Here is a 53,878-nt window from a genome sequence, read left to right as displayed (position 1 = left end):
CGGTCGTCGGACTCGTGGGCTTCACCTCGGCGATGACCGGGACCCGGCCCGCGGCCTCCGTCGCGGCCACGGCCTCGGGGAACGACCGCGCGTCGACCGACACGCACGTCTCCCCGCCGGGTCGCTCCCGCGCGGCCTCCAAGATGGCGCGCACGTCGGGAGCTAATTCGTCTCCACTAGCGTTCATTGATGTACACTAACGCACGTATTTGTACATAAGGCTTGCGTCGTCGGGGACACTCACCGTCTCTCGCGTGCACGCGGGCGAGCGGCGCGCGGAGACGGACCCGAAACCGCGCGCCGTCGCCGGAAGGGTCAAGCGTCCGGCGACGGGAGCCGAACGTATGCCCGTCTCGGGAATCTACGCGCGCGAATCGTCCACGCTCGGTCGCCCCGTGCAGGTCGGCGTGGTCAGCGGAAAGGTCATCAACGTCTCGTTTCCGGACTCGCTGCCGGCGGACGCCGAGTCGGACCACGACCACCTCGACGCCGTGTTGGCCGCCATCGACCGGGGCGAGACGGACCTCTCGTCGGTCCCCATCGGTCTGACCGTCCCGACCGACCAGCGGAGCGTGCTGGAGTCGCTTCGCAACGTCCCGCGAGGAGACACCGTCGACGTGGCCCTGCTCGTCCGCATGTCCGGCCTCGACCCCGAGGACGACGACTCCGAGCGCGTCGTCCGCGAGGCGCTCGCGGCCAATCCCGTTCCGGTCGTCGTCCCCGACCACCGCGTGAAAGACGGCCCGAGCGCCGCCCCCGACGACGTGGTCGAGGCGCTCCGGAAGTCGGAAGGAATCTAGTTTTCGGTCGTTGTCGCAACCGCGGTCACCGCCGTCATCGTCGCGGTCACCGTCGCAGTCGCCGGAATTCAGAAGGGCATCGCGTCGGTCTCCCGGCGGAGCGCGAGGTAGCCGAGCAGACCGCCGAGGAGGAACAGCGTGCTCGCGAGGCCGACGGAGCCGACGCCGGTCGCGAGTTCGGCGAACTGTGAGATGCCCGCGAGGACGAAGCCGCCGCCGGCGACGTACTTGAGTCGGCTGTCGACCGGAATCCTGAGCGTGACGACGCCGAGGAGAATCGCCGTCAGTCCGAAGGCGGCGTCGGCCGCGAGTCGGAGCGTCGGGTTCCCCGTGGCGAACGCCGCGACGACGAGCGCCAGATAGCCGATGAGCCCCGCCTGCGTCAACTGCCGCGTATCGATATCCATACTGGCTACGCGTGATGCGGGCACTTGAACGCATCCCCGCGCCGCCGCCGCGACGGCGAGCGGTTCGGCGGGACTCGGCGGCGCGTCCGACGCCCGCTACCAGCCGAACAGTTCGTGGCCGGCGAACTCCAGCGCGTTCACGAGGTAGTGGGCGACGACCACGACCAACAGGCTCTCGGTGAGGACGAACGCCGCCGCGAGGACGAACCCGAGGAGGCCGGTGACGATGATGCCGAGTCGGCCCTGCGCACCGTGACCCGCGCCGAAGGCGGCCGACGACACCGCCGCCATGAGCCACGGCGACACGTCGAAGCCGGCGGCGACCGCCCCCACGAGCGCCCCCCGAAACAGCAACTCCTCGAAGCCGGCGATGAGCGGAAGCGCGACCGCGAACAGGAACACCCAGCCCGCGGTCGTTCGCGGCGTCAGCGACTCGCGGACCGCCTCGTCGGGCGCGACGCCGAACCGCTCGCTGACCGTCGAACCGACCCGGTTGGCCCCGTAGAGCGCGAGTCCGAGTCCGGCGCCGACGACGAGTTGCGTCGGGAGGTCGGCGGCGGAGAGGCCGAGCGCCGCGGCCGGCACGCCCGCGTACCACGCGCCGAGGCCGAGAAAGCCGCCGAGAAAGGCCTGCGAGAGCGCGACGTTAGCCAGCAGGAGGTGCGGCGGGAGGTCCTCGGCGGAGCCGGAGCGTTCCGAGACGGCCGAAACGGGGGCCGCGGTGACGCCGGGGGGTGTCGCTCGGTCGGAGTCGGTGTCGGACTCGGGTTCGGATTCGGACTCAGGGGCGGTGTCAACGTCAGCGTCGTCGTCCGCAACGTCGCCCTCCGCGAGCGTCGACGACTCGGGACGCGGTGACGCGTCGGTCGAATCGACCGAAAAGGAAGCCAGGGAGACGGTGTCGAGTTCGGCCGAGTGGTCGGTCTCGTCCGACTCGGCAGCGGTCGAAACGGAGTCGCCCGCGGCAGTCGCTCGGGAGTCGGAATCGGAAGCGCCGTCGCCCGGAGCGGCGGGCGCGTCGAGTGCGTCGGAGCCGGTCCCCTCCGCGTGCGGGACGCCGCGAGAAAGGTGCGCGAGAGAGAGTAAGACGGCGAGGACGAGGCCGGTGAAGCCTGCGAACGCCGCCCAGTCGGTCATCCGGCGTTACTGCGGGCTGGGGCTGGACGGCCCCTTGACGCCCTTGCCCTTGTTGAGGGCGGAGCCGGTGATGCTCTTGAGGCGGTCCACGAGCGAGTCCTTCTCGGGTTCGCCTTCGAGGGCGACGTCGAGGACCTCGCTGATGTGCGAGACGGGGATGATGTCGACCATCTCCTTGTACTCGTCTTCGATCATCACGTCCTGCTCGTTGGCGGCGGGGATGATGACCGTCGAACAGCCGGCCTTCGCGGCGGCTTCGATCTTGTGGGTGACGCCGCCGACCGGGAGGACGTCGCCGCGCACCGACAGCGAGCCGGTCATGGCGACAGACTGGTCGATGGGGATGTCCTCCAGCGCGGAGATGACGGCGGTCGCGACCGTGATGGACGCGGAGTCGCCGTCGACGCCCTGTTGGCCGGTCTGGACGAACTGCACGTGCACGTCCATCTCCGAGAGGTCCTGGTTGGAGAACTTCTTGATGATGGCCGAGACGTTCTGGACGGACTCTTCGGCCATCTCCTTGAGCTGGCCGGTCGCGATGACCTGACCGGGGCCCTGCGAGGGCGTGACTTCGGCCATCACGGGGAGCATGATGCCGGAGTCTTCGCCCATGACGGCGAGGCCGTTGACGCGGCCGGTGACGAAGCCGTCGTTGACCGAGAGCTCGTAGTCCTTGCGGCGCTCGATGTACTGGTCCGCGATCTGCTGCTCGATGGAGCGCGCGCGGCGCTTGGCCTGCAGCACGTGGTCGCGGGTGGTCAGCTCGGCGTTCTCGCCGCGGGCGATGTCGCCAGCGACGCGGACGAGGCCGCCGAGGTTACGGAATTCGAGGGTGAGGTGGCCCTTGCGGCCGGCGCGGCGGCGGGCTTCGAGGATGAGCTCCTCGACCGCCTCCTCGGTGAAGTGCGGGAGCCGGCCGTCGTTGGTGACCTCCTGGGCCACGAAGCGCGCGTACTTGCGGCGCATCTCGGGGGTGTCCTCGATGGTGTCGTCCATGTACACCTCGTACCCGTACCCCTTGATACGGGAGCGGAGCGCGGGGTGCATGTTCTCCATCGCGTCGAGGTTACCCGCGGCGATCATGATGAAGTCCGTCGGGACGGGTTCGGTCTGGACCATCGCGCCCGAGGAGCGCTCGGACTGGCCCGTGATGGAGAACTCGCCCTCCTGGATGGCCGTCATCAGGTGCTGCTGGCTGCGCACGTCGAGGGTGTTTATCTCGTCGACGAACAGGACGCCCTTGTTCGACTTGTGAATCGCGCCGGGTTCGACGCGGTCGTGGCTGGGCGTCTCCATGCCGCCGGACTGGAACGGGTCGTGGCGGACGTCGCCGAGGAGGGCACCCGCGTGGGCACCCGTCGCGTCCTGGAAGGGCGCGGACTTCTGGTCCGCGTTGTTCACGATGAGGTTCGGAATCATCGCGTCGCTACCGCGCGAGCCGTAGCGGAACGCGAGGTAGATGATACCCGCGGCGAGGATGCCGAGCAGGACCTGCTGGGCGATGATGAGCGAGTAGCCCAGCACGACCGCAATGATGATCCACATGAGGAACGAGCGCATCTGGTTGCGCTTGCGTGCTTCCTCTTTGTGCGCCTCGACGATTTGGTCACCCTTGCCCGCGGGGACCGTGCGGACCTTGGGGCGATTGCCGTCGTCGGGGTTGTGGTAGACGAGCACGTCCTGAAGCTCCTCGCGGGGGAGAAGCTCGGACATCGCCTTGGCGAGCATCGACTTCCCCGTCCCCGGGGAGCCGATCATCATGACGTGGCGGCGCTGCTTGGCCGCCTTCATGATGACGTCGCGGGCGTGCTCCTGCCCGATGACTTGGTCGACGAGGCGGTCCGGAACGGGAATCTCGTCGGTCGTCTCTATCCGGAGACCACCGAGGAGGTCGTCTTCGTCCACGTTCTCGGCCACGTCGGCGTCGATTTCGACATCGCTCCCGAGGTCGTCGATCGTCTTCTTGTCGACCTCTTCGGCCTCGTCGTGCTGGAGCGTCCCCCCGTCGTCGATGCCCTCTTCGGAGGGCGCGTCGTCGGGTGAATCCTCCCGCTCGTGGAGGCTGTCGTCGGTGTTCGTATCGTTACTCATAGAACTGTCGTCGCTACTTCTAACGTAGGCCCTGCGACTGATATACTTTCTCCCCGGGTGCATCCGGCGTACCTTGCCGTAACCTCGCGTTTCGACGGCCCTACCACCAGAATACCGGAATTCTCGTGACTCGGCGTATTTATAAGTAATCCGGACTAACGCCCGATGCATGCGGGGGTTCTACATCGGCCGGTTCCAGCCGTACCACAACGGCCACCACCGAATGGTCGAAGAGATTGCCACCGAGGTCGACGAGCTCGTCCTCGGCATCGGGTCCGCGGGCGACTCGCACTCGCCGCGGAACCCGTTCACCGCGGGCGAACGAATCATGATGGTCAACAAGGCCGTCTCGGATTTCGACATCGCGACCTACGCGGTCCCCATCGAGGACCTCGACCGCAACTCGGTGTGGGTCAGCCACGTCCAGTCGATGTCCCCCGCCTTCGAGGTGGCGTACTCCAACAACCCGCTCGTCATCCAACTGTTCAAAGAGGCGGGCGTCGAGGTCCACCAGTCGCCCATGTTCAACCGCGAGGTGCTGGAGGGCACGGAGGTTCGCCAGCGCATGATCGAAGACCGCGACTGGGAGTCGCTCGTCCCCGACGAGGTGGCCGACGTGGTCCGCGAAATCGACGGTATCGAGCGCCTCCAGCGCGTCACGGCCACCGACGGGTCGGAGCGCGTCGGCGACGACGGGAGCCGCGACCCGAACCCCTGTTGAGATGATTACGCTCGCGTCCGACTTCGGGCTGGCGTACCCGGCCGCGATGAAGGGCGTCGTCCTCTCGCGGACCGACGCGCGACTCGTGGACGTGGCCCACGACCTCCCGCGGCAGGACGTTCGCGCGGCCGCCTTCTGGCTCCGCGAGACGCTTCCGTACTTCCCGCCCGCGGTCCACCTCGTCGTGGTCGACCCCGGCGTCGGGACCGACCGGCGCGCGGTCGTCCTCCGCGTCGGCGACCACGTTCTCGTCGGCCCCGACAACGGCGTTCTCCGCCCGCCAGCGAGACGCGTGGTCGACGCCCTCGGCGACGCCGACGCACCGGTCGAAGCCTACGAAATCGACGTTCCGAACCCCGACTCGACGACCTTCCACGGGCGGGACGTGTTCGCGCCCGCGGCCGCCGACGCCCACGTCGCGGGCGCGTCGGCGCTCGGGTCGGTCGACCGCTTCGAACCGATTCCCGTCGACTCGCTCGCCCAGTGCCGCCTCCCCGAGGCGACCGTCTCGGCCGACGGCCGCGAGGCGACGGGCGAGGTGCTCGTCGTCGACGACTTCGGCAACTGCATCACCAACGTCCCGGGCGAGTTCGTCCGCGACGCGGCGGGCGACCGCGCGACGGTAAACGGCGAGTCGGTCCCGGTCGGTCGCACCTTCGAGGCCGTCGCGCGCGGCGAGCGACTGCTCACCGTCGGCAGCCACGGCAACGTCGAGTGCGACGTGAACCACGGCCGCGGCGACGAGGCGTTCGGCCTCGCGCCCGGCGACCGCGTCGAACTCCGGGTCGACTGATGGGCGCTCTCGCCTCCGTCCCCGCACTCAGTTCCGCCGCCGTCCCCGTCACCGTCGTCGTCCCCGAGGTCGACCCCTTCGCGGTGATGAACGTCGTCGGCCTCCTCGCGTTCGCGGTCGCCGGCGCGCTCAAGGCCGCCGAGGCCGGCCTCGACGTGTTCGGCGTCTCCGTGCTCGGCATCGTGACCGCCCTCGGCGGCGGGACGACCCGCGACGTGCTGGTCGACCGGCTGCCGGCCTCGCTCGCGGCGACGTGGGACATGAGCGTCGCGCTCGTCGGCGTCGGCCTCGCAATCGTCCTCATCCACTCGATAGAGGGCCGCGTGCGCGACCACCCGGCGTTCCTGACCACCGACGCGGTCGGGCTGTCGGCGTTCGCGGCGACCGGCGCGCTCGTCGGCGTCGACGCCGGCGTCACGTCGTTCGGCGTCGTCATCCTCGCGACCATCACGGCCGTCGGCGGCGGCTCAATCGCCGATATTCTCATCGGGCGCGTGCCGGTCGTCCTCCGCGACGACTTCTACGCGACGCCCGCGGTCGTCGGGGGCATCGGGTTCCTCGCCGCCCGCGCGGCCGGCGCGCCGACCGGCGTCCCCTCGGGGCTGTGCGCCGCGCTCGTCTTCTCGGTTCGGCTGCTCGCGCTCCGCTACGACTGGCGGTTACCGCGGGTCTGAGTGGCGAATCCGAGGCCGCGCGCCGGACGTTACAGTTCGTTTTCCACGCGCCGCTCCGCGGACTGGACCTCGTCCGCGATGGTCTCGCGCTCGAAGTAGAGCACCTCGACGCCGACGACGACCACCGCGAGCGCGAGGACGGTCCAGAACGTCCCGCGCTCGGCGTCGAACAGGTGCCACAGGAGCGCGACCGCGGAGCCGAGCGCGCCGACGGTTCCGACGGCGGGAATCACGGTCGTCCGGAGGTTCTCGCGCTCCCGGAACGCGAGAAGCGAGAGGCCGCCGAAGATGCTGATGAACGCGAGCGACGCGAACGAACTGATGGCGTCCAGACTTCCGAGGAAGGCGAACCCGGCGGCGAGCACCCCGAGCGTCACGAGCGGGCGAATCGGCTCGTCGGCGGAGTCGTCGCGGAGCCGACTCGGGAGCAGGTCGTCGGCGACGAGGCGCTTCGAGAGCCGCGCGGAGCTGAACAGCGTGGCGTTGATGGCGCTGCCCGTAGAGAACAGCGCCGCGACCGAGATGAGGACGAACCCGGCCTGTCCGAGGAACGGCTGGGCCGCGACCGCGAGCGCGGTCTCGGCGTGCCGCTGGATGGCGTCGATTCCGGCGAGATTGGTCGTGACGAGCGCGACGAGGACGTACAGAGCGGTCGCGCCCGCGATGGAGATGTAAACCGCCTTTCTGACCGTCTCCCGGGGGTCGGCGATGTTCTCCTGGTCGAACAGCAGGAGCTCCCACCCCTCGAAGGCGACGAAGGAGACGGCGGCCGCGACGAGCGGGCCGATACCGACGTTCGACAGGCCGAACCCGAGGCCGCCGTGGGTCGCGCCGTAGGCGACGCCGCCGAGACCGAACAGGAGCAGGATGGCGACCTTGAGTCCGACGAGGAGGTCTTCGGCCCGCCCGGAGGCGTGCGCGCCGAAGACGTTGAGGCCCACGAACGCGGCGACGGTGAGCGCGGAGACGAACGGCTGTATCGAGACCGACGCGACCGACGAGACGCCGGTGAGTTCGACGAAATAGCCGCCGAAGGCGTAGGCGTACATCGCCATCGTCCCGACGTAGCCGAAGACGAAGGTCCAACCCACGACGCCCGAGAGCGTGGTGCTGTCGGTGAACCGCTCGACGTAGCCGACGGGCGACCGCGGCGACTCGCACAGGCCGTTCAGTCGGAGGAGCGAGTAACCGGCACAGACCGCGAGCACGCCGGCGACGACGAACGCCGCCCACGCGAGGGTCCCGGCCGCGCCGGCGACGACGCCGAGCACGGCGAAGATACCCCCGCCGACCATTCCACCGATCGCCATCGACACGGCTTCCGGAAGCCCGACTTCGTCGGACATGGAGTGCAGTTCGACGCTCGCGACTGAAGAACGTAGCGGCCAGTTGATATGTGCTCGCGCCGCGGCACGGCTCTGGAGCGGCCGTGTGAGAGCGGACAGACGGAAAAAGCGACACGAAGTGGCCCGGCGGCGGAGCGCGCCGCCGGAGGATGGGTTGGATGGGGGAGTGTGTTCTGCGGGCGGTTCGGTTACTTGGCCGCGATGACGTCGTCGATGCGGACGATCATCGTCGCGGCCTCGGTCGCGGACTCGATGGCTTCGCGCTTGACCGCGGCGGGGTCGATGACGCCCTGTTCGACGGGGTCACCGATTTCGCCGGAGCGACCGGTGGAGATGATGCCGGCGATACCCTCGTTTTCGTATCGGGAGCGGAGGTCGACGAGCGCGTCGATGGGGTCCATGCCGGTGTTCTCGGCGAGGGTGCGCGGGAGCGCCTCGATGGCGTCGGCGTAGGCCTCGACGGCCAGTTGCTTGCGACCCTCGATGCCGGCGGCCTCCGAGCGGATGCGGTCGGCGATGGCGATTTCGGTCGCGCCCGCGCCGGGGACGACGCCGCCCTTGTCGATGGCGGCGACGACCACGTCGACCGCGTCTTGAATGGCGCGTTCGAGTTCGTCGACGACGTGTTCGGTGCCGCCGCGGAGGAACAGCGTGACGGCCTTCGCCGCCGAACCGCCCTCGACGAACGCGAGGTCGTCGTCGCCGAAGGTGCGGATGCTCACGGAGTCGACGTGACCGAGGTCGGACTCGTCGAGGTCGGACAGCGAACCGAGGCGCTTCGCGCCGGTCGCGCGGGCGAGGGCGCGAGCGTCGGACTTCTTCACGCTCTTGAACGCGAGGATGCCCGCGTCGGCGAGGTAGCCCGCGACGCGGTCGTCGATGGACTTGGTGCAGAACACCACGTCGACGCCGGCGTCCTTGAGGGCCTTCGCGTAGCCGCGGAGTTCGCTGTCCTCGGCGTCGATGGCGGCGGTGAGTTGTTCGACGGAGGTGATGTTGTACTCGGTGTCGACCTCGCCCTTGCGCACGTCGAGTTTCATGTCGAGGACCGCGACGGTCGCGTCGGAGACGGCGCGGGGCATGTTCTCGTTGACGGGTTCCTTGTCGAGGACGACGCCCTCGACGAGTTCGGTCGCCGAGGAGGACGCGCCCGTGCGGGTGAGCACGCGAACGTCGTCGCGGTGGAAGGCCCCGTCGGCGTCGCCGTGGACCATCTGGACCGCCTTGACGACGTGTTTGGCGAGCACGTCGGCGGTCACGTCGCCGGTGCCCTTACCGGTCATGGAAGACTCGGCGACCTTGCGGAGCAGGTCGTCGTCGAGCGTCACGTCGAGGACCATGTCGTCGATGGCCTCTTGGGCGATGCGGGCGGCCTCGGTGTAGCCCTCGACGATGACCGTCGGGTGGAGGTCGTCGTCGAGGAGGTCCTCGGCGTGCGCGAGGAGTTCGCCGGTGAGGACGGCCGCGGTGGTCGTGCCGTCGCCGACTTCCTCCTCTTGGGTCTGGGAGACTTCGACGATCATCTGCGCGGCGGGGTGCTCGATGTCCATCTTCTCGAGGATGGTCGCGCCGTCGTTCGTGATGACGACCTCGCCCGAGGAGTCGACGAGCATCTTGTCCATGCCGCGCGGGCCGAGTGTGGTCCGTACGGCTTCGGCGACCGCCTTTCCGGCGCGGATGTTGGAGTCCTGCGCGGAGCGGCCGTGCGTTCGGTTCGTCCCCTCTGCGAGAATGTATAACGGTTGCTGCATTCGTGAAGCCATGTTGAAACCTCAACCGCTATCAACGATTGCAGTTCTATAAATACGTTTCGGCGAGGCCGAGCTACGAAATCGCACGACAGGGCGACGGTTTTCGAATTCGAGCGCGGGGCGGGCGTCGCAGGGTTCGGGGAGCCGCCATGGGGTTCGTGTCGCGGTCGGCGGCCGGTCGCGCCTCGCTACTCGTCGAGCGTGTCGACGGTGAGCGTTCCGTCGCCGAACAGCGAGACGAGATAGCCCGCGTACTGAAACGAGAACCTTCGAGACGGGTCGTGAGAGAGGCGAAAGAGAACGTCGAGCGCTTCGGGGTCGACACCGATGTCCGAGAGCGGCGGGAGTTCGAGTGGGCTGAGTTCCGTGGCAGTCGCGACCGCCGAAGCGATGGCGACCGCCACCTCGTCGTAGCGGTCGACGGAGGTGGTTACCACGGACCCAGCTCCATCTTCGAGCGGGTCGTCCATACAGTCCGAATGGGTAGTCGGGTACCTATTGGTGTGCGTTGATTATGTAACCCGTTATTATGGGGGTCGCTCGTCGCGAATTCGCTCTGCGAGCGTTCGATAGGCGCGTTTGAGGCGGGCCGCGACCGCCTGCCGCGAGATTCCGAGCTCCGTACCGAGCTTGTCGAGCGACGTGTCCCGTCGCTCGTCGAAGTAGCCGCGGTCGAGCGCGAGGAGCAGGGCTTCGACTTGCGTGTCGGTCAGTCCCTCGCTCGCCGGCGCTTCCTCGGCCGCGACGGACGTGATGCGGTCGAACTCGGCGTCGATGCCGTGGGCCGCCCACTCGCGTCTGAGGTCGGTCAGCACGCGGTGCGAGGAGACGCGGAGCTTGAGCCACCACGAGTCATCGGTCGAGAGACATTCTAAGAGAACCGCGTCTCTGGACACTAACGCGTCGAAAATCGGAGCCTGGGAGACGTCCCACGAGACGCCGTAGAGCGCCCGGTCCGAGACGGATTCGACGAGCGTGAGGTCGTCGACGCTCGGAAGCGACCGCGCCGACTCTCCGAACGCCCCCGCGTCGGGACCGCGGACCCAGACGAACGACGCCGCCTGCGAGGCGGTCGGGACGGACCGTTCCAGCTCCAGTTCGACGTCGTGTTCCTCGGCCGCGGGACCGAACGGGAGCGCGGACAGCGGGGCGACGACCTCGACGATGAGGCACACGCGTGGACGATAGGTGGAGTAGGCCAAAAAACTGCGTTTCAGCGTCTCTCCCTACCGTCGTGAAGGAATGAACGTCACGCGACGCTGAACGAACGCGTCGGTACTGTGTACTCGATGAAACGACTACGGCGGATTCTGCAACCTATTTGGCGGACACCGATGAGTGACTCGACAATGCTGGAGTTGGAACACGGGTTCAGGGTCGTGGACGTGAACGCCCGCCTCGACCCCGACGAGCAGTCGATTGCGGCGCGCGGGCGGGAGATAAGCCCCGAGCGGCTGGAGCGCGAACTGCATCAGGCGGGCGTCGTCCGCGCCGTCGTCTCGCCGGGCGCACAGCGGGTCGAGGAGAGCTACCTCCGTCCGAACAACGCGGTCGCGCGGATGAGCGTCGACCGGCCGTTTCTGGCGTTCGCCCGCATCAACGGGCCGCGCGACCCGAGCGGTCGTGCCTCGGCGCGGCTCCGAAACCTCACGTCGTCGCGGGCGGACCACCACGCCGACCCCGGCGACATCGAGCAGTACGCCTACGACGACCGTTTCCACGGGTTCTCGCTCGCGCCGGCGGTCGACGGGCTCCCCGACGACGAGACGCTCGCGATGCTGGAGGACGTGGGGCTTCCCGTCTTCGTCGAGGGCGGACAGGCGTTCGAGCCGAGCGCCGTCGCCGAGTCGCTGCTCGGTCGGTTCCCCGTCATCCTGTCGAGTTTCGGCGGCTTCCCGCTCGACCGCGGACTGATGGACGAGGCCATCGACCTCCTCGACGACCACGACGACCTCTACCTCGACACGAGTTTCGTCCGCTACCGGAGCGTCCTCGAACGCGCGCTCCTCGAACACCCGGACCGCGTGCTGTTCGGCAGCGGCGCGCCCGAGACCCACCCGAACGTGGGCGTCATGGAGATTCTGACGCTCGACGTGTCGGAGGACGCGCTGGCGAAGGCGTTCTCGAAGAACGCGGCGCGGGTCATCGAGGCGCTCGGCCCCGGAGAGCGGTAAAACGAGTCAGCGCCAGTCGTACCGGGCGACGGCGCGGTCGGCGCGCTTCGACCGGCCGTGGGGGTTTCGGGCGCGGGTTCGGTCGCGGGCGCGGGCGACCAACCCGTCCGAGACGCCCGTGGCGATGCCGCCGACCACGTCGCGGCCGGTCCCGACCCACCCGGAGGGAGTCACGTCGCCTTTCACGACGCCGAGCGCGGCGTCGACGCCGTCCGAAATCGCGTGTTTCGTCGTCCGCTTGACCGTCCCCGGCCTGACGCCGTAGTTCTTCACGAGCCGATAGGTCAGAGAGCGGTACTTCCAGCCCCAGTCGCGTTCGGAGATGCCGCCGTCGGCCTCGAACTCGCGGCGGACGCACATCTCGGGCGCCCACGCGACCGAGCGGTCGAAGCCGGCGAGTCGGTGCGCCGCGTCGCGCGCGCCGCCCGTCTGGAGGTACTCGTCGAAGCCGTCGAGGGCGTCGATGATCTCGCGGCGGAACGCGACGTTGCCGCCGTTGAAGTACGTCACCGTGCGGCCGCCGATGGCGTTCCGTTCGAGGGATTCCGTCGTCATGCCGTTGCGGAGCGTCTGGTGCATCGGCCCGGTGACCACGTCGGCGTCGGCGATGCCGTCTTCGAGCGCCGACAGCCACGACGACTCCACGGAGAGGTCGTATCGGAGGAGCGCGACCACGTCGCCGCCGGCGACTTCGAGGCCGGCGTTGCGGGCGACGTTGAGGTTGCGGTCGGAGATTTCGACCAGCACGTCCACGTCGTCGCGCTCTCTCACCATCCCGGTCGTGCCGTCGGCGGAGGGGCCGTTGACGACGACGACTTCCGCGTCGGGGGCGTGCTCGGCCAGCGCGTCGAGGCTGGTGGCGAGCCGGTCCCGACCGTTGAGCGTCGGGAGCACAACCGAGAGATCCATACCCGACAGTTGCGGTGGACGTACTTAAATGTGAATCGAGAATCGTGTTAAATTCTGCCGTGAGAACGCCTCACTCGGCGTCGCTCGCCCGGGTCGCCGCGCGGGACTGCTCGTCGGCCGACTCGACCCGCGCGTTCCAGTACGACACGGACGCGAGGTCGTCGCCGACCGGCGAGTCGCCGACGGCGAGGTCCAGCGAACGGAACGGCTGTGCGATGCCGTTGGGGACCTTCCGGTAGAAGCCGAACGGGATGACGAAGTCGTGTTTCGCGTCGGCGAGGTCGAGCCCGGCGTCGCCGAGCAGCCGCCGCACGTCGCCTTCCGAGTAGAGCCGCGACCCCATCGGGAGCAGCCAGTTGTAGGCCACCCGGAGGCTCCCGTCGTTGAACGTGTCGAAGAACACCTGCTGTTTCGAGACGCGAGCCATTTCGGCTAAGAACTTCGCCGGGGTGTCCGCGAGGTGGAAAAACCGCATCGCGAACACCGCGTCGAAGTGGTCGTCCGGGAAGGGCAGCCGCGCGGCGTCGCCGCGGAGGAACTCGATGCGGTCGGCGACGCCCGCTCTGCGGGCCTTCTCCCGCCCCTGTACCATCATCGCCCGCGAGATGTCCAGTCCGACGACGTTCGCCCCCTCCTGGGCGAGCATCACGGTGAACCGGCCGGTCCCGCAGGCGATTTCGAGGACGTTCTTGTCCTCGACGGGGCCGAGCGCCGCGAGGACCGCCTCCTTCTCTCGCCGGTCGATGAGGCGACCGCCCTTGGAGAACCGCTTCGAGTCGTACTCCTGGGCGACCTCGTCGGCCTGGTACCACTCCTTTCCTTTCACGCTACGCATACTCGCGGGGGGGAGCCTAAAACGGTACTGGATACGCGGTGCGGAAGCGGGGTTCGGCGAGCGACGACAGAGAGGTTTTCCCCCGCTGAGCGCGTATCGTGCCATATGCCAACATGCAGAAACTGCGGTGAGACCTGTGATGCGGCTGAACTGACGCGCCACGTCAGCGAGGGGTGGCTCGTCGTCCACTGCCCGGCGTGTCACGCGCCGCTCGGGAGCTATCGACTCGGCACTCCTTCGGTCGATAGAATGCGAAACGCGGAGTGAGACGCCTACTCGCGGGCGATTTTCCAACAAACGCACGATATTAATATGTGTATTATGTGTCTGGATTCTTTTCACACACTTGTAGCTAACCCTTAACACGGAGCAACCGACTGTGTCGGGTATGAGCACCACCACTGCAGAGCCAGATACTGAAGACCTGCTCTCGGAATCCGAGTTCCGAGAGCGCCTCCGCGAGCTTCCCCCGAGCGCGAAGCTCGTCGCAAAAGTCCTCGAAAGCGACGCGCCCCTCTCGCAGGGCCAGCTCGCGGAGGAGTCGCTGCTGCCGGACCGCACCGTCCGCTACGCGCTCAACCGTCTCGAAGAGTCTGACCTCGTCGGCTCGCGTTACTCCTTCAAGGACGCGCGAAAGCAGGTCTACTTCCTCAACACGTAAGCACGCGGTCCACCGATAGCGCGACAGAACACGCCCGCGGGGGCGCACTCCCGCAGACCAAGCCACCACTTCTCTCGAACCATCTATAGTAGCGTTTGCACTGGTTACACATCCAATCGCACGACAGCGTACGATTGAGTGTACATTGACTTGCAAACGCTACTATAACCCGTCGGCGAGCGTAGCCGCCGGTATGCACGTCACGCGCGTCTCCGTCCCCGTCGCCACCCGCGCGCCGACCGGCGCGACGAACGCCTACCTCGTCGCCGACGGCGGCGACACGCTGCTCGTCGACCCCGCGGCCCGCACCGACGAACTGGACTCCCTCGTCGCGCGCGAGGGCGTCGACCACATCGCGGTCACCCACACCCACGCGGACCACGTCGGCGCGGTCGCCGCCTACGCCCGCGAGACGGGCGCGACGGTCTGGTGTCGTCGCGGCCGCGAGCGCGCCTTCTCGGACGCGACCGGCGTCGAACCGGACCGAACGTTCGCAGAGGGGTCGGTTCTCCCCGTCGGCGCGGGCGTCGAAGTGCTCGACACGCCGGGGCACGCCCGCGACCACGTGAGCTTCGTCGCCGGCGACGGCGTGCTCTGCGGCGACCTCGCGGTGGCCGAGGGGAGCGTCGTCGTGGGCGCGCCCGAGGGAGACGTGCGCGCCTACCTCGTCGCGCTCAGGCGACACCACGCGCGCGGTCCCGAGCGGCTGCTTCCGGGTCACGGCCCCGAGATCACGGACCCGCGGGCGACGCTGGCACGGCTCGTCGCGCACCGAAACGACCGCGAACGGGCCGTCCTCGACGCGGTGCTGGCCGGGAACGCGACGCCGGACGCCGTGACCGACGCCGCCTACGAGAAGGACGTGTCCGCCGTGCGCGACCTCGCCCGCGCGACGGTCGTCGCGCACATCGAGAAACTCGCCGCCGAGCGTCGGGTCCGGTGGGACCCGGAGGCGAAGCGAGTCGAACCGCGGTAGGTCGCGCGTCGTCGGCGTCCGGGTCCGCGGGTGGCCGAGGCTCGCGCTCCCGCGAAAAACCGCGCCCCTCTTTGGGCTCGCGCCCGCATCGCGGGTATGGACCTCGACGCCGAACTGGACCGCGCCCGCGACCTCGACGTGTCGGAACTCGCCGACGCCATCGAGTCCATCGGCTTCGAGTGCACGCGCTGCGGGGCCTGCTGCAAGGGCTACGAGGGCGACGACGGCCCCGAACCGCACACCGCGACCGTCTTTCCCGACGAGGTGCGCGCCCTGCAGGAGGCCGGCGGAGCCACCGACCCCGACGGCGATGGGACCGGCGGAGACGACTCGAACGACGAGTCGGGAACCCCGATGGAGTGGCGGGACGTTGCTCGCCCGATGCCCTACGGCCTCGTCGAGGGCGACGACGGCCCCGAGGGCGAGACGTTCGAGTGGGCGCTCCAGACGAGCGCCTGCGGCGACTGCCGGTTCTACGAGGAAGACGACGAGGGGCAGGGGGCCTGTCAGGTCCACGAGGACCGCCCCCTCATCTGCGAGACCTACCCGTTCAGCGTCGCCCTCGGCGGGACGAGCCAGCCGATGGGCGAGGCCGTCGACGAGGAGGGCGTCGTCCGCGCCCACGAGTGCGAGGGGCTCGGACGAGACATCTCTCGGGAGGACGCAGAGGAACTGGCGCGGGCGCTGAAAGAGCGGGCGGTCCGAGAGCTACGCGAGGCGCGGGGAGTCACCGAGGCCTACGAGCCGGTCGAGACCGGGCCGGGCGAGGTGGTCGTCCACGACTCGGAGGGCGCGAAACGGCCCGACGGGACGCGGGTTCAGTAGTCGAATCCCGATGACTGCGGTACATCTTTAACACTCCGGCCTGACCACATATTGGAGGTCTTACGGTGGAAATCTCAGATAAACTCCTGTGTCTGTTCAATGCTGACGTTCGCACCGAGGACGACCGATACGTCGTCGAAATTCCGCGCCGCGAAGTCGAGACCGGAACCGTCGAACCCGGCGAGACCTACCGCGTCGCGCTCATCTCCCGCGAGTCGAACGAGCCCGCCGAGTCCGAATCGAACGCCGGACCGACGCCCTCGGCCGAACCGCAACCGCCCGTCGAAGCCGGTGAACTCCGCTACGTCGAAATCGAGGACATCGGCAAGCAGGGCGACGGCATCGCCCGCGTCGAACGCGGCTACGTCATCATCGTCCCCGGCACCGAAGTCGGCGAGCGCGTGAAGGTCGAAATCACCGAAGTCAAGTCTAACTTCGCCGTCGGCGAAGTCGTCGAAGACGACTTCTGACGGCGCTCTTTTCGCGGTTCGACGCCGTTCGTCTCGACGGGACGTTTCTCCCGCCGCCGACAGACCACGTCTGCAAGTGAATCACGCACCACGCTTGCGAGTGAACGCACGGCCGTTGTCGGCGCGCAGAGAGAGCGCGGTTGCACGTGAAGAATCTGGTTCTGGGAACTGAGTCGGCTACTGAACGTACTTCGTCACGTCGGCGTCGACACCCACGTCGGCCGCGTCGGCGTAGGGTCGGTTCACCACGATGTCGCCGGCGGTCGAGCGACCGATGCCGGGGATGGCGGTGAGTTCGTCCATCGACGCCTCGTTGAAGTCAAGCGGGTAGGGAACGCCGGTGACGGAGCGGTAGCCGTGGTCGACGACGGCCACGTCGATGGTCTTCCCGAGCTCGCGCTCGCCCGGAATCCCGACCAAAAGCGGGTAGGTCCCGAGCTGGCGGCCGAACGTCCGGCCGTCCTGGTGGTATTCGAGGTGGACGTTCGGGAGGACCGTGCCCGCGGGGGCGACCCGGCGGAGCATCGGGCGGTCGATTTCCTCGCGGACCTCCTTTTTGTACGTCTTGAACAGCTGTTTGTGGTCGCGGGCGATGTCGGCACCCGTGTCGGACATGTCGGTGCCGTCGAACGCCATCACCTGCCGGATGTTGATGCGGCGGACCATCAGCCCCTCGTCGTAGACGCGCTGGAGGAATCGCTTGTTGTGCTCGAACGTCTCCTCGCGCTCGCCTTTCAGACCGTGGAGGAGGTTGATTCCGGGGAGGAGCTTCGGCAGTCGGTTCGCGGCGTCCGGGCCGTGGGTCGGCGCGTCCGCCGGGTCGTCGCCGGGCCGCCAGCCGGCGACCTCGTTGACGATTTTGACCGCCTCGAAGCACTCGTCGGCGGAGACGTTGAGGTTGTTCTCCTCTTGGACCACGGGGTCGGCGGATTCGAGGCCGAACGCCGCGGTGTCGCCGGCCGTGTTGTGCTCGGCGATGATGCGGAGCGCCTCGCGGGACTTCTCGGGCCAGCCGACGATGGTGATGGGGTTGACGTTGTCGAGGTGGAGCGTGCCGAGGTCGGGGGCGACCTCACGGATGCCGCCGTAGAGCCGGCGGAGCGCGTCGGGGTTCGGGGCCTCGCCGTCGCCGCCGAACGCGAGGATGTCGGCCTGTCGGCCGAGCCGGAAGTGCCGCGCGCCGCGGTTGTAGAGGTTCTCGACCTCCTTGACGACGGAATCGGCGGTTCGGAACGCGGGGTTGCCGTACAGCGGTTCGGTGCAGAACGAACAGCGGTAGGCGCAGCCACGCGAGGTCTCCATCTCGCAGATGAGGTGGTCGGGGTGGTTGGGGTGCTGTTCGACCACGAACGCGCCCGTGGCGGCCCAGCGGTCGAGTTCCTCGTTGTCGCGCATGCGGTTGCCGAAGCCTTCGAGGCCGGAGTCGACGAGGTCGTAGGCGGCCGCCTCGATGTCGCCCTTGGCGACGAAGTCGTAGTCGAGGTTCTTGCGCTCCATGTCCTGGCCGCCGGCGTTCTCGTCGCCGACGCCGAATCGAATCGGCCCGCCCATGAGCGCGGTGCCCTCGGCGACCCACGCGAGTTCGCGGACCTCGTCGGGTTCGGCGGGCGTCCCACCGACGTACTTGCCGGGGACGGTCATGCCGCCGATGTAAATCATGAGGTCGGCGTCGGCCACGTCGCGCCACTTCTGTCTGTCCTCGCGGAGTTCGTCGATGGTGTGGTAGACGACGTTGGACTCGGGGACGCCCGCGTCGACCACCGCACCCGCGGTGAACCTGGGATACGTCGAGATGTACGGCGGCACGCCGAAGTGCGCCGGCTCGTCGACGTATCCGTCGACGATAGTCACGGTGAGGTCGGCGGGGTCGGTCATCGCTCGCGGTTCGGGTTCGACGCGGAAAACGCAACCGGTCGACGGTCGCAGACGAGGGCAGTCGTGGGAGGGCGACCGCAGGCGTCGACGATGGCGCGGTCCGTGAGTCGCTTCCGCCTCCCGCGCGTTTATGAGCGTGGGAGCGTAACTGACGGCCATGCCCGCGACCCTCGAAGTCAAGTGCGCCAACGAGGACTGCGAACTCGACATGTTCGAGCTGCACTACACCTACGACATGCCCGACGACGTGACGGTGGCGGACTTCTCCTGTCCGTACTGCGGCGAGTCCCGCTTCCTGGAGGAGATTCAGCTATGAGCGACCTGCGGAAGTTCGGCGAGTCGGCGGCGAACGCCGTCCTCGAACGGGTCGGCCGCGGCGTCAGCCAGATGCAAGAGCGCAAGCCCCTCGCCCACGACCTGCTCGAATCCGAGGACGCCTACCTCGTCGTCTTCGACGCGCCCGGTGCCCGCGCCGAGGACGTGCAGGTCCGCTTCCTCGACGGCGAGGTCGAGATTCGCATCGACCGCTTCCGCGACTTCCACGAGGGCTACGAGATGCGCTTCCCCGGCCGCGGCCTCACGCTCTCGGGGAAGGCGACCATCCCCTCCGACGCGTCGGTCGAAGCCGCCGAGGGGACCGCCACGGTCGGCAAGAACGGCACGCTCCAGATTCGGATTCCCAAGGACGAGCGCGCGAGCGACATCGCCGTGACCGAGGAGGAAGACGAAGGCGAGGCCGACACCGACACCGAGTCCGAGGCCGACGACGAAGTCGACTTCGGCGACGTGGACGACCAAGACGCCTGAAGCGTCGTTTCGGGCGCGACGCGGCGACCGCCCTCTTTTCCCGTTCGTTCATTCCCCGTCGAGCGTCATCCCTTCGACCACCGCGAACTCCTCGTCGCCGTCGAAGCGCCGAGGGTCGAACGCGTCCGGTATCGACGCCCGACCGTCGCCGAGCACCGCCTCGGCGAGTCGCTCACCGATTGCCGGCGACCACATGAAGCCGTGGCCGTGCCAGCCGGCGGCGACGTAGACGCCGTCGGCGACCGCGCCGACGAGCGGGTTCCGGTCGGGGGTCGCCCCGCAGAGGCCGGCCCACGCGCGGTCGAGTTCGAGCTCTGACCCGCCCGCGTCGCCGACCGTCGCCCGGTGCCGAACCGCGTCGAGCGCGTCGGCGACGAACCAGTCGTCCGCGGTCGGGTCCCAGTCGTCGGGGTCGGGTTCGACCGGTTCGACGCCGTCGCCGGCGAGGACGCCGCCGGGGTGCGGCCGAAGGTACGACTCGTCGGTCGCGTCGTAGACGGTCGGTCCGCGGTAGTCGCAGTCGGCGACGAGCGCCTGCGCCCGGTACGGCTTGAGCGCGATGGGGTGGCCGGCGTCGGCCAGCAGGCGGCGCGAGTGGACGCCGGCCGCGACGACGACGGCGTCGAAGCGGGCGGTCACCACGTCGTCGACGGCGACGCCCGGCGGGTCGGTTCGGAGCGACACCGCGTCGCCGACGCGGAACTCGACGCCCGCGGACTCGCACTTCTCGACGAACAGGTCCGTGTAGGCCGCCGGGTCGGCCCAGCCGGCGTTCTCGGCGACGCCCGCGAGGAGCACGTCGTCGGTCCGAATCGGGAACCGGTCGGCCAGTTCGTCGGCTCCGACGAGCGACACCGCGCGGTCGTGGACCCGCATTCGCTCGACCGACTCTTCGAGGGCCGCGGCCGCCGCGTCGTCGCCCTCGCGCGCGAGAAAGACGTAGGGCGTCTCGTGGAAGGTGAACCCGCCCTCGCCCGAGAGGTTCCGAAACCGGGCCATCGCGCGGTCGGCGACGGCCACGTCGATGTCCTCCGCGTAGGCGTCGTAGCAGATGCCGGCGGCGCGGCCCGTCGACCCGCCGCCGGGCGCGTCGCGTTCGAACAGCGTGACTCGCGCGCCGCGCTCGGCGAGGTCGAAGGCGGTCGTCAGGCCGACCGCGCCCGCGCCGACGACGGCGACGCGCGCCGATTCGTTCATACCCCGTCTGCGTCGGCGAGCGACTTGAATGGCCGCCGCTCGCGGTCGTAACGTCGGTCGAGACCCGCGCGGCGCGGTCGCTCAGGATGTGTAGAGAGACGGGGTAGGTCGGCCGGCCGTGGCCCGCGTGGAAACCACGTGGGTCCGAAAGGAGCCACCCGACCGTGCCGTCACCTGTCCTCTCCGGCGACCGCGTAAAAGGCCTCCGGTGCTCGGTGCAGGGACGGGACGAGCGCGGGCGACCGGCTGGCGGCGCGCCGGACTACTCGGCGAACTCGTCGACGCCGCGGGCCGGGTAGCCGACCACGAGGTCGATGCCGGCGTCGCGGAGGTCGTCGATTCGCCGGCGCACGTCGGCCACGGAGCCGATGAGCGCGTAGTCGCGCGAGGCCTTCAGGAGCACCTCGCGGGCGCGGCCCTCGGCCGAGGCGTCGGTCGCGGCGTCGTCGGGGAGCGCGCGAGCGACGGGGCGACGGCGAGAGACGTACGCGCCGACGGCGTCGAGAATCTCGTCGTCGTCGTCGGTGAGGGCGGTCGGGGCGTAGACCGCGATTTCGCCGTCGAAGCCGGCGGCCCGGAGCGCCCGAACGTCCCTGCGGGTCGACCGCGAGAGGAGTTCGTACTGGGTGCCGCCGGCGGCGAGGGCGATTCGTTCGATGCCCTCGGTGCCGACCCACGCGTCGGGCGCGCGCTCTCTCGCGGCGCGGAGACGGGGCGCGACCGCGCGGCGCGCCTCGTCGTCGGTCAGATACGCGCCGTGGCCGGCCACGAGCACCTGCCGAATCCCGTCGGGGAGCCACTCGTACAGCGAGTCGTCGCCGAGCGGGTCGAAGCCGTCGGCGCGGACCGGCGTGGTCAGTCGAATCTCTTTTTCGGCCGCGAGTTCGCGAAGCACGTCCTCGTCGGGGAGTCGCTCGCGGCCCTCGTAGTCGATAGCCACGATGTCGAGCGGGACCGACAGCGCCTCGCGCACGTCGCACTCGGCGGGCTTGAGTGCGACAGCGTCCAGACCGGCTTTCGAGACCGCACGCTCGGCGGTCAACATACTATCACCACAGAACTTTCAGTACCGTCGCGGAACGCGATCCATCGTCTGTGCGACCATGTGAGAACGGATAGCGCGGAGGAGGGCAAAACCCTGTCGGTGACGGCGATGATAGCTCTCCCGACGACGTTTATATACCCCGTTTCGAAGCGGCGGCGAGCGGCGTCGAATCGCGTGACGACTCGTCTCACGGCGGAATACCGATGATTCGTCCGTCGTACTGCCACGATTGTATTCAGGACGCAATTCTAAACTCGAAGTAGTAGTCGAAAATGAATCGTGACAGTCTCAGACGCCCGTTTTCGGTGATTCCCAGTTCTATAGATTCGGAAATCGCGTCGCCGTTATATGGGGTTCGCGGCCGACGATTCAGATGTAAGGTGAACCGAGATGGCCGCTAACGCACAAATCGAGATGCTGGGGAACAGGATGGACTTCGACTACTCGCGGGGCGTCACGGGCTACGTGCTCGTGTTGACCCGCCTCATCACCGGTTACTGGTTCCTCCACGCGGGCTGGGGGAAGATAACCGGTGAAGCGTTCAACGCCGGCGGCTACCTCGCGAACGCCCCCGCCGCCTCGCCGCTGCAGGGCTTCTTCGCGTGGGCCGCCGCGACTCCGTGGCTCCTCGACCTCACGAACATCATGGTTCCGTGGGGCGAGTTCCTCATCGGTCTCGGGCTCATCGTGGGGGCACTCGTCCGGCTCGCCGCCTTCTTCGGCGGCGTCCTGATGGTGTTCTTCTACCTCGGGAACGCCGACTGGGGCCACGGTCTCGTCAACAGCGACCTGTTCGGGCTGATGATGTTCGCCATCGTCGGCACCCTCGCGGCGGGCCGTATCCTCGGCCTCGACGCCATCATCGAGAAGATGGAGTTCGTCCGCCAGCGCCCCGCGCTCAAGTACCTCCTCGGCTGAGGAGGTACTCGGGGGGCTCGGGGGGCGGAAAGGGAGTTGTCGCGGGGGCGACGACACGCTGACGCTGTTTTTCGGAACTGACTCAGGCACCGCGAGCGGGCGCGCCGGGGGCAGTGCGCCGAGGAGAACGAGACGCCGAGCGGGGACGCTACACCGGGTAGTCGGCGTCGGGGTCGACCACGCGGTCGACCTCCTCGGGGGCGCGCCAGTCGGTCGTGAGTTCGAGCAGTTGCACGAGCATCCGCCCGGTCGCGCCCCAGACGGTGTAGCCGTCGACGTGGAAGAAGTGGAGTCGAATCTCGCCGTACTGCGGGTGGTCGCGGCGCTCCGACTCGTAGTTCGCGCGGTCGGTCAGGTCGCCGACCGCGAGCACCGCGATTTCGGCCACCTCGCGCTGGTCGGGTTCGTACTCGCGGTCGGGTACCGTGGCGACGAACGGGGAGACGGCGTAGTCGGTCACGGTGAGGATGTCGTCGAGTCGGCCGTGAAAGGCCGCCTCCTCGGGCCGGAGCCCGATTTCCTCGTTGGACTCGCGGAGCGCGGTCGCCCGCAGGTCGGCGTCGCTCGGCTCGCGCCCGCCGCCGGGGAAACTCATCTGGCCCGGATGCTCGCCGAGGTGGTCGGCGCGCTTGGTAAACAGGATGTGCGGCCGCTCGTCGCGGAACACGACGGGAGCGATGACGGCCGCCCGCCGGCCCGCGTCGACGGTCACCGGTTCGTGTCGGGTGACGCCCGCGAGGTCCATCGTCACGATTCGTAAAGAGATGCCGAGACTTAGGCCTGCCCCTCCGCGTCCAGCGCGGCGTCGAGGCGCTCGCGAATCGACCCGACGTCGGTGTCGGCCCACGCTTCGAGGTCGTACGTCACGTCCAGCAGGCGAGCGATTTCGTCGTCGTCTCCCGTCTGCACCGCGCTCGCGGCCGCCGCCCGGAGACGGCTTTCGACCTGCGTCGCCAGTTCGTCCCGCGGCACCTCGCGAGTGGGGTAATCGAGGATGTGCGGCAGGTCCTCCGCCCGGTCGGGGAGCGTCGGAAACGCCATCGGCCCGACCGTCAGGAGTTCCGCGTCCGTCTCGTCGTCCTCGTAGGGGACGAGGTAGTAGGCGTCGACCGCGTCGGAAATCGCGTCCGAGAGGGCGTCGCCGTCGGTCTCGCGGCCCTGTTTGAACGCGAGTTCGTCCAGCGCGGTCTCCAGTTCCTCGCGGGTGAGCGCCCCGAAGAGGTCGACGACGCCAGCGAGGTCGTCGTAGGTCGCCTCGCTCATCGGCCCGCAGCCTCCCGCACGTCGTCGAGGTCGTCGCTCGCGGCCGCGAGCACCGCGTCGGGCGACAGCGACGTGTCCCGCCACGCCGGGAGCCGCGTGTCCTCGCCGGGCTTCGAGATGGCCCCGGCGTAGGTGGCGACCTGCTCGCGCTCGTCCGCCCGGTCGTAGTCGAACCCGTTGAACGCGGCGTCGGCCGCGTACTGCTCGACCAGTCTGTTCCCGGCCTCGCGGTAGCGCTCCGCGAGCGTGTCGAACTCGACGCTCCCACCGTGTTCCACGACGGCCCGGAGGAGCGTCCGCCCGACCGACTCGCTCATGTCCGAGAGGCCGGTCGGCCCGCTCACGGAGCGGTGGTCGTGTTCGTACTCGCCGAGGTCGACCTGCGCGCTCCGGTCGAAGCCGGCGTGGGCGAAGGCGTCGCCGAGGGTGCCGACTTCGAGGCCCCACTTCCGCGGCGACCGCATCCGCAACGCGAGGTCCGAGGTGGCAGCGAACTCCCCCGCGAGGGCGTACCGGAACGAGTCGAGATACCGGACGATGGGCGCGTCAGTCTCGTCCTCGAGCGCCCGGACGAGCGGGGCGTAAAACAGCCTGAACAGCCGGCCGTAGAGCCGCCCCTCCTCGACGCGGGCGTAGTAGCCCTTCGAGAAGTCGTGGCCGTGCGCGAGCGGAAACAGGAGCCGCGGGACGTAGCGCTCGTCGTAGGTCTTCGTGTCCGCGTCGTGGACGACGACGTACTCCTCGCGGGCGGCGCAGCCGAGCGCGAGCCACACGTCGCGGCCCTTGCCCCGCTCGCCGTCGAGGCCGTGGGAGTCGAGGAGGTCGGCGACCCGGGGGCCGTCGCACCACAGCACGTCGAGCGGCAGGTCGTACTCGTCGAGCCAGTCGGCGAACGGGGCCACCCGGTCGGCGGGCGCGCGGAGGGGGACGACAACCCGCGCCGGCGAGAGCGACTCCAGCGTCGAGAGCACCCGCTCGGCGGCGAGGCCGGCGTACTCGCGCTCCGTCATCGGCACGACCACGGCGGCGCGGTCGGTCGGGGCGTCGGGGACCGAACCGGAGAGGTCGTGGAGCGTCGTGACCCGCTCTTGTACGTACTCCATCGTGTCGGTCGAGGGACCGGGCGAGCAAAAGTGCGGCGAGAGCCGAGCCGGCTGCCGGCTTCGCTCCGGGAACGGCCGGGCGGTCCGGGGAGTCAGTTCGGGATGCGCCCGGCGCGCTGGAAGGCGATGAGGCCCGTGACGACGACCGCCAGCCCGACCGAGAACCAGAAGAACACCTCGTCGAACGCGTAGCCGAAGTCGGTCAGGGTGCCGACCACGCCCGACCCGCTGGCCTGGAATATCATCATGCCGAACGAGTACACCGAGTAGGCGCTCCCGCGGCTCTCGTCGGGCAGCGTGTCGAGCAGGTAGGCGTCGAGCGCCGGAAAGAGGCTGTGGATGACGTAGCCGACGACCGCGGTGACGACGAGGAGGCCGACGAGGCTCGTCGTCACGGTCAGGACGAACACCGAGACGACGAAGGAGACGAGCACGCCGAGGATGTACGGGATGCGCGGCAGCTTGTCGGCGAGCCGCCCCGAGAGGAAGAACGCCGGCACGCCCGCGCCGAAGATGACCGTCAGCATGTTGCGCGCCGTCGTCGCCGGCAGTCCCTTCGACACCATGTACAGCTCGTAGAAGTTGAACAGGCCCTGCCAGACGAAGCCGGTGAAGCCGAGGATGACGATGCCGGTGAGGATGACGCGCCACTCGCTCCGGGCCGCGCCGAGGAGGTCGCGGTCGGCCGCGCCCGCGTCGGGGAGGTCGGTCGAGCGGGCCGTGAAAAAGAGCGCGAGGGTCACGACGGCGGCCGCGAGGCCGACGCAGACGAAGACGAGTTGCCACGCCGCGGAGACGAACGGGAGCCGGGGGACGAGGTCGGGACCGACCGCGAGGACGAGCGTGACGAAGGGGGCGACGCCGACGGCCGCGAGCTGGCTGGCGGTGCCGTGGATGCCCATCGCGCGGCCGACGCGGTCGGGGAACAGCTCGCTCACGAGCGGGTTGGCGGCGACGAAGTACGCCCCCGAGGCGAGCCCCATCGAGACCGCGCCGACCATCAGCGTCTCGACGGTGGTCGCGCTGGCGGTCACGCCCGAGGCGACGACGAGGACGACGCCGGTCCCGAGCACCACGCGGTGTCTCGGAACGCGGGTGAGCAGCCAGCCGGTGGGCACGCGGAGGACGGCGCTCCCGAGCCAGACGAGGGTGGCGACGATGCCGACGGTGGCCCGGTCGACCGCGAAGAACGTGATGAACTCCCCGAGAAGGGGTGCGAAGACGACCCGCGCGAGGTTGACGAGCAGCACCATCCCGCAGAGCGTTCCGAAGAGGCGGCCACGTGACACGGACGGAACCGCGCGCCGCGGGGTCACAACACTTTCGACTGAGCGGGGTCGTCGGCGCGTCGTGCGGGCGAAAACGGGGGTTCGTCGTCGGGTTTTTATGTTCGTTGCACAAACGGACACCTATGAAGACAACGCGGAAGGGGCTTCGAGACGGGGAGTTGGAGAAGGATACCTACGGACGACTGACCTGTTCCGAGTGCGGCGAGTCGCTGAAGAAGAAAAACGACCCGGACGAGGTGTTTTCCCTCCGCATCTGCGCCGACTGCGGGCGGGAGTGGAAAGAACTCAGATAAGACGAACCGACTGACAGCGGACGCCCGACGGGAACCGGCGGCCGCTCACTCGAACACCGAATCGAACGTCCGCGCCCCGAGGGGGTCGAACGTGCCGGCCGCGATGTTCTCCGCGACGTGTGCTACCGACGACGCGCCGACGAGCGCCGCGGTCACGCCGGGCGCGCTCCGCGAGAAGTTGAGCGCCCGCTGTGCCGCCGTGTCACCGGCGAGCACCGAGTTCACCGACGCCGGAATCTCCGTCGCGAGGTCGCCCTGCGCGAGGCTGGCGCTCGTGAAGGCGTGCAGGCCGTGCTCGTGGGCGTACCAGAGCGCGCTCATCGCCTCGCCCGCGTCGGTGTCGTGGGCCTCGACGGTGAACGCGTCGGCCATCACGACGTTGAACGGGAGCTGAATCGCTTCGAGCGAGTGCTCGTCGTTGCCGACGGTGTCGGCCGCGCGCTCGGCCCGACGGACGAGTTCGGGGAGCGACAGGTACGCGTCGTGGTCGGGCGCGACCCGGAGCGCCTCCCACGTGGCGACGCCGTAGCGACCGATGTCGTCGGCGGCGACCCGGCGTTCGAGGACCTCGAAGGCGGCTTCGATTCGGTCGTACACCGTCTCGCGGTCGGCGACGGCCAGTTGCGTCTCGGGGTTGTGCAGGTAGTAGCAGTCGACGTGGTCCAGTCCGGTCAGGTCGAGCGACCGGTCGACCATCTCGTCGACGAAGGCGGGTGCGATGGTGTGGCTGCCGTGGGCGAGTTCGTCCGGGTCGGCGAGGCCCGCGTCGAGGACCGTCTCGCGGACGTACGCGCCGGGGTCGTCGGGGCGCTCGCGGTCGAAGGGGACGAACCCGGCCTTCGAGGCGACGACGACGGCGTCGCGGTCGACGTCGGCCCCGCGGACCGCGTCGCCGACGACCCGCTCGGCGCGGCCGTGACGGTAGTTCGACGCCGTGTCGACGAGGTTGACGCCGTGTTCGAGCGCGGAGACGAGCGACTCGCGGTAGCGGTCGTCGACCGCGTCGGTCGGCTCGCCGAGGTAGGTTCCGATGCCGATACTGGAGACGACGCCGGGGCCGAACCGGCGGTAGAAGGTGCGGCCGAAACTGTCACCGAACCGGTCGCGGTAGGCCCACGTCGCCCGTCCTGTAGCCATGGGCGGGACTACGGCTGCCGACGGTTAAGGGCCACCGGTCCGGGTTCGGAGGCGGCCGCCTGCGAGTCAGATATCGCCCGACAGCGCCTCGAACACGTGTTCGATGAGTTCGTCGCGGGCGATGGACTCGCCGTTGCCGCCGTCGGTGACGGCGTCGGGGCGGATTATCTGGCCGCCGCCCATCCGGGCGTGGCCGCCGGCGCTCGCCCCGCGGTAGTGGTCGAGGGCGGCCTCCAGCGTCCGACCCATGTGAACCCGGTCGTCGCGGGAGCGACCCGAGAGGTAGACGTTGCTCTCGCGCTCGCCGCAGACGACCGCCGCGGTGACGCCCTCGAGTTGGATGAGTTCGTCGGCCGCCTGCGGGATGGCGTCGACGTTCGAGATGGTGCCGATGTCGGCGACCGCGAAGGGACCGCGCACGTCGCGGCCGGCGATGGCCCGCGCCTTCGCCTCCAGCACCTCGCGGGAGACCTCGGGATTGGCGATGCGGTCGAGGTGGTCCTCGTTGACGCCGGGAAAGAGGAAGCCGGCGGCGTCGAAGTCGGCCGCCGAACAGCCCGCCGTGAGGTGTTTGGTGTCCGTGAGAATCCCGTAGACGAGGCCCGTCGCGACCTGCGAGGGGACGGTGTACGAGGCGTTCACCTCGCTGGCGTGCATGTCCGGCGGGACGGGCTTCGCGCCCACGTCGCGGAAGTACTCGGCGATGATGCTCGAACACGCGCCGTAGTCGGTGCGCACGTCGGTGAACACCTCGCCGGTCCCGTCGCCGGGGTGGTGGTCGACGACGGCGTAGGGGAGAACGCCCTCTGCCCCCGCGAAGCCGCGAGGCGCGTTGTGGTCGACGAGGACGACCGCCTCGGCGGCGAGGTCGCTCACGTGGTCGATAGGGTCTAAGTCGAGGTCGAGAACGGTGCGAAACGCGCGATTTTCCTGATGTCGAATCTGGCCGGCGAACTGGATGGTCGGTGTGGTACCGACCTGTTCTGCGAGACAGGCCACGCCGATCGCCGCGGCCATGGCGTCGGGGTCCGGGTTCGGGTGCATGAGGACGGCGACCTCGTCGACGTCCTCCAGCGCCTCGGCGAAGCGCGTGCCCATCGGCCGCTTGAAGCGAATCGCGGCGTAGACGACGAGCGAGAGGGCACCGAGCGCGACGACGAGCGCCGCCGCGATTTCGGGGTGCGCGCGCACGAACGAGTCGATAGACTCGAAGATAGCACCCGTGTCGAACTGCCCCACCGGACCGAACATACACAACACGACCGGGGCCTACCGTATGAATATTCCCCCTAATCGAGTTGTCCTGAGTGACAGAATTTCGGGGATTCGAACCTGTCGCCCCCCGAATACGCTCAGTCGTCGCCGGCCCGGTAGGCGTCGATTGCCGCCCGGTAACCCTCGCGATACGTCGGATACGTGAACGAATAGCCGAGGTCGTGGAGGCGGTCGTTCGAACAGCGCTTGCTCGTCAGGATGCGGCGACGGGCGGCCTCCGAGAGGTCGCCGACGTCGAGCCGTTCTTCCTTCGTGCGCTTCTCCGGACGCGGCACGCCGCACTCGTCGGCCAGCCAGTCGGCGAACTCGTGTTTCGAGACGGGTTCGTCGTCGACGACGAGGACGGTGTCGTCGCGGGCGCGGTCGGTTTCGAGGAGGTACGCGACGACGCCCGCGGCGTCGTCCCGGTGGACCATGTTGAGGTAGCCCGCGGTGACCGGGCCGTTCAGGTAGCGTTCGAGCCGGTAGCGGTCGGGGCCGTAGAGCCCGGCGAACCGGGTGACCGTTCCCTCGATTCCACGCTCGGCGGCGTGCTCGCGGGCGACGCGCTCGGCCTCCGCGAGGACGCGCGTCTTGTCGGTCGTCGGGTCGAGCGGCGTCGACTCGTCGACGAAGTCGCCGCCGTGATCGCCGTAGACCCCCGTGCTCGACGTGTAGACGAGGCGCTCTGGCGGCGAGTCGCGGGCGGCGAACTGGTCGATTGCCGTTCGGAGACCCTCGACGAAGACGGTCCGGGCGGCGTCGACCCCGCGGCCGCCGGAACTCGCGGCGAAGACGACGTGGTCCACGTCGGGGACCGACGCCAGCGAGTCGGCGTCAGTCACGTCGGCGCGGACCGCTTCCGCGCCGGTCGCTTCGACGGCGGCGAGGCCGTCGTCGGAGCGGCGGACGCCCCACACGTCGTGGTCGTCGGCGACGAGCGTGCGTGCGAGTTCGAGGCCGACGTAGCCGCAGCCGAGGATGGCGACTCTCATCGTTCGTTTCGGACGGCGATGACGTGGTGGATGGCGGCCAGTTCGTTCAGCGTGGCGGCCGTGCGCCCCTCGATTGCCTGTTGAATCTCCTGTCCGGAGAGGTCGAGGTCGACCTCGGCCGCGAGCGTGTCGACGTCGAGGATGCCGCTCGTCATACCCATGAGGAGGTGGTCGCGGAACTCCCAGACGATGGCGTCGGCGTCGGGGTTGCCGTCGGCGAGTTCGAGGACCGCGGCGGCCTGTTCGAGCGTGAGGTCCAACACGCCGTTCGAGAGCGCGGCTTCCGAGACGCCGGCGGCCTCGGCGGCCGTCTCCGACCCGGCGGCGTCGACTGCGCGGCGAATCTCGTCCTCGTAGGCGGCTCGCAACTCGTCTGCCGAGAGGGTTCCGGGCTCCGCGGCGGCGTCGTGCAACATACACCGCGATTCGGCGTTCCGGCGGCAAAACGGTTGCCACTCGGGTCGTATTGGCGGCTACCCGTCCGCATGGCAGTCGCCCGCGACGGTGCATCCCGGTCCGCCAGCCCAGCCCTCGGAGCGCTCGTCCGCGTCGCCGTCGGTGTCGCCGACGCCGACGCCCGACGGGGGCACCGCGACGACGATTGTCGTCTCAACGTCGAACGTGACGCGGTCGCCGTGGCCGACCGTCTCCGCGACGCCGTCGCCGTCCCAGTCGAGAGCGACGGTCGAGCCGTCGCGGGCGTACGTGAGGGATTCGGCGTCGCCGCGGGCGTGGACGCGGAACTGCGCGAACTCGCCGGCGACTTCCACGTCCCAGACGTTGACCGTCGCGTACCAGTACCCCGGGACGGGCGCGACGGGCATCCCGGCGGGGACGCGCTTGAACGACGTGTCGAAGCGGGAATCGAGCGTGTCGTTCACGCGGTCGGTGACCGCCTTCTCGGTGGCGCTCATCGCCGCGTCGGTCGCCGTGTCGGCGACGGCCTGCTGACGGGCGGTCCGCGTCGTCTCGACGGTCCGGTTCGTGAGCCGCTGTGGGACCGTCGTCGAGCGGTCCCGGCGGACGGTTCGGAACGCCTCGTCGAGGCGGCGTTCGAGAAGGTCGGCCTCGACGGTTCCCGTGCCGGCGGCCTCGACGGCGATTGCGCGGGCCGCGGAGCCGTTCGTCACCGCCAGCGCCCGGTGGGCCGGGTCGTCCCACTCGCCGAGCGCGCGCTCCAGAATCCGCTGGCGCTCCGTCACCGAGCGGTCGGTGTGCGCGCGGAGCGCGTCCTCGGCGGCCTCTTCGGCGGGAACCGTCGACCGGTCGACCGCGATTTCGAGCCTGTCGCGCCGGTCGGCGAGCGTCTCGTTCGTGCCGTTCGTCGCCGCGAGCGTCGAGTCGGCGGCGAGGAGAGCGCGGGCCGCGACGCGGAGCGGGACGCGGCGGTTCGCGCCGAACACCGGTTCGAGGACGGTGTCGGCGGCGTCGCCGTAGGGGAGCGTGAACAGGTTGGTGTTGCGGGCGACGAGCGGGTGGTAGGTGCCGCCGCGGGAGACGGTCGGCATCGCGGACCCCGAGAGGCCGCCGAGCGAGAGGTACATCGGGTCCGCGTCGGGGACGAATCGGACGCCGGTTTCGTTGTCGGTTCCGTTCGCGCCGTCCGCTCGCGTCTCGCCGAGCGTCGCGCGAGCGACCTCCTCGGCGCGGACCGCCTCCGAGAGCGACCCGAGGTTCGCGTCCGTACTCGCGTCGTCGGCCGCGCCGGTCGCCGCCGCGGTCCGGTTCGCCCGGCGGTCGAGCGCCGCCAGCACGCGGTCGAGGTACGCGGCGCGAACCGCGACTCGCGCCCGGTCGGAGACGCCGTCGTAGGCGGCCGGCGCGCCGACGAGTTCGGGACGGTCGGCGCGGAGTCCGGCGGCGAGTTCCGCGGCGGGGTTCACCTCGCCCGCGGCGACCCGCCGAGCCGACACCGTCACACTGCGGTTTTTGACGCGGTCGGCGAGCGCGACGAGGTCGGAGCGAATCCAGCGGTCGAGGCCGGGAGCCATCGGTGCGGTCGTCTGCTGTCGGGCGGGCGCGTCGCCGTCGGCGACGTCGCGGGCGAGGTCATCGAAGCCGCCGCGGGTCGCAACCGCGTCTTCGGCCGCGTCCGCGGCCGCGGCGAAGTTCTCGCCGTCGAGCGCGCCGCCGGGTTCGACCGCCGGGTCGAGAGGTCGTTCTGGGGCGGAAACGGCGGCCGGGTCCACGACGGCCGCGAGGTCGACGCGCGTCCTCGTCTCCGTCGTTTCTTCGGTGTGGAACGTCTCGTTGCCCCGACGCCACGTCCGAGTGGTCGTCTCGCTCGTCGTCACGATGCGGGAGCCGGCGTCGACGACGACGGTATCGGCTTCGAGCGCCGGCGTTCGCGTCGCCACCGTCTCGACCGACGACGCCGTCTCGGTCGCGGTGTCGACGAGTTCCCACTCGGTTCCGAGGTCGACCGGCGGGTCGTCGCTGTGGGCGACGACGGTCGCGTCGGCTTCGATTGCGACGGTGGCGCGATGGGCGTCCGCGACCACGTCGTCGGAGGTGGGCGCGTCGCCGTGGCCGTCGACGAGACCGACCAGCGCGTGGTCGGCCGCAGAGCCGACGGAGGCGTCGATGGTCCGGTTCGTCGGAATCTCGTTCGCGGCCGACTCGGCGGACGGGTTCGGTGCGGGAAGCGCGTTCGCCAGTTCGGGCGCGGCCGGAACGCCGGTCTGCGAGAGCAGGCTCCGGGCACCGGCGTGGACGGCGGCACGCCCGGTCGCCCCGCGAGCATCGGCGTCGGTGGTTCCGAACGCCTGCTGTTCGGCGAGCAGGACGCCGGCGTTCGTCGCCAGCGCCGCGTGGTCGTTCGAGACGACGTTGTCCACGGGCGCGCCGGCGTACTGGCTCCAGCCGCGGGACCACGCCGAGACCCACAGCGCGGTCGTCACCGTCGCGTCGAGCGTGCCGCCGTCCAGCGCGTTCGCGTCGAGGCGGCGCTCGAAGGCCTCGGTTCGGTCGTGGAGCGCGAGGACGGGCGTCCGGACGCCGACCGTCGCGGTGACGGACTCGGCGGCGACCGTGCGACCGCCGCGAGCGACCTCGACCGAGACGTTCTCGACGGTCGCGACGAGGACGGTCCCGTTCTCGCGGCCCGAAATCGAGACGCGGTCCATCGCGTCGCGGAGGGCCGACTCGTTCGTCGGTCGCGGCAGGGTCGCGGTCGCGTTCACGTCGCCGCGGGCGACGGAGACGGCCCGAAGCCGCTCCGTCGCGGCGAGCGCGATGCGGAGTCTGAGGTAGTCGCGGAAGGGACGCTCGTCGGAGAGCAGTCGCCCGACAGTCGTGTTCGCGGGCGAGGTGACGGGGTTCGCCGCGGCCTCGCGCGCCGCGTCTCCGACCGCCGCGCGGACGGCGGCGTCGGCCTGTGCGGTCGCGCGGTCCATCGCGTCGTCGACGCGGCGGTCGGCAACGGGGTCGTGAGCCGAGAGCGCGCCGGAGAACGTCGCGCTCCCGACGAGGAGCAACACGCCGAGCAGGGCGAAGGGCACCCGACCGCGGTCGTCGTCGGCGAGCCTCACGCCGACCACGTCCTGACGACGACAGTGACGCGTCCGACGGAGACCGCTTCGGCGGCGGCGCGCGGGGTGTCGTACCGGGCGCGCATCGCGTCGGCGAAGCGCGGAGCCAGCGCGGCCGCGAGGTCGGCGTTGGCGGCGCGGGTCTCCTCGCGGGCGACTTCGGGCGCGACGGAGGCGTTCACCAGCGCGCCGGCTCGTTCGTACCGGTAGGTCATCAGCGTCGAAACCGGCTCGTCGCCGCGGAGCGCGAGGCGGGCGAGCGCGGGCGGGAACAGCCCGGCGACGGTCCGGTTCGCAGCGACGCGAGCGACGGCGTCGAAGCCGTCGTCGCTGGCGGCGACAGCGTCTTCGCGCGCCGCGGGGAACCCGCTCGGCACGTCGAGCGTCGCGGAGTGAACCGTTTCCGAGGACGGCGGTTCGGGTCCGAGGGCGTCGGTCGCGCGGACCGGCGCACCGGGGAACGGCGTCCACGCGACGGCGACGGAGACGCCGCGAGTCGGGAGTTCGGACGCGACGCGGGCGGCGGCCCGGGCCCGGAAGTCGTCGCGGGCGCTGGTCAGGCGAACGCCGTCGACGGTCACCGCCCCGAGTGTCGCGCGGGCGAGGAGGCCGGCGAGGCTGCCGTGCGCGGTTCGGTCGAGTTCGCGGGCGTCGACGCCGCCGGCATCGAGGAGCGACGGGTCCGCGGCCTCGACGCCGGGGGCGAGCGAGTAGGTGACCGTCGCGGTGCTCGTCGCCAGCGACGAGGCGACCCCGTCGGCGTCGATAGCGGCGGTGTCACGGCCGACTCCGGTGTCTGCGCCGGCGTCCGCGGTGACGACGAGACCGATGCTCGCGGTCACGAGCAGCAAGCAGACGGTCACGTCGAAGACGAGGTCGGTCATCGCCACACCTCGACGCGGAGCGTCCCGAAGCCGACGCGACCGGGTTCGACGCGAACGCTGACCCGAGTCGAATCGGCGTCGGCGTCGGTAGGCGCGGCGGGGCCGACGGCGCGGCGGTCGCCGTCGACCGCGACGACGACGCGGCAGGAAAACCCGTCCGGACAGGCGTCGAGCGCGTCCGAGAGCCGGGAGCTGACGACCACGCCGGAGTCGTCGGCGAGGGCGGACTCGACGTTCGACAGCGTCGCCGGCGCGAGGTCGCGGTCGGTCGTCGGTAGCGAGTCGTCGAGGACCGTCGCGTAGCCCGAGATGGCCGCGCAGACGACGAACAGCGCGGTCAGCGCGGCGACCGGCGAGGTCTGCGCCCTACGCCGAGACGACGGTGACATCGGTTCCCTCCCAGGTGACGTGGCGGACGACGAGCGGTTCGCTGGCGGGCCGCCACGAGGCGTTCCGGTCGCGTGCGGTCTCGGCCGCGGCGGCGAACGCGGCGGGCGAGTCGAAGACGGCGCTCGGGGACGCGCCGGCGGCGACCGACCCGAGCCGGGAGTCGGGGGTCGCCGGCGTCACCGGGCCGAAGGCGAACGCGGCGTGCGCCGCGCCGCCGTCGTTGCGGAGGCCGATTCGGTGCGAGCCGATGCGGACGGCGTCGGCGTCGAGTTCGTGTTCGGCGGTCGCGTCGTACTCGGCGACGGCCACGGCGTCGACGGCGTCGGCGACTCCCGAGGCGTCGGGTGCGGGCGTCGTCGGGAGCCCGGCGACCGTCCCGACGAGGACGGTCGCGGCCACCGAGAGCGCGGCCCACGTGTAGAGCGTATCGAGCGGTGCGTCGAGCATAGACCGGGGTGGTCCCGTCCGGGTATATAAACCTCAGCACGGGACGGCGACGGAAACGGAACCGGTGACGAGCGTCCCGAGGACCGCGACTCAGACGAGCGTCCCCGCGGCGGCGAACGCGACTGCGAACGTCGTCGTCGCCGAGACGAGCGCGCGGCCGACGCGGGAGGCCACGAGGTGACGGTCGAGACCGTGTTCGACGCCGACCGAGAGCGTCGTCAGGATGACCGCCGAGAGGAGGACGTACGCGCCGACGGCCAGCCCGAGGTCGGCGGTCGAAAGCGGCGTCGCGACGGCCGTCTGGTCGAGCGTCTTCGCGGGGGCCATCCCGTCGGCGAGCGCGACGGTCGCACCGGCGACGAGCGGCCCGAAGACGGCGGCCGTGTTCGACAGCGTCTCCGTGACCGAGGCGAGTTCGCGGCGGGCCTCGGCGTCGAGTCGGGAGAGCGCCGAGAGTTGGTCGGCCATCGAGACGATTGCGCGACCGGCGGGTCGACCCTCGCTGGCGGCGAGGCCGAGGAGCGTCGCCACGCCCGCGACGCGGGGGCTCGGCGTCGATTCGAGGACGCCGTACTCGCCGCGGAACGACTCGACGACGCCCACGCGGAGGCGACGCTGGACGCCGACGGCCTCTTCGAGCAGGTCGCCGGTTTCGCCCGGGATGGAGGTGGCCGCGCGAGCGAGCGCGGATTCGACGGCCTCGCCCTCGCCGACGGCGCGACCGACGAGGTAGAGCGCGTCGGAGAGGCCGTCTTCGACCGCGCGGACGCGGGCTCTGAGCGCCACGACCGGGCGGGCCGCGACGAACAGCGCGGTTCCGGTTCCGATGCCGACGGCGGCGAGCGGCGCGAGCCACGGCGCGACGAGCGCGTCGGCGGCGACGAAGCCGGTGATTCCGGCGACTGCGCCACCGGCGACGCCGAGAGCGCGGTGGTCGTCGACCGCGGGGTGAGACGCGTCGACCGAGAGCGGCGCGAACGCGACCGGCCGCCGAACGAGCACCCATCCGACCGCGGCGAGGAGACAGGCGGGAAGCGCCACGTCGTAGACGAAGGCGACGTGCCCGGCGGTGACGCCGACGCCGGCGACGCGGGCGGCCGGGAGCGCGCCGACCAGCGCGAGCGGGAGCAGGACGCCGAAGGCGTAGACCGCCGTCACCGGCCCGCGGACGGAGCCGACGAAGTCGGCGAGGCGGTCGCGGGTCCCCTCGCGGACGACCTCGTGGGCCCGGTCGAGCGCCCGGTCGCGCTCGCCGGCGGGAACGTCGGCGGCGGTCTGCAGGAGCGCAGTCGAGCGGTCGAGCGCCGGGAACCACGTGCGCCACGCGTCGGCGAACTCGGAGAGCCCCGCCGTCGGCGTCCCGCGGGCGCGGTCGACGTGTGCGGCGAGCGAGGCCGAAAGCGGGTCGTCGCCGCCGTGCGCGGCGAACGCGCTGGCCCGCTCGACCGAGGGCTCGATGCGCATCCGGAGCGCGATACGGCCGACGAGTTCCGGCGCGTTCCCGAGCGCCCGCGTCCGGCGGAGCGTCGCCAGCCAGACCGGGAGCGTGTGAATCGCGTGGGCCGCACCGAGCGCGGCCGCGAGCGCGACGAAGACGACCGTGACGGTCGGGAGTCGAGCGAGATGGGCGACCAGTCCGCCGAGTAGCCCGGCGGGAAGCGACGAGCCGTAGCCCGCGGCGACGACCGTCTCGGGGGCGAGATTCGAGCCGAGAAACGCGAGCGACCGACGAAGGTCGTCGCTCGGCTCGGCGTCGATTGAGTCGGGCGAGAGCCGCGCGAGCGTCGTCGCGGCCGAGTGAAGTATCCGAGTCGAAGCGGAGTCCGCTCCCGCTCCCGTGCTCGTGGCCGTGTCCGGACTCAGCATCCCGAACCACGCTCCGCGCGGGCCGCGGCGATGTCGTCCGGCGTCGTTCGTCCCGTGTCAGCCAGCGATTCGAGACGCGCAGCGCGAGCGTCGAGCGCGTCGAGTACGTCCGCGTACGACTCGTCGGGACGGGCCACGGACTCGACCGCGAGGCTGTCGCCGCGCGCGACCGACCCCGTCGGTTCGAGGGTGCGTCCGTCGTGTTCGAACAGCGTCTCGAACGTCGCGTCGTCGCCGACGGGCCGGACCTCCTCGACGCGTGCGACCCGGTGAGCGTTCGCGCGCTCGCAGGTGACGACGAGGTCGGTCGCGGCGAACGACGACGCCGGGACGCCGAGGTCGGAGACGACGCGCTCGCGCACGTCGGCGGCCCCGTCGCCGTGAATCGTTCCGAGGACCGCGTTGGCGTTCGCCCCGACGCGCATCGCCTCGTAGAGGACGGCGGCCTCCTCCCCCCGGACTTCGCCGAGGGCGAGCGCGCCGTCACCCAACCGGAGCGCCGCGTGAAGCGCCTCCTGCGGCGTCGGTTCGGGGCCGCCGGTCGTGTCGGTTCGGAGCGTCTGCACGTCGCGGTCGGCGTCCAGCAGGTTCGACGCCGGAAGCTCCGGCGTGTCCTCGATGAGCACCGTACGAACGTCGCGCGGGAGTTCCCACAGGAGCGAGCCGAGGAACGTCGTCTTGCCGGCCCCGCGCGACCCGGCGACGAGGACCGAGGCACCGCGTTCGACCGCGAGCGAGCAGAGCGCCGCGGCCTCGGCCGAGAGCGTCCCGTTGGCGACGAGCGCGGGGAGCGTCAGCGGCGTCTCGTCGTGGCGGCGGAACGCGAAGCCGAGGCCGTCGCTAGCGGGCGCGGTCACGCCCGCGACCCGAACGGTCGCGCCGCCGGCCTCGACCACGGTGTCGAGCGTCGGGTCGGCGCGGGAGAACGACGCGCCGCTCACGCGACGCAGGCGGGAGGCGAGCGACTCCGCCCCGCCGGGGGCGAGGCGGACGTTCGTCGGCATCGAGACGCCGTCGGCGACGACGCGAATCGGGTTCTCGTCGGCGGGCGTCGAGACGTACACGTCCGAGACCGCGGGGTCGGAAAACAGGTCGTCGAGGACGCCGTGGCCCGCGGTGTGCTTCGCCAGTATCGCCGCGAGCGTCTCGACCGGGTCGTCCGGGTCGGCGACGAGTCTGACGGCGCGGCCCGGTGCGCGCGGGCCGGCGTCGACGGCACCGCTGGCGAGTCTGTCGTGGGCGGCTTCGAGAGTCCGCGCCGCGCGCTGGTCGAGCGCCGATTCGGGCGGCGTGAGGTGGTAAACGGGGCCGCGAGCGCTCTCGTACCGGCGGGCGACCGCGCCGGTGTCGAGGTCGGTCGCTCCGACGAGTCGCCCGTCGGCCGGGGGACGGGGGTCGACTCGGGAGCGCGCGAGCGTCGGGCCGACGACCGCCCGGAGCGCGTCGCCGTAGTCGGCGCTTCGAGACGCACCCGCTGCGAGTCCGGTCTCGATGGCCGCGCGGCGGACCGGCCCCGCGCGACCCGTCGCCTCGTGGGCGGCCCCGAGCGGGTCTTCGCGGGCGCGGTCGGCGAGGCGGTCGTCGCGGAAGCGGACGCGCTCCGCGAACCGGCCGGCGGCGACGAGCAGGCCGGTCGCGGCGTCGTCGTACCGGCGCTCCAGTCCGTCGGCGCGGACGACGAGCCGGTCGGCGTCGCGGGTTTCGAGCGCGCCCACGACCGTCGCTCGACAGGCGGGCGCGGTCGAGAGCGACCCGCGGTGCGGGCAGTCCCCGGCGTCGACCGCGAGCGTCACGGTGTCGTCGTCGGGGCGGTCGGCGGGCGTCGAGAACGCGGTCACACAGCCACACTCGTCGGGAGAATCGCGGGGTGCGACCCGAACGCCGGTCGCGTCGGCGAGGCGGTCGCCGAGCGCGTCCGGGAGCGCCGCGGCGACGGTTTCGGAGAGGGGTCCGATGGAAGAGGAGTCGAGGGGCATACGGGGGCGTGGTCCCGTCCGGGTATTTGAACCTACGCCGCCGGCGGGTCGGCCGTCGCGGGGGCGAGGACGACGACCGAACCGCCCGCGTCGGCTTCGAGCGTCAGCCTGAGTCGGTGTTCGCCCGGCCCGAGGACGAGTCGGTCGCCGACGACGCGAATCCGAGGACCGCCGACGCGACGGACGACGGTCGGGCCGCCGGCGACGCTCGCCGAGAGTTCGACGCCGTCGCCGCCGCGAACCGCGAGTTCGGAGACGCCGGCGGCCCGCCACGACCCGGCCGGAACGTCGAGGACGACGTGCCGCCGCGCACCCGCCACACCGGCGGGTGTCGGGTCTTCCGCGGCCGCAAGCGCCGTCGCGGCGTGCGCGACGTCGTCGGCCATCGAGCCGATTTTCACGGTCGTCGCGTCCGCTCTCGCCGCGTCGGCCGCCGGGAAGACGACGCCGGCGATGGCGACCGCGAGGAGGCACGCGAGGACGACGCGAATCACAGCGCGTCGCGGAGGCGGGCGGCCAGTCCGCGGTCGGCGGAGTCGGCGGCTCGGGAGTCGGCGGCCCGGGAGTCGGTGGCTCGGGTGCTAGGTTCGCGCCTGGGAGTACCGCCGCGCCCGTCGGCGGGTCGTTCGGCGTGCGACGCCGCCTCCGCGGCGAGCGTGTCGGCCGACTGCGACGGCGCGGGAGACGCGGTCTCGTCGACGAGGTCGGCTTCGAGCGATTCGGCCTTGGCGAGCGCGGCGTTCGCCCGGCGCTCGACGTCCTCGTTGACCGCGCGGACGCCGCCGAGGTAGCCGCGCACCGCCTGCGTCGCGGCGTCCACCTCGTCGAGGCGCTCGGTGAGCGACTCGACCGCCGATTCGAGCTCGGAGACCCGACGCTCGACGGACGCGAGGTCCTCCAGCGACGAGAAGTCGGCGTCGCCGTCGGTGATGGTTCGCTCGACCGCGTCGAGCCGCGCGGCGAGGTCGGCAGTGCGGTCGGCGGTGTGGTCCGCCGCGACCGGTCCGCGGGAAGCGGGCGTGCCGGCGTCTGCGTCACCGTCAGCGTCGAAGTGGACTGGGTCGGCTGTCATGGGGCGGCCTGGTCCCGTTATCCCTGATAAAGCTCCGGGACCGAACGGGGTTCGAGCGGCCGAGCAGTTCTCCCGTGGGGAACGTTCAAGACGAGCGACGGAGTGGACTGTGGTATGAAAACCGTCCTGATTGGTGTGGGCCAAGCGGGTGGGAAGCTCACCACCGCCCTCCAGTCGTTCGACCGACAGATGGGGTTCGGCGCGGTGCTCGACGCCGTCGCGGTGAACACCGCGAAAGCGGACCTCCAGCCGCTTCCGGTCGAGACCGTGCTCATCGGCCAAGACCGCGTCAACGGTCACGGCGTCGGCGGCGACAACGAGCTCGGAGCCGAGGTCATGGAGGCGGACCAGACCGAGGTCATGTCCGCCCTCGACGGCCGCGTCACGGCCGAAGCGGAGTCGATTTTCGTCGTCGCCGGGCTCGGCGGCGGCTCCGGGTCCGGCGGCGCGCCCGTCCTCGCGAAGGCGCTCCGCCGCGTCTACGACGTGCCGGTGTACGTCCTCGGAATCCTGCCCGGACAAGACGAAGGAGCGATGTATCAGGTGAACGCCGGCCGCTCGCTCAAGACCATCGCCCGCGAGTCCGACGCCGTCCTCCTCGTCGACAACGACGCCTTCCGCTCGTCCGGCGAGTCGATGAGCGAGGGCTACGACGCCATCAACGACGCCATCGCCCGGCGGGTCGGTCTGCTCTTGGCGGCCGGCGAGGCGACCGAGGGCGTCGGTGAGAGCGTCGTCGACACCTCCGAAGTCATCAACACCCTCCGTTCCGGGGGCATCGCCGCGCTCGGTTACGCGAGCGCCGAGGCCTCTCCCGACGCCGAGGACAACATCAACGCGGTCATGAGCACGACCCGTCGCGCCGTGCTGACGGGCACGAGCCTGCCGGACGCCAGCGACGCGGACTCTGCGCTCGTCATCATCGCCGGCGAACCCGACACCATCCCGCGGAAGGGCGTCGAGCGAGCGCGCCGCTGGGTCGAAGAGGAGACCGGCAGCCTGCAGGTCCGCGGCGGCGACTTCCCGCTGGAGAGCGGCCGTCTCGCGTCGCTCGTCCTCCTCGGCGGCGTCGAGCGCTCCGAGCGGGTCGAGTCGTTCATGGAACGCGCCCGCGAGGCCATCGACCAGGCGAAGACCGAAACGCGAGAGGACCCCAAAGAGATGTGGCACAACGACGACCTCGACGACCTGCTGTGATGGCGACCGGCCAACACTGGCGCGACTAACGACCACATAATTCCACTTTTTCAAGACGTTCGTCCACCGAATGGCGGACTTCTCCCCTAATCTGCGAATGACTTTTCCGTCATGCCCCCAATCCGTGCTATGTGTTACCAATGATTGGATGTGGGTGGAACGAAACGATGAGCGTAGGAGCCGTCTCGGCGCGACGCCGGGGTCACCATGTCTGAGTCGGCGGTCGACCCGCTCCGGCGAAGCGTCGAAGTCGAGTACTGGGTCACCGACGGCGACGGGTCGCTCACCGACCCGGGCGAACTCGTCGACGCCTCGCCGGGGGCCGAGCGGGAGTTCGTCGAGCCGGTGTTGGAGGTGAAGACGACGCCGTGCGACTCGGCGGCCGAGTTGCACGAGGAGCTGTACGAGCGGCTCGGCGACGTCCTCTCGCGGGCCGAGGACGTCGGAAAGCGGCTCGTCCCGCTCGCCACGCCGATTAGTACCGAGACGGTGACGGAGCGTCAGAGCGACCGAACCCGCATCCAGAACCGCGTCATCGGGTCGGACTTCCGGTACGCGCGGCACTGCGTGGGGACGCACGTCCACGTCGAACAGCGCCCCGGCCGCGAAATCGACCAGTACAACGCGCTCGTGGCGCTGGACCCCGCGCTGGCGCTGGTGAACTCCTCGCCGTACTACGACGGGACGCGGTTGGCGGCGGGCGCGCGGTCGAAGCTGTACCGCCGGATGACCTACGACGACGTGCCCCACCAGGGCCGGCTGTGGCGCTACGCCGACGACACGCGGGAGTGGTCGCGCCGCCTCGAACGCCGGTTCGAGGAGTTCGTCGTGCGCGCCGAGGAGGCGGGCGTCGACCGGGCGACCGTCGAGGCGAACTTCGACCCCGAGAGCGCGGTCTGGACGCCGGTGCAACTCAGAGCCGAGTTCGGCACGGTCGAGTGGCGCTCGCCGGACTGCGCGCTCCCGAGCGACGTGCTCAGGCTGGCGAACAGCGTCGCGGGCGTGGTGAACCGCCTCGACGACGCGGCCCTCGCAATCGAGGGCGAGGCCGGCGGCGTGACGGACGACCGGGTCGTCCTCCCCGAGTTCGACGCGGTTCTCGGCTACGTCGACGCCGCCATCGAGGACGGCCTCGACTCCGAGGCGGTGCGGTCGTACCTCGACCGGATGGGGTTCGACGTGGACGCGTACAGCCCTGTGTCGCACGAGGTAGCCGACCGCGAGACGGTCACGGCCGCCGAGGCGAGAGAGGTGCGACTGGCTCACGCCGACCGTCTCGAACGGGACGTCTGGAACGCGGTCCGGCAGTAAGCGATAAACCACCGCGAGCGACTGGGAAAAGACGGAACCGGAAGCCGAAGCGGTCGCTTACTGCTGGATGAGGCTCGCGCCGTCGAGTTCAGTGCGACTGTACTCGATGTCCATGAGGTCGAGGATGGTCGGCGCGATGTCGTAGAGGTCGGCGTCCTCGATGACCGCACCGGGGTCGTCGACGTAGAGCGTCGCGTTGTCGAACGAGTGCATGCCGTTGCGGGGGCCGACGCCGAACACGTCGTCGTGGCCCTTGAACCCGGACTTCAGGTCGAAGCCGTGGTTCGGGATGACGACGAGGTCGGGGGCGATGTCGTCGTGGTCGCCGCGGAAGGCGTCCTCCTTGACGACGACGCGGTCTGCGACCTTGTTGCCGTCGGGGCCTTCGAGCGCTTCGAGTTCGGCCTTGAGCTCGTCGCGGACGTCCTCGTACTCCGACTGCGGGACCGACCCGCGGGGCTCGCGCCCTTCGAGGTTGATGAAGAACCGGCCGGGGATGAGCGAGTACGCCTTCGAGTCTTTGTCGATGTCCGAAAGCGAGTCGTGGTCGTCGTCCTCGTAGGAGAGCCAGCCGTTCTCCTCGAGCCACGTGTTGCAGTGGACCTCGTAGTCGAGGGAGGTAAAGCCGTGGTCGGACGCGACGATGAGCGTCACGTCCTCGGGGAGGGCGTCGCGGATGCGGCCGAGGTAGTCGTCGACGGTGCGGTAGAAATCCATGAAGGCGTCCTTGTTCTTCCCGTCGCGCTCGTAGTCCTTGAACAGGAAGTGGTTGACGCGGTCGGTCGTCATGAAGACGCCGAAAAAGAGGTCCCAGTCGTCCTGGTCGATGTAGCGCTCGAACGCCTCGTAGCGCCGGTCGAGCGTCTTGCGGGCGTCCTCCATGAACGCGGTCTTGTCCTCGTCGTGACCGAGCTTCGCGTTCACGTCGATCTTGTAGTTCATCTCGGAGAGCGCGTCGCGGAAGTCGTCGGGGTAGGCGGCCTTGTCGACGCCGGGCGAGAGGAAGCCCGAGACCATGCGCTGGACGTTGCGCTGGGGCGGGAACGTCACGGGGACGTTCATCACGGTGGCCTTGCGGCCGGCGTCGGTGACGCGGTCCCAGACGCGGGTGGCCTGCACGTCCCGACCCATCGGGACGTAGGTGTCGTAGGAGCCGACCTCACGGTCCTGGAAGCCGTAGACGCCGGTCTCGCCGGGGTTGACGCCGGTCGTGAGCGCCGGCCAACACGCCGAGGACTCGGGCGGGACGATGCTGTCGATGTCGCCCGCCGAGCCCGCGTCGGCCAGCGCCGCGAAGTTGGGGAACTCGTCGGGATGCTCAGAGAGGAGAGTGAACGGAACCCCGTCGATGCCGATGAAGGCGACGCGGGGGTGGTCTTTGCCGCGGAGTCGGTCGAACAAACCCATACCTCACGGTATCCAAGAGAACCATAAGAAGGTTCGTCTCTCCGCCGGAGTTTGCGACGAGAGACGACGGATACGGGGCCGCTGTCGGAGAAAGCGGCGAATCTCACCGGACGAGGGCGGGACGCTACCACCGACGACGACGTGTCAGACGCGAATCAGGCTATCTCGACCGGCCGGGCAGCCCGCGTGCGGGACCGTCCGCGCAGCCTAGACCCGCGGCTGCCCGGGCATCGAGAACGGGCGCTCCTGAGCGACGGCGGTCCGACCGCTGACCCGAAGTTCGCTCGCGACGACGAACGCCAGCCCCCACGCGACGAGCGCGACCGCCCACATCGCCCCCACGCTGGACACCTGGGTCGGGAAGACGAGCGAGACCGCGCCGAAGTAGACGGCGAGGCCGCCGGTCAGCCACGCGACGAAGCGGTGTCCGGGCGCGCCCGCGGCCGCGACGAGACCGAGCAAGAGCAGTCCGATTGCCATCGTCGTCATCTCCATGTAGTGGCCGGCGACGGCGTGAACGTCGCCGGTCGCCTGCAGACCGAACTGGTTGACCGCGAACGCGAGCACCGGGAGCGCCGCGACCGCGACGAGGCCGAGGAGCGCCGGGCTGTAGTCGTCGCCGACCGAGATGACGTCCCGTCCCGCGGGATGGAACAGTAGCATCAGTCCGGTGAGCACGAAGAAGGGGACGACCTCCTCGACCGGCCCGCCGCCGACGACGGTGCCGACGAGGACGAGCGTCGTCACGGCGAAGGCCACCTGCATGAGCGCGACCCGCTTCAGCGGACGGTACAGTTGGCTCGCGACGCCGAGGATGATTATCCAGACGTTCGCCGCGATGACCATCACGTGCAGGCGGTGTTCGGCGAGCACGTCGCCGCCCGCGCCCCAGCCGACGACGGCGAACGAGAGCAGTTCGCTGACGAAGACCGCCGCCATCCCGAGCGTCACGACCGCGAGCAGGTAGAACGCGTACAGCCGGGCCCGACCGAACGCGGTCGACGAGTCGCCGGCGTCCGGGGCGTCGGTACTACTATGTTGATTGGTATCAATGGACATGGTTCAGGAGAGAGTACGACGGCCGAGAGAATAACCGTTATTCGGGGGTTTCGGACCTGTTTCTCCGCCGGACGCTCAGCGAGTCGAGAGAGTCGGGTCGGAACGGGCGAAGGAGCGAAGTGCCGCGCGGGACAACGACCGGACGTGAAGGAGTTCGAGCGTAAACAGCTCTTGGAGCGCGTCAATCGGGAGGGTGCGACCGTCGGCACGCAGATTCCCGACCGCATCGAGGTCCAAGGCGAGGAGATAGACCTCAGGGAGTTCGTCTTCGAGATCAAGCGCCGCGACACCATCCCCTCGGGCGAGCGGGAGCGCGTCGACCAGGCGAAGCGGAACCTCCGCCGCGAGCGCCTCGAACGGCTCCAGCGAATCGAGGACAACGAGGTGAGCTACGACGAGGGGCGGCGGCTGGCCGAGGACATCGTCGGCATCGACCGGGCGCTGAACGCCCTCGAACAGCTTCGGGCGGTCGACCTCGAACAGGAGGAAAACCGCCAGAATGCCGCGGACCAGAAGCGGTGGATGAGCTTCCTGAAGAAGGCGCTGGGGCGCGACGGCGGCAAGGGCAAACGGGGCGGCCGATGAGCCGAAACGACGAGATAGCGAGCCTGCTGGAGGAGTTCGCCGACCTGTTGGAGGCGAAGGACGTGGCCTACAAGCCGTCGAGCTACCGCCGCGCCGCCGAGAACGTCCGCGAGCATCCGAAGCCCGTCGAGGAACTCGCCGCGGAGGGCGAAGACGCGGTCCAAGAGATAGACCGCGTCGGCGACGCCATCGCCTCGAAAATCGTCGAGTACGTCGAGACCGGCAGCATCGAGGAGTTGGAGGAGCTCCGCGCGGACCTCCCGGTTGACATGGCCGGGCTGACGAGCGTCGAGGGCGTCGGCCCGAAGACGGTCGGCAAACTGTACGAGGCGCTCGGCGTCGCCGACCTCGACGACCTCGAAGCGGCCGCCCGCGACGGGGAGATACAGGAGGTCAAGGGGTTCGGCGCGAAGACGGAGGCGAACATCCTCGACGGCATCGAGTTCGCCCGCGAGGCGACCGGCCGCGAACTCCTCGGGAAGGCGCGACCCGTCGCCGACGACCTGCTTTCGTACCTCGGCGACCACGACGCCGTCGGCAGGGTCGAGCCCGCGGGGTCGATGCGGCGGTGGCGCGAGACGGTCGGCGACATCGACGTGCTCGCCGAGAGCGCCGACGCCGAGGCGGTCATCGACCGCTTCCTCGCGTGGGACCTCGTCGGCGACACCATCGAGGCGGGCGAGCAGAAGGCGAGCGTCCGGGTGAACGGGATGCGGGTCGACCTCCGGGTCGTCGCCCCCGCGGAGTACGGCGCGGCGCTCCAGTACTTCACCGGGAGCAAGGACCACAACGTCCACCTCCGCAACATCGCCATCGACCGCGGCCTCAAGATGAACGAGTACGGGATGTTCGACGTCTCCGACGTGGACGACCCCGACGACGGCCCGCGGGCCGGAACCCGCGTCGCCGGCGACACCGAGGAGTCGATGTACGCCGCGCTCGACCTCCCGCTCGTCCCGCCGGAGCTGCGCGAGGACACCGGCGAAATCGAGCGCGCCGCCGACGGCGACCTGCCCGACCTCGTCGCGGAGGGCGACCTCCGCGGCGAACTCCACACCCACACCGACTGGTCCGACGGCGACAACACGGTCGCCGAGATGGTCGCGGCCGCCGAGGAACGCGGCTACGACTACTACGCCGTCACCGACCACGCCACCGGCCCCGGCATGGTCGGCGGCGTCGGCGTCGAGGACGACGACCTGCTCGACCAGATCGACGAGGTTCGGGCCGTCGCCGACGACGCCGACATCGCGGTGTTCACCGGCGTCGAGGCCAACATCGACGCCGAGGGCGGCATCTCCGTCGCCGACGACGTGCTCGACCGACTCGACGTGGTGGTCGCCTCGCCACACAGCGCGCTCGACCAGGACCGCGAGACGGCCACCGAGCGACTCGTCACCGCGATGGAACACCCCGCGGTGGACATCCTCGGCCACCCGACTGGCCGGCTCATCAATCAGCGCCCCGGCCTGCCCCTCGACTACGAGCGACTCGCCGAGGCCGCCGTCGAACACGGGGTCGCGCTCGAACTCAACGCCAGCCCGTACCGCCTCGACCTGAACGGCGAGGCGCTCAAAATCGCCGTCGAGGCGGGTGCAACGGTCGTCATCGACACCGACGCCCACCGACCGGCCGAACTCGACCACGCCCGCTACGGGGTCCACACGGCCCGCCGCGGCTGGGTCGAGACCGCGGACGTGTTGAACGCGCGGTCGGTCGAGGGGCTGTCCGACTTCCTCGCGTGACCGACGACATCGGGTCAGACCACCCCGGTACGGTCGCCTCGGGGGTCGAGAGGGCGGCACCCGGCGACACCGCGCTCCTCTTGGACGTGATGCTCGGCAAGCTCGCCACGTACCTTCGGATGTGCGGCTACGACGCCGCCTACGCCCTCGACGGCGGCGGCGAGGCGGAGGATTCCGAAGACAGCCCCGAGCACCGAACCGACCCCGGCGACGACAGCCTGCTCGCGCGGGCGGACGCCGAGGACCGCGTCCTCCTCACCCGCGACGTGCGACTGGCCGAGCGAGCCCCGCGGAGCGTTCTCCTCGCCGAGCGGGAGCCAATCGCGCAACTCCGCGAACTCGAATCGGTCGGCTTCGCGGTCTCGCTGGACGAGGTGCCGTCGCGGTGCGGCGTCTGTAACGGTCGCGTGGAGGCCGTCGGCCGCGACGAACCGGTCCCCGACTACGCGCCCGACCCGAAGGAGACGGCGCTGTGGCGGTGTCGCGACTGCGGGCAGGTGTTCTGGCGCGGGAGCCACTGGCGCGACGTGGAAGCGAGATTGGACGGCGGAGAACAGTAAGCGGAACGCGGTCGTCGGTCGTTCGGGTCGGCGGCGGGACTACTCGCGGCGGCGCGGGAACCACTCGTCGCAGGCTTCCATGTCCCGCATCATCTCGTCGTGGGCCGCGCAGTAGGGCTTGAGCCCGTCGGAGGTGCGGACGTACTCGAAGTACGTGCAGTTGCCGCAGTAGCGGTCGCCGACCGTGGCGTTCGCCGGGCGGTCCGCGGCGGGGTGGTCGGCCGCGCCGGCCGGCGAGCGCTCCGATTCCGCCGACTGGACGGTATCGACGCCGGACTGCCCCGTCGCCGAGGCGTCGGGGGCGTTCGACCCGTCCGACGACGTCGAGGCCGAGGCTGAGGACGAAGCCGAGGGTTCGACGTCGAGCGGGGTGATGTCCTGCGTCGACGCGCCGCCGTCGGTCGCGCCGGCGGTCGGGTCGGCACCGGCGGTCGACTGGTTCGTCTGCGTCTGAACGTCGCCGTCGGGCGTGCCGCCGAGGAAACCGATGCCGCCGAGGCCGCCGCCGGACTTCTCGACTTCGACGACGCGGGTCTCGCCCTTCTTCGTCACTTGGACCGTGGCCGTGCCGCCGGGGTCGTTCCGCGTCTTGAAGTTGGCGACGCCGACGAACAGACACCAGAACGTCGTGAGCGTGCCGAAGAAGTAGACGGCGACGGTTTCGAGGGTGAGGTCGGGAAGGCCGGCCCCGCAGGTCGCGCCGGTCCACTGACACGGGTAGGCGTGCGAGAAGAGCGCGACGCCGAGAACGGCGATGCTCGCTCCGATGAGCGACGCGGCGCGGGTTCGACGGCTCGCGGGGAGGACAGCGAGGACGCCGAGGAAGACGGCGGGGACGCCGATGCCTCCGAGGATGCCCCCGAGTTCGCGCGCTTCGCCGAGGGTCGCCCCGCCGGACGTGTACACGTCGGTCGTCGCGACGACGATGCCCGCGACGACGAGCAACACGCCGAGGAGGAACCCCCCGAAGCCCAGGGACAGCCGTCGGAGACTCGGCCCGCCCCGGCCGCCGTGGTACGCCTCCGAAAGACTGGTCATGGCCCCGACTACGAAAGCAGCCCCTAAAACGATGCGTCAGACGATTATCTGTTTCTCGACACGTCGCGGGCTGTCGATATCCGCGCGTCGGCCCGCCGGACGCGTCGCCGGCCCGTCATCGTCGCATGCGAATCTCGAAGGGATTATCATGCGCGGTGGCTAACCCTCGCGCATGGCTGACGAGGAAGCAGACGAGGCACCCGCCGTCGAACTCGGTACGGGCGCGTCCGTCGAAGGTGCGCCCCTCGCGCGCGTCGCCTCCCGACTGACGTGGCCGCAAGAAAAGAGCAGCATCCTGAACAAAGAAGGCGACGCGGTCATCCGCACGCCCGACGGTCCCCAGAGCCTCGAAGACGTGCTCGCCGAGGCCGACGAGACCTACTTCGAGACGCGACAGACCTTCGTCGACGACGTGCTCGACATCGTCGGCCGCGACCCCGTCCAGACGGAATAACGGTGTTGCGCCGCCGGCTCGCCCGCCTCCCGTGGCTCTACCGCGCCCTCATCGTCGGGGGCGTCGTCGGGGCCGCGTGGAGTCTCTGGCCGCTTCCCGCCGGCGACCTCACCTACCGCGCGGTCCACGACGCCCTCCTGTTCATCCTCGTACCCGGAGCGCTCGCGCTCGCCCACGGTCGCAACCTCGGCTGGAACGTCGACCGGGCGGCGCTCCGCAACACGGTTCTCCTCGCGCTGTTCGTTCTCCCGTTTTACCTCGTCGGGTCGAGCCTGCCGTCGATTCGGGCGTACTACCCGATGTGGCACACCTCGACCGCCCTCGCCGACTTCCTCCCGCACGCGGCCCAGCAGTTGCTCGTCGTCGTCGCGGCCGAGACGTACTACCGCGGCCTGCTCTGCGTCGGCGTCCGCGAAATCGGCCGGAAGAGCGCGCTCATCAGCCCGGTGCTCTACGCGTTTCACCACGTCGGCAAGCCCCCGATAGAGATTCTCCTGTCGGCACCGACGGACGTGCTCTTCGGCCTCGTCGACTACGAGAGCGACTCGATTCTGCCCTCCATCGTCGCCCACGGCGGGGGGCTCATCCTCTTGGACTGGCTCGTGCTCCACCCGCCGCTGTTCCCCCCCGAGCGGGTCGCCGCGGCGCTCCAGTGGCTCCCGATTCCGCTATGAGCGACGGTGGCGGAGACCGCAAGGACCGGTCTGCGGCCGACGACCCATATCCGTCGCTCGGCCTCGCCCGCGGCACCGTCGAACTCGCCGCGCACGACCCGCGCTGGCGCGAGGCGTACGAGCGCGAGGTCGAGCGCCTGCGACCGCGACTCGGTGGCGCAGGAGGCGGCGACAGCGTCCGATTCGAACACGTCGGGAGCACCGCGGTTCCGGGGCTGGCCGCGAAACCCATCGTCGACCTGCTCGTCCTCGTCTCCGACCTCGACGATGCCGAGGGCGTCGCGCGGGCGCTCGAAGCCGCGGGCTACGAGGAGCGCCCCGACGACGACGTTCCCGACCGCCAATTTTTCGTCCGCGGCCCGCCCGGGCGGCGGACGCACTATCTCTCCGTGACCGAAGTCGGGAGCGACTGCCACCGCGAGCAGGTCACCTTCCGCGACGCGCTCCACGCAGACGACGACCTCGCGGCCGAGTACGAGCGACACAAGCGCAAACTTGCCGAGGCGCACCCCGACGACCGGAGTCGGTACACGAACGCGAAGGCGTCGTTCGTCGAATCCGTGCTCGACGACGCCGCGTCGTGGGAAGTCGACGACTCGCTCGTGTAGGTCGAGCACACTACCATAGCTTTTCCCCGCCGGGGAGTCAAGGGTGGGTCATGGCACTCCCAATCGACCCCAGCGCCATCAAACCGGAAGACATCGGCGAGGAACGCGTCGTCCTCGAGATGGAACACGAGGCGGCAATCGAGCGCGTCCGCGAGGCGTTCACCGACGCCGGGTTCGGTGTCGCCACCGAATTTTCGCCCTCCGAGATGCTCAACGAGAAGGTCGACGCCGGCCGCGACCCCTACTACGTCCTCGGCGCGTGTAACCCGAACATGGCGGACCGCGCGCTCGACGCCACCGACAAGAAGATGGGCGGGCTCTTCCCGTGCAACGTGGTCATCTGGGAGGAGGAACCGGGCAAGCAGGTCGTCTACCACCTGAGCATCATGCGCGTCGCCCGGCTCATCGGTATCGCGCCCGACAACGACGAGATGGCCGACATCATCGCCGACACGGGCGAACTCGTCGAACAGGCGCTCGCCAACCTCGACGCGGCCGAGGCATAATCGAGGTCACCGAGCGTATCCAGCCGTCTCGACTTACAACCCGTCTCGCGCGTCCACCGCGTCCGCGATGCGCTTGACGTCGCCCCGAATCTTGTACAGCAGGTAGAGCGCGACGAGCGCCGCGACCACGGGGAGGAGCGCGAAGATGCCGTAGATGAGGATGATGATGAGCAGTTCGGGACCGCCGGGTACCTGTAACGGGACCATGCGGGAACGTATTATCCGGCTGTCAAAATACGTTGCTCACGTGAAGTCGAAGATGTCGGTCTGGAGGCCGGCGGCCATCGTGGACTTCCGCCGGAGGTCCGCGAGCGAGACGGGGAGGTACTCCGTCACGTCGCGGACGGCGTCGCCGAACGTCTCGGCGTCGGCCGTCTCGCCTTCGAAGGCGTGGCGGATGGACTCGCGTATCTGCCAGACGCCGACCGGCCCCCAGTAGTCGTCGGAGACGTGTCTGATGACGAGCGCCTTCGCCTGTCGGCCGCGCTCCTGGAGGTGTTCGAGGACGCCGAGTCGGGAGGCGTGGTACGCGCCGGCCGTCTCGTTCACGTAGCCGGTCCGGCCCTCGTAGCCCTCGCGGTCGGCCGCGAGGTACATCCCCGCCTCGGGGTCGGGGTTCCAGACGCTCCCCGGCGCTTTCAGCTCTATCAGTTCGAACTCCCAGCGCCCCGGCGCGAGGATGACCCAGAAGGCGTTGCCGATGAACTCGTTGCGGTAGATTTCGACGCCGTCGACGCTGTCAGCGTGTTTGACCTGTCCGCGGAGGTACTGGCCGAGCGTGTCGTCGACGGCGGTGATGGACCACCGCGTCGGGACGAGTCGGCGCTGTTCGGTCTGGCCGAGCGCGCCCGCAGAGAGGATGGTGTTGATGTCGTACACGTCGAAGCCGCGGCGGTAGAGGTACGTCATCGCGCCCTCGGCGTTCCAGTCGTCGTCTTCGAGCGTCTTTTTCACCAGTTTGGGGACGTGCGGGTTCTCCGCGAGGTCGGCGGAGCGGGCGCGGGCCCGCGGACCGACGGGGGTCGCCACGTCGTCGGCGCTGGCGTCGAGGTCGAGCGACGGCTTCCCGTCGAGACCGATTTCGACCGTCACGGGGCGGTCGGCGATGGCGACCTCGCGTTGCGTCCCGAGGAAGCCGTCCCACGAGTCGGCGACGTTCGTCACCTTCGTCCCGCGGTTTGAGTTCAGAAGCGAGGTGCGCCGCTGGAACACGTCGTCGATGCTCATGCCCTCGTCGTACCACGCGGCGCTCGTCTCGAACGACGCCGCGTCCTCGTCGTGGCCGACCGGCGAGAGGATGCCCGTCGAGACGTTCGGATAGTTCGACCGCCCGACGAAGATAGACGGGGAGACGCCGCCGTACAGCGAGTCTCCCTGCACCGTCTCCTCGAACCGGTCTTGGAACGTCTCGAGGTGGTCGAGGATGCCGTAGGACTTCTCCTCGGCGAGTCGCCGCCGCTCGGCGCGCTCGTCCCGCTCGATGTCCATGTACTCGTCGAGCCGCATTCACCGGACGTGGGTCGCCCGCGGGTATGAACCTTCGGCGACGCGTCCGGTTTCAGAAGGGGATGCGACTCGCGCGGGTGGGGCTCAGGTGTGGATGCCCATCGCTTCGATCTGCTCTTGGTAGCGGTTCCGGATGGTGACTTCCGTCACCTGCGCGACCTCGGCGACCTCGCGCTGGGTCTTCTTCTCGTTGCAGAGAAGCGACGCAGCGTAGATTGCGGCGGCCGCGAAGCCGGTCGGCGACTTCCCGGAGAGAAGCCCCTGTTCCGCGGTCGTCTCGATAATCTCGTTCGCCTTCGACTGGACCTCCTTCGAGAGGTCGAGTTCGGACGAAAACCGCGGGACGTACTTCTTCGGGTCCACCGGCCGCATCTCCAAGCCGAGCTCCTGGGAGATGTAACGGTACGTGCGACCGATTTCCTTGCGCTCGACGCGAGACACCTCGGAAATCTCTTCGAGGGAACGAGGAATGCCCTCCTTGCGACAGGCGGCGTAGAGCGCCGAGGTGGCGACGCCCTCGATGGAGCGCCCCCGAATCAGATCCTCGCTGAGCGCGCGGCGGTAGATGACCGAGGCGACCTCGCGGACCGACCGCGGGACGCCGAGCGCCGAGGCCATGCGGTCGATTTCGCTGAGCGCGAACTGGAGGTTACGCTCGCCGGCGTCCTTCGTGCGGATGCGCTCTTGCCACTTGCGCAGGCGGTGCATCTGCGACCGCTTCTTCGAGGAGATAGAGCGGCCGTAGGCGTCTTTGTCCTTCCAGTCGATGGTCGTCGTCAGCCCCTTGTCGTGCATCGTCTGCGTGGTCGGCGCGCCCACGCGAGACTTCGACTGCCGCTCGGAGTGGTTGAACGCCCGCCACTCCGGGCCGGGGTCGATGCGCTCTTCTTCGATGATGATGCCGGTCTCTTCGTGAATCAACTCGCCGTCGCCGGTCCGAACGACCTCCTCGGGGTCGAGGTCGTCGAGGTCCAACTCCTCTTCTGATGTCTCGTCGTCCTGTGACTCGTCTCCCCATCGAGTCCGGTCGTGCTCACGCTCCCGCTGGCGGGTAGGCCGTTTCATCGCATTTATATATTGTCTATTTCCTTGCACTTCAACCTTTGGCGGGGTTCGTCGACGTGTCGTCGTGCCCGCAGCGACGAACGGAGCGCCTTTACCGGATCACCGGTGAGGTGACGGTATGCCGACCGTCGAGTGCGACCCCGACGAAGCCCGAGGACGACTCGAAGCCGCGGGCGTGTCCGTCTCGCCCGGAAACACCGACCACGAGCGGTGGCGCGCCGAACGCGGCGACGCCAGCGCGGTCGCCTACGA

General features: G+C 69.9%; 59 protein-coding genes (2 of these 59 running past the window's edge). 24 read left to right on the top strand and 35 right to left on the bottom strand.

The genetic code is table 11. The features are described from left to right. Positions 1–187, bottom strand: the 5' portion of a protein-coding gene (gene trpC / locus C5C07_RS04330; protein WP_115804628.1) for an indole-3-glycerol phosphate synthase. 623 nt of this gene lie to the left of the window's left edge; only the first 187 of its 810 coding nucleotides appear in the window; its start codon is at positions 185–187; the stop codon falls past the left edge of the window. A gap of 157 nt (positions 188–344) precedes the next feature. Between trpC and C5C07_RS04325 the strand changes: the two genes are divergently transcribed. Beyond that, on the top strand, positions 345–800 hold the full coding sequence (locus tag C5C07_RS04325) for an MGMT family protein (RefSeq protein WP_049905008.1): 456 nt from the start codon (positions 345–347) through the stop codon (positions 798–800). A 68-nt stretch (positions 801–868) separates the two neighbouring features. Here C5C07_RS04325 and C5C07_RS04320 read toward each other — a convergent pair whose 3' ends face one another. The 3 genes from C5C07_RS04320 to lonB all read right to left on the bottom strand — a co-directional run bounded on the left by C5C07_RS04320 (position 869) and on the right by lonB (position 4,435). Next, positions 869–1,207, bottom strand: a complete 339-nt coding sequence (locus C5C07_RS04320; protein WP_004972673.1) for a hypothetical protein — start codon at positions 1,205–1,207, stop codon at positions 869–871. Between the two features lie 96 nt (positions 1,208–1,303). After that, positions 1,304–2,344: a CPBP family intramembrane glutamic endopeptidase gene (locus C5C07_RS04315; RefSeq protein ID WP_115804627.1), complete on the bottom strand. Its 1,041-nt coding sequence runs from the start codon at positions 2,342–2,344 to the stop codon at positions 1,304–1,306. 6 nt (positions 2,345–2,350) lie between these two features. Further along, complete coding sequence (gene lonB, locus C5C07_RS04310; protein WP_004972677.1) at positions 2,351–4,435, bottom strand: ATP-dependent protease LonB; 2,085 nt, start codon at positions 4,433–4,435, stop codon at positions 2,351–2,353. 169 nt (positions 4,436–4,604) lie between these two features. Between lonB and C5C07_RS04305 the strand changes: the two genes are divergently transcribed. Genes C5C07_RS04305 through C5C07_RS04295 form a run of 3 tightly spaced genes read left to right on the top strand, consistent with a single transcriptional unit; the run spans position 4,605 to position 6,623 of the window. After that, positions 4,605–5,156: a nicotinamide-nucleotide adenylyltransferase gene (locus C5C07_RS04305; RefSeq protein WP_004972681.1), complete on the top strand. Its 552-nt coding sequence runs from the start codon at positions 4,605–4,607 to the stop codon at positions 5,154–5,156. A 1-nt stretch (position 5,157) separates the two neighbouring features. Further along, complete coding sequence (locus tag C5C07_RS04300) at positions 5,158–5,949, top strand: S-adenosyl-l-methionine hydroxide adenosyltransferase family protein (protein WP_115804626.1); 792 nt, start codon at positions 5,158–5,160, stop codon at positions 5,947–5,949. Then, positions 5,949–6,623: a trimeric intracellular cation channel family protein gene (locus tag C5C07_RS04295; protein ID WP_004972685.1), complete on the top strand. Its 675-nt coding sequence runs from the start codon at positions 5,949–5,951 to the stop codon at positions 6,621–6,623. Before C5C07_RS04300 ends, C5C07_RS04295 begins: the two co-directional genes overlap by 1 nt. A gap of 29 nt (positions 6,624–6,652) precedes the next feature. Here C5C07_RS04295 and C5C07_RS04290 read toward each other — a convergent pair whose 3' ends face one another. From C5C07_RS04290 to C5C07_RS04275, 4 genes are all read right to left on the bottom strand, one after another. Further along, a complete protein-coding gene (locus C5C07_RS04290) occupies positions 6,653–7,969 on the bottom strand; it encodes an APC family permease (protein ID WP_115804625.1) in 1,317 nt (438 codons plus the stop codon). 188 nt (positions 7,970–8,157) lie between these two features. Beyond that, positions 8,158–9,720, bottom strand: a complete 1,563-nt coding sequence (gene thsA, locus C5C07_RS04285) for a thermosome subunit alpha (protein WP_004972691.1) — start codon at positions 9,718–9,720, stop codon at positions 8,158–8,160. A gap of 188 nt (positions 9,721–9,908) precedes the next feature. Further along, complete coding sequence (locus C5C07_RS04280; protein WP_004972693.1) at positions 9,909–10,190, bottom strand: HalOD1 output domain-containing protein; 282 nt, start codon at positions 10,188–10,190, stop codon at positions 9,909–9,911. Positions 10,191–10,247: 57 nt separating this feature from the next. Then, a complete protein-coding gene (locus C5C07_RS04275) occupies positions 10,248–10,895 on the bottom strand; it encodes a helix-turn-helix domain-containing protein (protein ID WP_115804624.1) in 648 nt (215 codons plus the stop codon). A gap of 174 nt (positions 10,896–11,069) precedes the next feature. Between C5C07_RS04275 and C5C07_RS04270 the strand changes: the two genes are divergently transcribed. Beyond that, a complete protein-coding gene (locus C5C07_RS04270; RefSeq protein WP_004972697.1) occupies positions 11,070–11,894 on the top strand; it encodes an amidohydrolase family protein in 825 nt (274 codons plus the stop codon). Between the two features lie 6 nt (positions 11,895–11,900). Here C5C07_RS04270 and C5C07_RS04265 read toward each other — a convergent pair whose 3' ends face one another. Further along, the gene (locus tag C5C07_RS04265; RefSeq protein ID WP_004972699.1) at positions 11,901–12,803 is read right to left on the bottom strand and encodes a glycosyltransferase family 2 protein; all 903 of its coding nucleotides are present in this window, start codon (positions 12,801–12,803) and stop codon (positions 11,901–11,903) included. Positions 12,804–12,873: 70 nt separating this feature from the next. Then, on the bottom strand, positions 12,874–13,629 hold the full coding sequence (locus C5C07_RS04260) for a class I SAM-dependent methyltransferase (protein ID WP_004972701.1): 756 nt from the start codon (positions 13,627–13,629) through the stop codon (positions 12,874–12,876). A gap of 114 nt (positions 13,630–13,743) precedes the next feature. On the opposite strand from C5C07_RS04260, the gene C5C07_RS21600 reads away from it, so the two are divergent. The 5 genes from C5C07_RS21600 to C5C07_RS04240 all read left to right on the top strand — a co-directional run bounded on the left by C5C07_RS21600 (position 13,744) and on the right by C5C07_RS04240 (position 16,570). Beyond that, complete coding sequence (locus C5C07_RS21600; protein ID WP_004972703.1) at positions 13,744–13,905, top strand: hypothetical protein; 162 nt, start codon at positions 13,744–13,746, stop codon at positions 13,903–13,905. A 121-nt stretch (positions 13,906–14,026) separates the two neighbouring features. Then, positions 14,027–14,299 (top strand): winged helix-turn-helix domain-containing protein, encoded by a 273-nt coding sequence (locus tag C5C07_RS04255; protein WP_004972706.1) that lies wholly within the window; start codon positions 14,027–14,029, stop codon positions 14,297–14,299. Positions 14,300–14,492: 193 nt separating this feature from the next. Beyond that, entirely contained in the window at positions 14,493–15,275 is a 783-nt protein-coding gene (locus tag C5C07_RS04250) for an MBL fold metallo-hydrolase (protein ID WP_115804623.1), read from the top strand. A 96-nt stretch (positions 15,276–15,371) separates the two neighbouring features. After that, positions 15,372–16,100: a YkgJ family cysteine cluster protein gene (locus tag C5C07_RS04245; protein ID WP_115804622.1), complete on the top strand. Its 729-nt coding sequence runs from the start codon at positions 15,372–15,374 to the stop codon at positions 16,098–16,100. Between the two features lie 65 nt (positions 16,101–16,165). Continuing rightward, positions 16,166–16,570 carry a TRAM domain-containing protein gene (locus C5C07_RS04240; RefSeq protein ID WP_004972711.1) on the top strand — a complete coding sequence of 135 codons (405 nt, stop codon included), beginning with the start codon at positions 16,166–16,168 and terminating at the stop codon, positions 16,568–16,570. A gap of 177 nt (positions 16,571–16,747) precedes the next feature. Here C5C07_RS04240 and C5C07_RS04235 read toward each other — a convergent pair whose 3' ends face one another. Beyond that, a complete protein-coding gene (locus C5C07_RS04235; protein WP_004972713.1) occupies positions 16,748–18,445 on the bottom strand; it encodes a radical SAM protein in 1,698 nt (565 codons plus the stop codon). A 157-nt stretch (positions 18,446–18,602) separates the two neighbouring features. Between C5C07_RS04235 and C5C07_RS21595 the strand changes: the two genes are divergently transcribed. Then, positions 18,603–18,761 carry a hypothetical protein gene (locus C5C07_RS21595; protein WP_004972714.1) on the top strand — a complete coding sequence of 53 codons (159 nt, stop codon included), beginning with the start codon at positions 18,603–18,605 and terminating at the stop codon, positions 18,759–18,761. Beyond that, complete coding sequence (locus C5C07_RS04230) at positions 18,758–19,252, top strand: Hsp20/alpha crystallin family protein (RefSeq protein WP_004972716.1); 495 nt, start codon at positions 18,758–18,760, stop codon at positions 19,250–19,252. Before C5C07_RS21595 ends, C5C07_RS04230 begins: the two co-directional genes overlap by 4 nt. 48 nt (positions 19,253–19,300) lie before the next feature. Here the strand turns inward: C5C07_RS04230 and C5C07_RS04225 are convergent, their stop codons facing one another. Both C5C07_RS04225 and C5C07_RS04220 read right to left on the bottom strand, forming a co-directional pair. Next, positions 19,301–20,449, bottom strand: coding sequence for an FAD-binding oxidoreductase (locus C5C07_RS04225; protein WP_115804621.1), 1,149 nt, complete (start codon positions 20,447–20,449; stop codon positions 19,301–19,303). Positions 20,450–20,711: 262 nt separating this feature from the next. Beyond that, positions 20,712–21,494 carry a hypothetical protein gene (locus C5C07_RS04220; RefSeq protein WP_004972720.1) on the bottom strand — a complete coding sequence of 261 codons (783 nt, stop codon included), beginning with the start codon at positions 21,492–21,494 and terminating at the stop codon, positions 20,712–20,714. A 429-nt stretch (positions 21,495–21,923) separates the two neighbouring features. Between C5C07_RS04220 and C5C07_RS04215 the strand changes: the two genes are divergently transcribed. Then, positions 21,924–22,412 carry a DoxX family protein gene (locus tag C5C07_RS04215; protein WP_004972722.1) on the top strand — a complete coding sequence of 163 codons (489 nt, stop codon included), beginning with the start codon at positions 21,924–21,926 and terminating at the stop codon, positions 22,410–22,412. Between the two features lie 148 nt (positions 22,413–22,560). Here C5C07_RS04215 and C5C07_RS04210 read toward each other — a convergent pair whose 3' ends face one another. The 4 genes from C5C07_RS04210 to C5C07_RS04195 all read right to left on the bottom strand — a co-directional run bounded on the left by C5C07_RS04210 (position 22,561) and on the right by C5C07_RS04195 (position 26,031). Further along, entirely contained in the window at positions 22,561–23,157 is a 597-nt protein-coding gene (locus tag C5C07_RS04210; protein WP_004972726.1) for a CoA pyrophosphatase, read from the bottom strand. Positions 23,158–23,186: 29 nt separating this feature from the next. After that, complete coding sequence (locus tag C5C07_RS04205) at positions 23,187–23,675, bottom strand: hypothetical protein (RefSeq protein ID WP_004972728.1); 489 nt, start codon at positions 23,673–23,675, stop codon at positions 23,187–23,189. Continuing rightward, positions 23,672–24,778 carry a glycosyl transferase family 2 gene (locus C5C07_RS04200; protein WP_115804620.1) on the bottom strand — a complete coding sequence of 369 codons (1,107 nt, stop codon included), beginning with the start codon at positions 24,776–24,778 and terminating at the stop codon, positions 23,672–23,674. The genes C5C07_RS04205 and C5C07_RS04200 overlap by 4 nt, the downstream gene beginning before the upstream one ends. Before the next feature lie 92 nt (positions 24,779–24,870). After that, positions 24,871–26,031, bottom strand: coding sequence for an MFS transporter (locus tag C5C07_RS04195; protein WP_004972735.1), 1,161 nt, complete (start codon positions 26,029–26,031; stop codon positions 24,871–24,873). A 158-nt stretch (positions 26,032–26,189) separates the two neighbouring features. Here C5C07_RS04195 and C5C07_RS21590 point away from each other — a divergent pair, with 158 nt between their 5' ends. Next, positions 26,190–26,360 (top strand): HVO_0758 family zinc finger protein, encoded by a 171-nt coding sequence (locus C5C07_RS21590; RefSeq protein ID WP_004972738.1) that lies wholly within the window; start codon positions 26,190–26,192, stop codon positions 26,358–26,360. 45 nt (positions 26,361–26,405) lie between these two features. Here C5C07_RS21590 and C5C07_RS04190 read toward each other — a convergent pair whose 3' ends face one another. From C5C07_RS04190 to C5C07_RS04135, 12 genes are all read right to left on the bottom strand, one after another. Continuing rightward, the gene (locus C5C07_RS04190) at positions 26,406–27,497 is read right to left on the bottom strand and encodes an aldo/keto reductase (protein WP_115804619.1); all 1,092 of its coding nucleotides are present in this window, start codon (positions 27,495–27,497) and stop codon (positions 26,406–26,408) included. A gap of 66 nt (positions 27,498–27,563) precedes the next feature. Further along, positions 27,564–28,748: a bifunctional oligoribonuclease/PAP phosphatase NrnA gene (locus tag C5C07_RS04185; protein ID WP_004972741.1), complete on the bottom strand. Its 1,185-nt coding sequence runs from the start codon at positions 28,746–28,748 to the stop codon at positions 27,564–27,566. Between the two features lie 101 nt (positions 28,749–28,849). Continuing rightward, entirely contained in the window at positions 28,850–29,746 is an 897-nt protein-coding gene (locus C5C07_RS04180) for an SDR family oxidoreductase (protein WP_115804618.1), read from the bottom strand. Continuing rightward, entirely contained in the window at positions 29,743–30,162 is a 420-nt protein-coding gene (locus C5C07_RS04175) for a DUF5791 family protein (RefSeq protein WP_004972745.1), read from the bottom strand. The genes C5C07_RS04180 and C5C07_RS04175 overlap by 4 nt, the downstream gene beginning before the upstream one ends. Before the next feature lie 57 nt (positions 30,163–30,219). Next, positions 30,220–33,285, bottom strand: a complete 3,066-nt coding sequence (locus tag C5C07_RS04170; protein ID WP_115804617.1) for a hypothetical protein — start codon at positions 33,283–33,285, stop codon at positions 30,220–30,222. Beyond that, the gene (locus C5C07_RS04165) at positions 33,273–34,160 is read right to left on the bottom strand and encodes a hypothetical protein (protein ID WP_115804616.1); all 888 of its coding nucleotides are present in this window, start codon (positions 34,158–34,160) and stop codon (positions 33,273–33,275) included. The genes C5C07_RS04170 and C5C07_RS04165 overlap by 13 nt, the downstream gene beginning before the upstream one ends. Then, a complete protein-coding gene (locus C5C07_RS04160; RefSeq protein ID WP_050458738.1) occupies positions 34,157–34,549 on the bottom strand; it encodes a hypothetical protein in 393 nt (130 codons plus the stop codon). Before C5C07_RS04160 ends, C5C07_RS04165 begins: the two co-directional genes overlap by 4 nt. After that, positions 34,527–34,997, bottom strand: coding sequence for a hypothetical protein (locus tag C5C07_RS04155; protein ID WP_004972753.1), 471 nt, complete (start codon positions 34,995–34,997; stop codon positions 34,527–34,529). The genes C5C07_RS04160 and C5C07_RS04155 overlap by 23 nt, the downstream gene beginning before the upstream one ends. 90 nt (positions 34,998–35,087) lie before the next feature. Beyond that, the gene (locus tag C5C07_RS04150) at positions 35,088–36,863 is read right to left on the bottom strand and encodes a pilus assembly protein (RefSeq protein ID WP_115804615.1); all 1,776 of its coding nucleotides are present in this window, start codon (positions 36,861–36,863) and stop codon (positions 35,088–35,090) included. Continuing rightward, on the bottom strand, positions 36,857–38,839 hold the full coding sequence (locus C5C07_RS04145) for a type II/IV secretion system ATPase subunit (RefSeq protein ID WP_115804614.1): 1,983 nt from the start codon (positions 38,837–38,839) through the stop codon (positions 36,857–36,859). The genes C5C07_RS04150 and C5C07_RS04145 overlap by 7 nt, the downstream gene beginning before the upstream one ends. A gap of 32 nt (positions 38,840–38,871) precedes the next feature. Continuing rightward, entirely contained in the window at positions 38,872–39,333 is a 462-nt protein-coding gene (locus C5C07_RS04140) for a hypothetical protein (RefSeq protein WP_004972759.1), read from the bottom strand. Then, complete coding sequence (locus C5C07_RS04135; protein ID WP_115804613.1) at positions 39,330–39,911, bottom strand: hypothetical protein; 582 nt, start codon at positions 39,909–39,911, stop codon at positions 39,330–39,332. The genes C5C07_RS04140 and C5C07_RS04135 overlap by 4 nt, the downstream gene beginning before the upstream one ends. Before the next feature lie 114 nt (positions 39,912–40,025). Between C5C07_RS04135 and C5C07_RS04130 the strand changes: the two genes are divergently transcribed. Both C5C07_RS04130 and C5C07_RS04125 read left to right on the top strand, forming a co-directional pair. Then, entirely contained in the window at positions 40,026–41,108 is a 1,083-nt protein-coding gene (locus C5C07_RS04130) for a tubulin/FtsZ family protein (RefSeq protein WP_004972763.1), read from the top strand. A 207-nt stretch (positions 41,109–41,315) separates the two neighbouring features. Further along, the gene (locus C5C07_RS04125) at positions 41,316–42,419 is read left to right on the top strand and encodes a glutamate-cysteine ligase family protein (RefSeq protein ID WP_115804612.1); all 1,104 of its coding nucleotides are present in this window, start codon (positions 41,316–41,318) and stop codon (positions 42,417–42,419) included. 57 nt (positions 42,420–42,476) lie between these two features. Here C5C07_RS04125 and C5C07_RS04120 read toward each other — a convergent pair whose 3' ends face one another. Together C5C07_RS04120 and C5C07_RS04115 are read right to left on the bottom strand one after the other, a co-directional pair. After that, positions 42,477–43,826: an alkaline phosphatase family protein gene (locus C5C07_RS04120; protein ID WP_050458731.1), complete on the bottom strand. Its 1,350-nt coding sequence runs from the start codon at positions 43,824–43,826 to the stop codon at positions 42,477–42,479. 207 nt (positions 43,827–44,033) lie between these two features. Continuing rightward, on the bottom strand, positions 44,034–44,885 hold the full coding sequence (locus C5C07_RS04115; protein ID WP_115804611.1) for a hypothetical protein: 852 nt from the start codon (positions 44,883–44,885) through the stop codon (positions 44,034–44,036). A gap of 144 nt (positions 44,886–45,029) precedes the next feature. On the opposite strand from C5C07_RS04115, the gene C5C07_RS04110 reads away from it, so the two are divergent. From C5C07_RS04110 to C5C07_RS04100, 3 genes are read left to right on the top strand one after another with little or no spacing between them, the layout of a single operon-like run. Beyond that, positions 45,030–45,470: a DUF5788 family protein gene (locus C5C07_RS04110; protein ID WP_004972771.1), complete on the top strand. Its 441-nt coding sequence runs from the start codon at positions 45,030–45,032 to the stop codon at positions 45,468–45,470. Continuing rightward, the gene (gene polX, locus C5C07_RS04105; RefSeq protein ID WP_115804610.1) at positions 45,467–47,215 is read left to right on the top strand and encodes a DNA polymerase/3'-5' exonuclease PolX; all 1,749 of its coding nucleotides are present in this window, start codon (positions 45,467–45,469) and stop codon (positions 47,213–47,215) included. The genes C5C07_RS04110 and polX overlap by 4 nt, the downstream gene beginning before the upstream one ends. Then, entirely contained in the window at positions 47,212–47,775 is a 564-nt protein-coding gene (locus C5C07_RS04100; protein WP_115804609.1) for a Mut7-C RNAse domain-containing protein, read from the top strand. Before polX ends, C5C07_RS04100 begins: the two co-directional genes overlap by 4 nt. Positions 47,776–47,814: 39 nt before the next feature. Here C5C07_RS04100 and C5C07_RS04095 read toward each other — a convergent pair whose 3' ends face one another. Then, positions 47,815–48,813, bottom strand: a complete 999-nt coding sequence (locus tag C5C07_RS04095; protein ID WP_004972781.1) for a hypothetical protein — start codon at positions 48,811–48,813, stop codon at positions 47,815–47,817. 172 nt (positions 48,814–48,985) lie between these two features. On the opposite strand from C5C07_RS04095, the gene C5C07_RS04090 reads away from it, so the two are divergent. From C5C07_RS04090 to C5C07_RS04075, 4 genes are read left to right on the top strand one after another with little or no spacing between them, the layout of a single operon-like run. Beyond that, positions 48,986–49,267 carry a DUF5789 family protein gene (locus C5C07_RS04090; protein WP_004972783.1) on the top strand — a complete coding sequence of 94 codons (282 nt, stop codon included), beginning with the start codon at positions 48,986–48,988 and terminating at the stop codon, positions 49,265–49,267. Positions 49,268–49,269: 2 nt separating this feature from the next. Next, positions 49,270–49,941 (top strand): type II CAAX prenyl endopeptidase Rce1 family protein, encoded by a 672-nt coding sequence (locus C5C07_RS04085; RefSeq protein WP_049904948.1) that lies wholly within the window; start codon positions 49,270–49,272, stop codon positions 49,939–49,941. Then, complete coding sequence (locus C5C07_RS04080) at positions 49,938–50,549, top strand: GrpB family protein (protein ID WP_115804608.1); 612 nt, start codon at positions 49,938–49,940, stop codon at positions 50,547–50,549. Before C5C07_RS04085 ends, C5C07_RS04080 begins: the two co-directional genes overlap by 4 nt. Positions 50,550–50,599: 50 nt before the next feature. Continuing rightward, positions 50,600–51,055 carry a DUF302 domain-containing protein gene (locus C5C07_RS04075; protein WP_004972792.1) on the top strand — a complete coding sequence of 152 codons (456 nt, stop codon included), beginning with the start codon at positions 50,600–50,602 and terminating at the stop codon, positions 51,053–51,055. Between the two features lie 33 nt (positions 51,056–51,088). On the opposite strand, the gene C5C07_RS21585 is transcribed toward C5C07_RS04075, so the two are convergent. The 3 genes from C5C07_RS21585 to C5C07_RS04065 form a co-directional block, all read right to left on the bottom strand. Beyond that, positions 51,089–51,262 carry a hypothetical protein gene (locus C5C07_RS21585; protein ID WP_004972794.1) on the bottom strand — a complete coding sequence of 58 codons (174 nt, stop codon included), beginning with the start codon at positions 51,260–51,262 and terminating at the stop codon, positions 51,089–51,091. Positions 51,263–51,298: 36 nt separating this feature from the next. Beyond that, positions 51,299–52,561, bottom strand: coding sequence for a DNA repair protein NreA (gene nreA, locus C5C07_RS04070; RefSeq protein WP_115804607.1), 1,263 nt, complete (start codon positions 52,559–52,561; stop codon positions 51,299–51,301). Between the two features lie 84 nt (positions 52,562–52,645). Continuing rightward, positions 52,646–53,626, bottom strand: coding sequence for a transcription initiation factor IIB family protein (locus C5C07_RS04065; protein WP_042663705.1), 981 nt, complete (start codon positions 53,624–53,626; stop codon positions 52,646–52,648). Positions 53,627–53,744: 118 nt separating this feature from the next. On the opposite strand from C5C07_RS04065, the gene rnhA reads away from it, so the two are divergent. Further along, positions 53,745–53,878, top strand: partial view of a ribonuclease HI gene (rnhA, locus tag C5C07_RS04060; RefSeq protein ID WP_004972799.1) — the start only. Its footprint extends 460 nt past the window's final position; only the first 134 of its 594 coding nucleotides appear in the window; it begins with the start codon at positions 53,745–53,747; the stop codon falls past the right edge of the window.

Origin of the sequence: Haloferax sp. Atlit-4N, from assembly GCF_003383025.1 — an archaeon.
GTDB lineage: Archaea > Halobacteriota > Halobacteria > Halobacteriales > Haloferacaceae > Haloferax > Haloferax gibbonsii.
Note: the sequence above shows the minus strand (reverse complement) of the source record. Positions and strands in the feature narration are given on the sequence as shown.

What these genes read in the sequence shown, in the direction of transcription:
- C5C07_RS04325 (WP_049905008.1), top strand. Translation starts at nt 345, where the DNA reads ATGCCCGTCTCGGGAATCTACGCGCGCGAATCGTCCACGCTCGGTCGC.
- C5C07_RS04320 (WP_004972673.1), bottom strand. Translation starts at nt 1,207, where the DNA reads ATGGATATCGATACGCGGCAGTTGACGCAGGCGGGGCTCATCGGCTAT.
- C5C07_RS04315 (WP_115804627.1), bottom strand. Translation starts at nt 2,344, where the DNA reads ATGACCGACTGGGCGGCGTTCGCAGGCTTCACCGGCCTCGTCCTCGCC.
- lonB (WP_004972677.1), bottom strand. Translation starts at nt 4,435, where the DNA reads ATGAGTAACGATACGAACACCGACGACAGCCTCCACGAGCGGGAGGAT.
- C5C07_RS04305 (WP_004972681.1), top strand. Translation starts at nt 4,605, where the DNA reads ATGCGGGGGTTCTACATCGGCCGGTTCCAGCCGTACCACAACGGCCAC.
- C5C07_RS04300 (WP_115804626.1), top strand. Translation starts at nt 5,158, where the DNA reads ATGATTACGCTCGCGTCCGACTTCGGGCTGGCGTACCCGGCCGCGATG.
- C5C07_RS04295 (WP_004972685.1), top strand. Translation starts at nt 5,949, where the DNA reads ATGGGCGCTCTCGCCTCCGTCCCCGCACTCAGTTCCGCCGCCGTCCCC.
- C5C07_RS04290 (WP_115804625.1), bottom strand. Translation starts at nt 7,969, where the DNA reads ATGTCCGACGAAGTCGGGCTTCCGGAAGCCGTGTCGATGGCGATCGGT.
- thsA (WP_004972691.1), bottom strand. Translation starts at nt 9,720, where the DNA reads ATGCAGCAACCGTTATACATTCTCGCAGAGGGGACGAACCGAACGCAC.
- C5C07_RS04280 (WP_004972693.1), bottom strand. Translation starts at nt 10,190, where the DNA reads ATGGACGACCCGCTCGAAGATGGAGCTGGGTCCGTGGTAACCACCTCC.
- C5C07_RS04270 (WP_004972697.1), top strand. Translation starts at nt 11,070, where the DNA reads ATGCTGGAGTTGGAACACGGGTTCAGGGTCGTGGACGTGAACGCCCGC.
- C5C07_RS04265 (WP_004972699.1), bottom strand. Translation starts at nt 12,803, where the DNA reads ATGGATCTCTCGGTTGTGCTCCCGACGCTCAACGGTCGGGACCGGCTC.
- C5C07_RS21600 (WP_004972703.1), top strand. Translation starts at nt 13,744, where the DNA reads ATGCCAACATGCAGAAACTGCGGTGAGACCTGTGATGCGGCTGAACTG.
- C5C07_RS04255 (WP_004972706.1), top strand. Translation starts at nt 14,027, where the DNA reads ATGAGCACCACCACTGCAGAGCCAGATACTGAAGACCTGCTCTCGGAA.
- C5C07_RS04250 (WP_115804623.1), top strand. Translation starts at nt 14,493, where the DNA reads ATGCACGTCACGCGCGTCTCCGTCCCCGTCGCCACCCGCGCGCCGACC.
- C5C07_RS04245 (WP_115804622.1), top strand. Translation starts at nt 15,372, where the DNA reads ATGGACCTCGACGCCGAACTGGACCGCGCCCGCGACCTCGACGTGTCG.
- C5C07_RS04235 (WP_004972713.1), bottom strand. Translation starts at nt 18,445, where the DNA reads ATGACCGACCCCGCCGACCTCACCGTGACTATCGTCGACGGATACGTC.
- C5C07_RS21595 (WP_004972714.1), top strand. Translation starts at nt 18,603, where the DNA reads ATGCCCGCGACCCTCGAAGTCAAGTGCGCCAACGAGGACTGCGAACTC.
- C5C07_RS04230 (WP_004972716.1), top strand. Translation starts at nt 18,758, where the DNA reads ATGAGCGACCTGCGGAAGTTCGGCGAGTCGGCGGCGAACGCCGTCCTC.
- C5C07_RS04225 (WP_115804621.1), bottom strand. Translation starts at nt 20,449, where the DNA reads ATGAACGAATCGGCGCGCGTCGCCGTCGTCGGCGCGGGCGCGGTCGGC.
- C5C07_RS04220 (WP_004972720.1), bottom strand. Translation starts at nt 21,494, where the DNA reads ATGTTGACCGCCGAGCGTGCGGTCTCGAAAGCCGGTCTGGACGCTGTC.
- C5C07_RS04215 (WP_004972722.1), top strand. Translation starts at nt 21,924, where the DNA reads ATGGACTTCGACTACTCGCGGGGCGTCACGGGCTACGTGCTCGTGTTG.
- C5C07_RS04210 (WP_004972726.1), bottom strand. Translation starts at nt 23,157, where the DNA reads ATGGACCTCGCGGGCGTCACCCGACACGAACCGGTGACCGTCGACGCG.
- C5C07_RS04205 (WP_004972728.1), bottom strand. Translation starts at nt 23,675, where the DNA reads ATGAGCGAGGCGACCTACGACGACCTCGCTGGCGTCGTCGACCTCTTC.
- C5C07_RS04200 (WP_115804620.1), bottom strand. Translation starts at nt 24,778, where the DNA reads ATGGAGTACGTACAAGAGCGGGTCACGACGCTCCACGACCTCTCCGGT.
- C5C07_RS04195 (WP_004972735.1), bottom strand. Translation starts at nt 26,031, where the DNA reads ATGGTGCTGCTCGTCAACCTCGCGCGGGTCGTCTTCGCACCCCTTCTC.
- C5C07_RS21590 (WP_004972738.1), top strand. Translation starts at nt 26,190, where the DNA reads ATGAAGACAACGCGGAAGGGGCTTCGAGACGGGGAGTTGGAGAAGGAT.
- C5C07_RS04190 (WP_115804619.1), bottom strand. Translation starts at nt 27,497, where the DNA reads ATGGCTACAGGACGGGCGACGTGGGCCTACCGCGACCGGTTCGGTGAC.
- C5C07_RS04185 (WP_004972741.1), bottom strand. Translation starts at nt 28,748, where the DNA reads ATGTTCGGTCCGGTGGGGCAGTTCGACACGGGTGCTATCTTCGAGTCT.
- C5C07_RS04180 (WP_115804618.1), bottom strand. Translation starts at nt 29,746, where the DNA reads ATGAGAGTCGCCATCCTCGGCTGCGGCTACGTCGGCCTCGAACTCGCA.
- C5C07_RS04175 (WP_004972745.1), bottom strand. Translation starts at nt 30,162, where the DNA reads ATGTTGCACGACGCCGCCGCGGAGCCCGGAACCCTCTCGGCAGACGAG.
- C5C07_RS04165 (WP_115804616.1), bottom strand. Translation starts at nt 34,160, where the DNA reads ATGACCGACCTCGTCTTCGACGTGACCGTCTGCTTGCTGCTCGTGACC.
- C5C07_RS04160 (WP_050458738.1), bottom strand. Translation starts at nt 34,549, where the DNA reads ATGTCACCGTCGTCTCGGCGTAGGGCGCAGACCTCGCCGGTCGCCGCG.
- C5C07_RS04155 (WP_004972753.1), bottom strand. Translation starts at nt 34,997, where the DNA reads ATGCTCGACGCACCGCTCGATACGCTCTACACGTGGGCCGCGCTCTCG.
- C5C07_RS04150 (WP_115804615.1), bottom strand. Translation starts at nt 36,863, where the DNA reads ATGCTGAGTCCGGACACGGCCACGAGCACGGGAGCGGGAGCGGACTCC.
- C5C07_RS04145 (WP_115804614.1), bottom strand. Translation starts at nt 38,839, where the DNA reads ATGCCCCTCGACTCCTCTTCCATCGGACCCCTCTCCGAAACCGTCGCC.
- C5C07_RS04135 (WP_115804613.1), bottom strand. Translation starts at nt 39,911, where the DNA reads ATGACAGCCGACCCAGTCCACTTCGACGCTGACGGTGACGCAGACGCC.
- C5C07_RS04130 (WP_004972763.1), top strand. Translation starts at nt 40,026, where the DNA reads ATGAAAACCGTCCTGATTGGTGTGGGCCAAGCGGGTGGGAAGCTCACC.
- C5C07_RS04125 (WP_115804612.1), top strand. Translation starts at nt 41,316, where the DNA reads ATGTCTGAGTCGGCGGTCGACCCGCTCCGGCGAAGCGTCGAAGTCGAG.
- C5C07_RS04120 (WP_050458731.1), bottom strand. Translation starts at nt 43,826, where the DNA reads ATGGGTTTGTTCGACCGACTCCGCGGCAAAGACCACCCCCGCGTCGCC.
- C5C07_RS04115 (WP_115804611.1), bottom strand. Translation starts at nt 44,885, where the DNA reads ATGTCCATTGATACCAATCAACATAGTAGTACCGACGCCCCGGACGCC.
- polX (WP_115804610.1), top strand. Translation starts at nt 45,467, where the DNA reads ATGAGCCGAAACGACGAGATAGCGAGCCTGCTGGAGGAGTTCGCCGAC.
- C5C07_RS04095 (WP_004972781.1), bottom strand. Translation starts at nt 48,813, where the DNA reads ATGACCAGTCTTTCGGAGGCGTACCACGGCGGCCGGGGCGGGCCGAGT.
- C5C07_RS04090 (WP_004972783.1), top strand. Translation starts at nt 48,986, where the DNA reads ATGGCTGACGAGGAAGCAGACGAGGCACCCGCCGTCGAACTCGGTACG.
- C5C07_RS04080 (WP_115804608.1), top strand. Translation starts at nt 49,938, where the DNA reads ATGAGCGACGGTGGCGGAGACCGCAAGGACCGGTCTGCGGCCGACGAC.
- C5C07_RS04075 (WP_004972792.1), top strand. Translation starts at nt 50,600, where the DNA reads ATGGCACTCCCAATCGACCCCAGCGCCATCAAACCGGAAGACATCGGC.
- C5C07_RS21585 (WP_004972794.1), bottom strand. Translation starts at nt 51,262, where the DNA reads ATGGTCCCGTTACAGGTACCCGGCGGTCCCGAACTGCTCATCATCATC.
- nreA (WP_115804607.1), bottom strand. Translation starts at nt 52,561, where the DNA reads ATGCGGCTCGACGAGTACATGGACATCGAGCGGGACGAGCGCGCCGAG.
- C5C07_RS04065 (WP_042663705.1), bottom strand. Translation starts at nt 53,626, where the DNA reads ATGAAACGGCCTACCCGCCAGCGGGAGCGTGAGCACGACCGGACTCGA.